Here is a 56,006-nt window from a genome sequence, read left to right on the forward strand (position 1 = left end):
CACCGACGTGTGGCGGCTGAGCGAGGAGGTCCGGGCCGGAACCCTGTCGGCCAAGGAGTTCCTGAGCTCCGAGTCGTCGATGATCCGCAGCCGCGGGCACTGCAACACCATGGGCACCGCGTCCACGATGGGCCTGGTCGCCGAGGCGCTCGGCACCACTTTGCCCGGCACCGCTGGCATCCCGGCCGCGGACAGCCGTTTGCTGGCTCGTGCGCACGAAACCGGACGGCTCGCGGTGGAGATGGTCACGTCGGACCGCCGGCCGAGTCAGGTGATGACCGAGGGCTCGTTCCGCAACGCGATCGTGGCGCTGGCCGCGATCGGCGGGTCCACCAACGCCGTCGTGCACCTGCTGGCGATCGCCGGCCGGTTGGGCGTTGCGTTGTCGCTGGAGGACTTCGACCGCATCGGCTCGGACGTGCCGCTGCTGGTCAACCTGCAACCGGCGGGCGAGTACCTGATGGAGGACCTGCACCGGGCCGGTGGCCTGGCCGCGGTGCTGCGGCAGGTCACCGACCTGCTCGACAAGGACGCGATCACCGTGACCGGTCGTCCGCTCGTGGAAACGTTGGGCGAGGCGGAGATCTGGGACGCCGATGTCATCCGCACCCGCGAGGCCCCGCTGCTCCCGCACGCCGGAATCGCCGTCCTGCGCGGAAACCTGGCTCCCAACGGCGCGATCATCAAACCTGCCGCGGCCTCCCAGCACCTGCTGACCCACCGCGGCCGCGCCCTGGTGTTCGACTCGGCCGAGGAAGTACACGCCCGGATCGACGACCCGGACCTCGACGTCGACGCCGACACCGTGCTCGTGCTCCGCGGCTGCGGGCCCCGCGGCTACCCGGGGATGCCCGAGGTCGCGAACCTCCCGCTGCCGTCGAAGCTGCTGCGTGCCGGTGTCCGCGACATGGTCCGGGTCTGCGACGGCCGGATGAGCGGCACCGCCTACGGGACCGTGGTCCTGCACGTCGCCCCCGAGGCGGCGACCGGCGGCCCGCTGGCGAAGGTCCGCACCGGCGACTGGATCACCCTGGATGTGCCCAACCGCCGTCTCACCGTCGACATCCCGGACTCAGAGCTGGCCGCACGTGAGCCGTCCGAGGGTCTGATGGCCGCGCTCGCGCAACCCCGCCGCGGCTGGGAGCAGCTCTACGTCAACACCGTCACGGGCGCGGACACCGGCGCCGACCTGGACTTCCTGACCGGCGCCAGCGGTCACGACGTCGCCCGGGAATCCCATTAGGACGCCGCGATGGCGTCGCAGATGAGCTCGTTGCGGGCGTCCTGGCCCTTCTCGGGGTAGGACGTGTGCACGCCGTCGCGCAGGTACATCGTCAGGCGGGACGGCTTCGCGGCGAGGAACTCGGCCCAGTGGATGATGCGCAGGTTCGCGTGCCGGGCCTGCGCGTCGGCCAGCTGAAGGTTGACCCAGGCACTGTTGCGCTGGTCGGCCAGCCGCACGGCGTCGGTCACGCTGGTCCGCGCGACCTGGACGTTCACCCAGTAGACCGTCCTGGTCGACCCGGCGATGCTCATCACCCGGTCGATCTGGGCGGCCATCACCGGGGGAGCGAAGATGTCGTTCGACCCGGTCGCCATCAGGATCCGCTTGGGCATGCCGTAGGTCGTCGCCCAGTCCTGCAGCGCGTCCACCGCGGGCGCGGTCGGGCGGCCGGACCAGTTGTGCACGGCGAGCAGGTCGCCCGTGCGGGCCTTGAGGCGCACAGCGAGGGCGTAGCCGTCCTGCACGGAGATGCTGTCGCCGAACATGTACAGCCCGTCGGTGTCCCGCACCTGCCTGATGGTGGACGGTTCGGAAATGCGCCGCTGCCCGGTGTCCCACGGCCCCAGCTCGCCGGAGCCGTAGTCGTCGGCGGCCAGCGCCTCCTCCGCGGCGACGAGGGTGGAGCCTAAGGCCAGCGCGCCCGCGGTGAGCAGGCGTCGGCGTGTCGTACCCATGCACGTTCCCCAGTCCTCGAGTGGTTGCCGCCGGTCATCGTAGGTGTTGACACCCATCGCGGTGGCCGAAATGATCCACTCCACAACCGAACAACCGAAATCGGCGCCGTGGTGGCAGGTGGGTGCGCTGGTGTGTTCGCGCTGGCCGCGAACATGACCAACCCACCCACGGAGGTTATGTGTCCCACCACATCGACGTTGTCGTCGTCGGCGCGGGAATGGCCGGTCTGGCCTGCGCGTACCGGTTGGCTCAACGCGGAATCAACGTTGTCGTCCTGGAAGCCTGTCCGCACATCGGCGGCCGCACCGCCGGTGTCTCGGTGGACGGTCTCACCATCGACCTCGGCGGCCAGTTCATCGGCCCCGGCCAGGACCGGGTGTACGCGCTGGCCGCGGAACTCGGCGTGTCGACGTTCCCGACCTACACGGCGGGCGCGAACCTGCTCGAGACGTCGGCCGGGCGGCTTCGGCGATTCCACGGTATGGTCCCGAAACTCGGCCCCTTGACGCTGCTGGACGTTGCACAGGCCCAGTCTCGCCTGTCCCGGCTCGCCCGCGGCGTCGACACCTCAGCGCCCTGGCGGAGTCCGTCCACCCTCGACAGTCAGACCCTGCAGTCGTGGATCGACCGCACGGCAAGGACTCGCGGCGGACGTCAGTTCCTCGCCCTGGCCTGCCAGGCCATCTGGGCCTGCTCGCCCAGTGAACTGTCCTTGCTGCATGCACTTTTCTATGTCGCGTCGGCGGGCAGCCTGCCCGCCTTGACCGACTTCGAAGGCGGCGCCCAGCAGGACCGGTTGACCGGCGGCGCATCAGGCCTCGCCGCCAAGCTCGCTTCACGCCTTGACATCCACCTCAACGCACCCGTCCGTCGGATCTCCCAAGACGCCAACGGTGTCACGGTGTCCACAGAGGATGGATCCATCTGGCGGGCCGGTCACGTGGTCGTCGCTCTGCCGCCACCCCAAGCAGCCCGGATCGCCTACCACCCACCACTTCCCGCCACCCGCGACAGCCTCACACAACGACTCCCCATGGGCAGTGTCATCAAGTGCGTCGCCATCTACCCGGAACCGTTCTGGCGCAAGGAGGGCCTCAGCGGCGCCGCCCTGAGCCTCCGCGGCCCCATCACCCTCACCGTCGACAGCAGCCCCCAGGACGACGACCGCGGCGTCCTGCTCGCCTTCGCCGCCGCTAGTACCACCGCTGCCACCACCGCGACCGCCACTGCCACGGGCGCCACCACCGCCGCCACAGCCACCCCCACGACCGCCACCGGCGCCCCCACGACCGGCGCCAGCACCGGCGCCGCGACTACCGCCCGAACACCCAACTCACCTCTCCTCACCTCCCTCATCCATCTCTTCGGCCCTCAAGCCGCCACCCCCACCCACTTCCTCGAACACAACTGGAACGACCAGCCCTTCGCCCGCGGGGCCTACGCCGCCCTCTTCCCACCCGGCGCCTGGACCCGCCTCGGCCCAGCCCTCCGCCCACCCATCGGCCGGATCCACTGGGCCGGCACCGAAACCTCACCACGCTGGTACGGCTACATCGAAGGCGCGATCCGCTCGGGCGAAGCCGCCGCCGACGCGGTCAGGCCGATCTCGTCGTCTCACATGTGACACTCAATTCAGGACTACGAACACGGTAAATACCTCAGTGACGAAAATGCGACCGAATGCACGGAGCGGCAACCGGCCCAAAGCGTGAAGGTGAGTGGGGGCTGGTGGGAATACTTACCAGGTGGTAGAAATCGTGGGAGCGCTTCCACACACTCGGGGAGTTGGGATGAGCAGGGTTTCGGTGCAGTTGTACTCGGTTCGGGACCTGTTCTCGGAGCAGCCGGGGAACACCTTGCGGCGGCTTGCGGAGATCGGGTTCACGCAGGTGGAGCCGTATGGCGTCGTGCAGAACGCGGAGGTCCTGAAGGGGCTGGGGCAGTACGGGCTGACCGCTCCGACGGCACACGCGCGGCTGATCGGCGAGGACCAGCACGAGGTGTTCGCCATCGCCAAGGAGTGCGGCATCGGGGTGGTGATCGACCCGTTCGTCGGCCCGGACCAGTGGCGCGACGAGAAGGACATCGCCGCGACGGCCGAGGCGATCAATGGCGCCGCGAAGGTTGCGGCGGAGTACGGCGTGACAGTGGGCTACCACAACCACTGGTGGGAGATGGAGAAGATCAACGGCCGCACGGCGTTCGAGGTCTTCGCGGACCAGCTCGACCCGGAGGTCGTGCTGGAGGTCGACACCTACTGGGCGACCGCGGGTGGCGAGGACGCGGCGGCGCTGCTCGGCCGGCTCGGCGACCGGGTCAGGGCGATCCACGTGAAGGACGGCGGCCTGGCCACCGACGCGACCGGGCAGGTCCCGGCGGGCCAGGGCAGCGTGCCCATCGAAAACGTCCTGAACGCGGCCGGAGACGCCCTTTGGGTGGTGGAGTTCGACCAGTTCGACGGGGACATCTTCGACGGCATCAAGCAGAGCTACGAGTTCCTCGGCGAGGTGCGGCGATGAGCCCGGTGGGGGTCGGCCTGATCGGCGCGGGCACGATCAGCGACACCTACCTGGAGAACCTGACCAGCTTCCCGGACGTCCAGGTCCGGTTCGTCGCCGACCTGGACACCGGCCGGGCCGCGGCCCAGGCGGCCAAGTTCAACGTGCCGAGGTCCGGCACCGGCGCGGAACTGCTGGCCGACGAGGACCTGGAGCTGGTGGTCAACCTGACCATCCCGGCCGCGCACGTCGAGGTCGGCCTGGCGGCCTTGGAGGCGGGCAAACACGTCTGGTCGGAGAAGCCGCTGGCCCTCGACCGGCAGAACGCGCGCAAGCTCCTCGACCAGGCCATGCAGAAGGGCCTGCGGGTGGCGTGCGCGCCGGACACGATCCTGGGCGCGGGCTTCCAGTCGGCCAGGCGGGCGTTGCCGCGGATCGGCCAACCGCAGAGTGGTCTCGCGCTGTTCCAGACGCCGGGCCCGGAGAGCTGGCATCCGTCGCCGGAGTTCCTGTTCCAGGCCGGCGGCGGGCCGCTGCTGGACATGGGCCCGTACTACCTGACCGCACTCGTGCAGCTGTTCGGGCCGATCCGCAAGGTGACCGGCGCGGGTGGCCAGTCCAGGAAGACCCGGGTGATCGGCAGCGGTCCCAGGGCGGGCACCGAGTTCGCGGTGACCGTCCCGACGACCGTCACGGCGCTGATCGAGTTCGAGAGCGGCGGGTCGGCGCAGCTCGTGCTGAGCTTCGACTCGGCGCTGCGGCGGGTCGGCGTTCTGGAAGTCACCGGCACAGCAGGCACACTGGTGGTGCCGGACCCGAACCGGTTCGACGGCGCCAGTGTCCTGCACGTCAGCGATGACCAGGAGGAACTGTCCCCGCAAGGGCACCAGGCCTCGCGTGGCACCGGGGCGCTGGAGCTGGCCAGGGCGATCAGGAACAACGAACCGGAGCGGGCGTCCGGTGAGCTGGCCTACCACGTGCTCGACGCGATGCTGGCGATCGACGAGTCGATCATCCGCGGCCGGTCGGTGGACGTGGAGAGCCGGGTCGAGGTCCCGCCGCCGCTGCCCGCCGACTGGGACCCGTACACCAGCACGTTATAGCTGAACAGTGAGCAGGTTCTGCAGGTAGAACCGGAGCGAACCGACGAGGTCGACGTCCGAGGGAGTGGTCAGCCATTGCACCTGAAGGCCGTCCATCAGGGCGATGAACGTCAGCGTCGCCAGCTCCGGGTCGACGCCCGGGCGCAGTGTGCCGTCGGCCGCGAGCATGCGGAACGACTCCAGCGCGCTGTCCCGGGCGATCTCGTAGTGGCGGACGAAGTAGTCGTGCGCGGGGTGGTCCTCGGCGACGGCTTCGGCGGCCAGCCGGGCGTAGAGGTCGACGATGCCCGGGTGGGCGACGTTGTGCTCGGCCAGGGCCAGGAAGTGGCGGAGCACCTCCAGCCCGGGCGGGACGTCGAACCGCTGCGAGTCCTCGGCGTCGCGCCGTTCGAGCACGGCCGCGAGCAGCGCCTCTTTGGTGGGGAAGTAGTAGATCAGCCCGGCGTGGGTGATTCCGGCGCGCTTGGCGATCTCCCGCAGCGAGGAACCGTGGTAGCCCACCTCGCCGTACACGGCGACCGCCGCGGTGATGATGTCCTCGCGGCGAAGCCGGCCCTTGAGATAGCCACCGGTCGTCACCAGACCATGATGCAGGAGACCAATGACTGTCGTATCCCCGGCCCGGCCGCGGGCCGCTCGCGTGGCGACCTGGGTGTACTTCACGATGAACGGGTTCGCCGTCGGCCTCTGGCTGGTCCACATCCCCGTTGTCGAGCGGACCACCGGTATCTCGCACAGTGTTCTCGGAGCGTTGCTTCTGTTGCTGGGTGGGTCGGCGTTCATTGGCATGCAGATCGGTGGCGCGCTCGCTGACAAGATCGGTCAGCGCAAGCTCGTGCCGACCGCGGGTGTGCTCACCGGCGTCGCGTTGATCGGGCCTGGTCTGGCGCATGAGTGGTGGGCGCTGGGGCTGGCATTGCTGCTGTTCGGGTTCGCCAACGGGACCTTGGATGTGGCGATGAACGCGCAGGCCGTGGTGGTGGAGCGGGCCTATCCGCGGCCGATCATGGCGGCGTTCCACGCGATGTGGTCGATCGGCGGTGCCGCGGCGTCCGTCGTCGGTGCGGCCGTGCTGGGCGCTGGCGTGCCGACTGCGGTGACGTTGGGCGTGTGTGGCGCGTTGGTTGTGGTCGTCTCGCTGGCCACGGCTCCGCTGCTGATCGAGGCCGACCGGCCGGAGGAGCACGAGAAGGCCGGGAAGGTGACGGTTCCCGCGCGGATCGTGTGGCTGCTCGGTGCGATCGCGTTCGCGATGATGCTGGCCGAGGGCGTGGCGAACGACTGGGCCGCGTTGGAGTTCAAGGACGTTTTGGGCACGTCGGCGAGCACGGCGGCGTTCGCGTACGGCTCGTTCGCGGTGGCGATGACTGTGGGCCGGTTCCTGACCGACCGTGTCACGGCACGGGTTGGCCCCGTCGCGGTAGTGCGTTACGGCGCTGCTATGGCTGCCGTCGGACTTGCGATCGCGTCGGCTTCACCGTGGGTGCCGTTGTGCTTGGTTGGGTGGGCGTTGTATGGGCTTGGCCTGGCCGGGGGAGTGCCGGTGTTGTTCACCGCCGCGGGCAACCTGGATCCGCGTTCGTCGGGTGCGTTGATGGCTAGGGTGGTGGGGCTGGGGTACGTCGGCATGCTGGCGGGGCCCGCGGTGATCGGTGGGTTGACGCACTGGATGCCGTTGAACGTGGCCTTCGTGGTGCCGTTGGTCCTCTGTGTGTTCGCGGCGGTGTTCGGCTCGGTGCTGAGGAGTCCACGATGAACGAACGTGAGGTGCGGCTGGCCGACGGCCGGAATCTGCAGGTCTACGACACTGGCGACGGCGAGTTGACGGTGTTGTGGCAGCACGGCACGCCGCAGACCGGAGCGCTGCTCGAACCGGTGGTGGCAGCGGCGAAGGCGCGGGATATCCGGGTCGTCTCGCCTGCGCGGCCGAGCTATGGAACGTCCAGCCCGAATCCAGGCCGGTCGGTCAGGTCGGTCGGCGAGGACCTGCGGCAGGTCGTCGATGCCTTGGGAATCGGGCGGTTCGCGGCGGTCGGCGCGTCCGGTGGCGGTCCGCACGCGCTGGCCTGTGCCGCGGTGATGCCGGACCGGGTGACCGCGGTGGCCGGGCTGGCCGGGTTGGCGCCGATGACCGGCGATTTCGACTGGTTCGCGGGGATGGCGTCGCCGGGGGCGCCGCGGGCGGCCGTCGAGGGCCGTGCGGCACGCGCGAAGTTCGCTGAGACGGCCGAGTTCGACCCGGACGACTTCACGGAGGCGGACTGGGCCGCGCTGGACGGCGCCTGGGCGGCACTGGGGCAGGACGCGCAGCGGGCGGGACGGGCGGGCCCGGACGGGCAGGTCGACGACGACGTCGCCTACGTGTCGCCGTGGGGGTTCGACGTGACCGAGCTCGAGGTGCCGGTCCTGGTCGTGCACGGCGGTGAGGATCGGGTGGTGCCCGTGTCGCACGGTCACTGGCTCGTCGAGCACCTGCGTGCCGGTGAGCTCTGGTTGCGGCCGCGCGACGGGCACATCTCCGTCCTGACCGCGCTCCCCGTCGCGCTGGACTGGGTGCGCGGCCAGGGCTGAGGTCAGAGGACGATGTCGGCCAGCCGGGCGACGTCGTCCAGCTCGTCGGTGACCGGGTGGATGATCAGCTCGTCGGCGCCGATCTCCTCGAAGCTCTTCACCAGTTCACGCAGCTGGGCGTCGGTGGTGGCGACGTTGCCCGCGACGCTCTTGGCGAAGTCCTCACCGGCGACGCTGTAGTAGTCGTACGCGTTGGCGCGGCCCTTGTCCGGGTCGGTGATCGAGTAGTAGGCGATGACGGCCAGGCGTGGCTGGCCCTCGCGGCCGGCTTGCTTCCAGGCGGCGCGGGCGTTGTCGAACAGCGGCGCGATCACCGGCGCGGGCACGGACCCGCCGATGTAGCCGATGCCCCACTTGGCCATCCGCTCCATGGCGGCCGGGGCGAACCCGCCGAACAGCATCGGCACGTCGATGGACCCGCCGGGCACGCCCGGGTTGTCGCCACCGCCGACCGGCTGGCCGCTCCACAGCGCCTTGTAGTCCTCCAGCGCGGCGTTCATCCGCTTGCCGAGTCCCTTGGGGCCGTGGCCTTCCACGACGAAGTCGTCCGAGCGGCCGCCGACGCCGATGCCCACGGTCAGCCGTCCGCCGGAGACCGCCTGCAGGCTCGCCAGCTCCTTGGCCAGCAGCGGCGCCGGCCACACCGGCGCCAGCATGACGGTGCTGACCAGGCCGATGGTGCTGGTCGCGCCGGCGGAGGCGGCGAGGGCGACGGTGTCGATGATGCCCGGGTAGGCGATCCGGCCGACGGTGCCCAGCGAGGAGAACCCGGCCTCTTCGGCCGTGCGGGCCCAGGCCGGGATGACCGTCGCACGGACATCGCGCACCTGGTTGGGCAGCCCGATGCCGATCTTCATGTTGCTCCTTGGTGTCGAGACGGTTGGTGAACGTGCACAAGCCGCGGACTGGTCCGTGGCCGCGAAGGGGTACCCACTGGGGGTCAGGAGATCAGCGAGTCCAGGAGTCTCAGGCGGTCGGCCGAGTCGGTGCCCGGCTCGGCGCCGACGAAGATGATCCGCTGGCTGGGGTCGTCCGGCAGGCGCAGGCTTTCCCGGTAGAGCTTCATGTGGCCGACCAGGGGATGGTTGTACTCGATCACGCCGTGGGTGCACTCGGCGACCGGGTGGGTGGCCCAGATCCGGGCGAAGTCCTCGCTCTTGATGCTCAGCTCGCCGACCAGCTCGGTCAGCAGCCGGTCGTCCGGCTGGTCGCTGGAGGCCATCCGCAGGTAGGAGGCGATCTCGCGGGCGTGGGCGGCCCAGTTGACGATCAGGTCGCGCATCGCCGGGTCGAGGAAGGTCAGCTTGGCCATGTTCGGCCGCTGGTCCGGGCGCAGGCCGGTGAGCGCGAAGCCGAGCCGGTTGCCGCCCAGCACGTCGGTGCGCCGGCCGACGATGATCACACCCTGTTCGGTGTTGGCGTCGGCCACCGCCTGGAGGGTGGGCCGGATCCGCTCGGGGCCGGTCTCCCGGCGGGTCACCTGCGCCGGCCAGGCCAGCCGGAACATGTGCAGGCGTTCGCTCTCGTCCAGCTGCAGCGCATGGGCGATGGCCTCCATCACCGAGTCGGACATCTGGTGGCTCTCGCCCTGCTCGATGCGCGTGTAGTACTTCACGCTCACCCCGGCCAGCTGCGCGACCTCCTCGCGCCGCAGTCCCGGAACGCGCCTCGGCGACCCATCCGTCCGCACCCCCGAGGCCTGCGGCGACAGGGCCGCGCGGCGGGAGCGCAGGAAGTCACCGAGTTCGCTGCTCATAGAACTAGTGTGCCCTAGTCGCTCGGGGTCCTGCCGTCCCCTGTGATGGGTACCCACCGCGACCTGCGGGAACAAGATCAGGGTGTGGCGCGATCCGTCATCGTCCACACAGGACGGTCAGATGCGCAGGATGCGCAGGCAGAGTTCGTTGAGGACGGTGTGCATCTGCCCGTCCGTCAGGTGGGTCGCGTCGAAGCCGTGCTCGATGAACAGGCGGCGGGCCGTCTCCAGGACCACTGCCCGCCGCCCGCCTCCCGTGCCTTGCGCATGTCTCCCGCACGTCCTCGCGGCCGTTGACCCGCCGCAGCCGCGACAGGGCGACCGGCGGCTCGTCGATGCTCTCGGTGCCGGTCAAGCGGTCGTCCTCGGCGTGGCCTCGGAGTACCGCCCGGTGACCCGCCACGGCAGCAGGTCCCGCCGTTTGACGTCCTCGAGGAACCAGACCGCGCCCTGCGTACCGGTGTACGGCTCCTCAACGGAACGGACAGGCGTTTCTGGGGTTCTCGGTCCGCGACCGTCACGGTCGTATAGCGCCGTCCGGCCAGCAGATCCGGACCGGCCGGCCGAGGCTGTGGGCGTAGTTCACCGCCGCGGCGGTCCCGCCCGGTCCGCGAGGCGCCGCGCCATCCCACACCGCGACGAGAAGGTCGCATTTCTCGACGATCAGCCGCCCCGCCGCCTCGTAGGCCTGCGGGCCGGGCTCATCGAACTCCAGGACGGTGACCTCGTCGGCCGCCTTCAGCAGCCGCTCGTACGTTTTGGCGTCCTGCACAGTGCTCTGGTAGCCGAGCGCGGGCAGCACCGCGTGCAAAGTCCCGCCCTGCCACAACACCGTCTCGGCGAAGACCAGGTCGGCACCGTCCGCGAGGCTGCTCATCCCGAGCACGGGTTGCGGCTGTTCACGGAGTATCGCGGCGATCTGCGCCCGCACATGCGCCTCGATGACCGCCGTCAGCTCCCGGTGCCCGGTCACCCCGATGATCGACATGGTCTCCCCGTCCGCCGAACCCGGAATCCCCGCATCCAGCCCGCTGCGCCACGCCCGCCAAACCGCCACCATTGCCGCCGACACACTGGACTGCAGCCTCTCGGAGCCGATCAGCGTGTTCGCCGAATGGCGAGCCCCTCCCTGCGTTACCGGCCTCGCCCCCAGCCAAGTACCCACCCGACTACATCACCTCGCACCCTGCTTGTCCAAGGCGATGTGCGCGAAACGCTCCCGCGCTACTTGGCGGACAATCCTCACACCGGGATCGCCCTGGCCTACTTCGACCGCGCCACCCCGGCCTGCCTGCGGTGGGGCACGCAGCCAGGATCAGGCGACGGTACCCGCCTCGACCAGCAGCGCTTCCCGGTTGGCCAGGATGAACTCTTTCAACGCGGTCGGCTTCAAGTCGACCGCAACCAGATCATCTCCGCGCAGGTCAACCCGGTCCAACTCGTAGCCGCCCCGCGACGGATCACTGAACTCCGGGCCGCTGCGGGCTGACTCGTCCAGGTTGGCGAGCCGCGCCACGAAGAAGTGCTGCACCGCGACCCCGGCATCTGACGGCGAGCTGAACAGGAACACCTGCGAAGCGTCCGTGGCCTCGGCGCCCAGTTCCTCGGCCAGCTCGCGGTAGAGCGCTGCCTCCAACGAGGCGTCACTGTCCTCGACGCCACCCCCAGGAGCGGTCCAGTAGGGCGCCTGCCCCGGCTTGGTCCCGCTTTGTCAACACAAGTCGACCACGATCGTCGATCAAGATCGCCCGTGCCGCACTGCGGGGCACATTCCGCAGCTCGTGAACTGCCCAAAGGACACGCCCCTGGTCATGAACGCGGGCCGGGCGCAGGGCCGGTTCGTGGTGTGGCGGCACGGATCCAAGAAGTCGCCCGGCAACCCCAGCGCGAGCATGCGGTCACGGTTCCTCGCGCTGCGGGTGCGCCCGGCCAACCACAACATTCCCGCGACACCGATGACAGCCTGCCCGAGTGCTGGCTGCTGGCCGACCGGCCGGCCCGAGCCCACCGACTACTGGCTGTCCACCCTGCCCGCTGCGGGATCTGGTGCGGCTGGCCTAAGCAGACCTACCAAAGCACTATTAGTGACCTGTCCATGAAGCTGGCTCAGGGCAGCGAAATGGGGTCGCTGACCACGCGAGTCTGGGTGTCCACGAAGCACAGGCCGCCGGCACCGTCCGAAATGGCCAGTCGCCGCGCCTGTTTGTCGAGGGCTGTGATCCCGCGTGGCGAGACCGGCAGCTTCAACGGCTCGCCCACAGTCGCACCGGTGGTGGTGTTGACGGCAACCAGGCTGGCCATGTCGAAACTGCCCACGTACACGAGGTCGTTGTCGCCGACGGCCAGAGCGAACGGACCAGGCGGAAGTGCGATGGTCTCGCCGATCACCTTGTTGGTGGCGGTGTCCACAGTGATCAGCGCGTTGGGGTTCACCATGGTGACATGGACCTTGACACCTTGTGGTCCGATGACGACGCCATAGGGGTAGCCGCCGATTCGGACCGCCTCGACCTTGTTCGTCGCGGTGTCGATCACCGACAGGGTTCCGGTGTCGTCGGCGACGTAGATCCGATGGCCATGCGGATGCAGCGCCACGCCGAGCGGATGACCGGCGAGCTTGACCGGGTCGCCCACGATCGTGCTGTTGGTCGCCTCGATCACCGACACGGTGGCCGCGTCGAAACTTGTCACGTAGACGTAAGGCCGGTCCAATGCGGTGGCCACACCGAAAGGCCCGCGGGGGACCTTGGTCGCGCTGGTCTCCCGGGCGGCGATGTTGATGGCCGTCACTGTGCTGTCGTCCGAGTCGGCCACGTAGACATGCTTGCCGTCCGGAGCGACCGCGAGGCCGGCCGGGCGCTCACCGACGCGGATCGGATTGTCCAGCACGACACCGCGGACCGGGTCGATGACCGAGACCGAGCGCGTGGCGAAGTTCGCGACGTACAAACGACTCCAGTCACGGCTCACCGCGATCCCGCCAGGCGGCAGCCGCTGATCGGTGGCCGTCGGCGTTCCCGGCGGCTCGGCGGGCCAGAGACGGGGAAGGAAGATCGCGGCGAGCGTGACCGCGATCGCGCCGACCGCGGCGCCCACAAGAAGCTTCCGCCGCTGCCGAACCCGGCTCCGTGGCGGCGGTTTCGGGGCAGCCGTGATGACTGGTTCCCGGCGCTCCTGAGGCTCCGATTTCAGGACGGTCAATCGCTCGGCCGCCGCGAGCGACACCGTCTTGCTGTCGTCCTGGCCCAGCAGCGTGATCTGGTTGAGGACTTCCGTCCGGACGTGGTCGTTGCCCGTCCGATAGAGCTGCGCCAGCTCGTCCAACGCGCTCACCCGGTCATTGGCGATCGGACTGTTGATCAGGCTGCGCAGCCGCGGCGGGAGTGACCAGTTCACGTTGCGCGCGATCAGCGTGCGACCTTCGCCGTTGTCCTGCCGTTTCGGTCGCTGCCGCGGCATTTCCGCGACAACCCGGTCGCGGGCGTAGAAGTACAGTTCGTCGAGGGTGATGTCGCCGTCGTGGTCCAGGTCGGCGCTGCCGTCCCGCAGCCCCTCGACCAGGAACCGCGTGAACAACGACTGCGCGCCCGAACCGCTGAGTTTGTTTCCCTCAAAGGAGTACTGGGTGGAGTCCGAGGCGGTCAGGACGGTACGGCCGCGCCCGCCGAACCTCTCCAGGGTCTGCACCGAGTCGTCGCCCTTGGCGATCTTCCCGGCCGGGAAAGCGCCGCTGTAGCAGCAGTCCAGGATGAGCACCTGCTGTCTGGACAGGCAGGACGACATCGCCTGATCGACCTGATCGGCCGGCAAGGAGGTGAACAACAGACTGTCGCGTTTGGTGTTGGTCATCGCGAGGTACAGCCGACCGTCGTCGTCTTTCAGGCCGTGGCCGGTGAAGTACAGCAGGGTGAGGTCATCGCGGCGGCTGTCCCGGTAGAACTCGCCGATCGCCTCGCCGACCTTGTGGTGCGGCTCGTTGATCAGCGTGGTCACCTCGAACCCGGCGATCCGCTTGTCCGCCAGCACTTCCGCGAGCGATTCGGCGTCGTGCGCCGGCGCGGCCAGCTTCCTGAGGCCGGCGTCCTGGTAGGCGAACGTCGCGATCAGCAACGCCAGTCGGCGGCCCATCGCCTACCTACCCCGCGCTGTGACGCTGGACCAACGCGTCGCGTGCCGTACGTCCATCTGGCCCACCCCTCATTGGGTCCATGCTCCGCAGCGAGCCGGCCGGACACAAGGTGCAAACCGGATTACTGCCCGTTAGGGCTAAGCCCGGTCGATACGGTGGAGATGTGTACAGGCGTATCTGTGCGGTGAGTGGAAATCTCGGCGCAACCTCCCCGCCGGCTGACGACCACCACACCGCCCCGGGTTTCCTGCGGGGGAGTAACGGGTATACGCGGTGGTTGATGACGCATGGAACCGTATGGGATGGACGTGTATGGGCGGCGAGGTCCGCGTGACGAACCGGGTGTGGGTACCGGAATCGGTGGTGGGGGATGGGCGTTTCCGGTTGCTGGAGCTCACCGGTGTGGACGAGCGGGACAACGCGCAGTTGTGGCGGGCGCGGGATGGCCGGTCTCGCCGCGACGTGGCGTTGACCATAGTTTCCGGTGAGGGCACTGAGGGTGGGCGGCGAGGGCTGCACGCGTTGAAGCGTTCGGTTCACCGGTCCGCGTTGCGGCATCCGGGCGTCGCGCCGGTGCTGGATGTGGTGGGCGGCGGAGCTGACGAGGGTATCGGCGGCATCGTCGTCGCCGAGTGGACTCGGGGAACCGCGATGTCGGACGTGGTGGCGCGGTACCCAGTCGACCCCGTGCACGCCTGCTGGTTGCTCGACCCGCTGACCGAAGCGGTGAGCAAGGCCCACCGCCATGGTGTGGTGCTCGGGGTGGGGCACCCGCTGCGCATCCGGGTCAGTCCCGCGGGCACGTTGCGGTTGGCGTTTCCTGGTCCACCGCGCGAGGCGGACCTCGCCGACGATGTGCGTGGCCTGGGCGCGATCCTGTACTTCCTGCTCACCGGCACGTGGCCGGCGGAGGACGGTCCGCTGCCCACGCCTCGGGAGCTGGAGCCGGCCGTGCCGGTCGAGCTGTCCGAGGTCGCGATGCGCAGCCTGGTGGACACCCGCGACGGCGGAGTCCGGACCAGCGACACCATTCTGCGGGTGCTGCGGGAGGTGAGGCAGAAACCCCTCGCTGTCAGCGAGACCCGCGAACCGGACAGCAACGGGGCGGTCTGGCTGACGAAACCGCCGGTCACCGACCCCGAACGCAGGAAGAAGCTGGCCATCGCCGTGGCCGTGCTGGTGCTGCTGGCGATCGGCGTGGTGCTGTGGATCGGCCTGACCGTGATCGGCGTGTTCCTCTGACACAACGTCATGGTGGCCGGTGCACGGCGATGCCAGCGATGACGAGACCGATGCCAGCGACCTCCTGACCGGCCGGAACCTGGCCGAGTACGAGCAGACCGATGACGGTCGCGGTGGCCGGCAGGAGACAGAGCATGAGGGCGAACGTGGCGCGCGGCAGGCGGGCCATGGCCAGCTGGTCGGCGACGTACGGGATCACCGACGAGCACACTCCAACGGCGACACCCCAGATCAGCCACGCCGGGTGGGTCAGGGCAGGGGCCGCGTCGGCCACGGTCAAGGGGGTCGCGGTGACGGCCGCGGTGAGCATGGCGGCCGCGAGCAGGTCGATACCGTTGTGACCAGGGGAGTTCGCCATCCGGTGGCCCAGCACGACGTACAGCACGAAGCCGACGCAGTTGGCGGCGGCGAACACGAACCCGAGCGGCGCTCCGACGAACCGGACGTCAGCGAGCGCGGCGACCCCACCGACGGCGAGCACCAGCGCGGCGACGTTGCGAGGGGTGCGCGCACCGGCCGCGGCCAGGCCAAGCACACCAAGGAACTCGATCGCGCCGACAGTCGCCAGCGGCAGCCGCTCCAAAGCGAGGTAGAACAGCGAGTTCATCGCGGCCAGGACGGCGCCCATCGCACCGAGCAGCCATCGTCGCGGCGGGTCCAGCCCGGCGATGAGCCGCCACGGCCGGCGCCACACCGCGAAGATCACCGCCGCGCTGGCGATCCGCAGCCACGCCGTACCCAGCGCGGACACGTGCGCGAACAGCAGCACCGCGAAGGACGGTCCGAGGTAGTGGAAGACCGCGCTGACGAGGAAGTACGAGGTGGCGGGCAGGCGTTCGAGACGGTGCACACGTTCATCCTCTTCACGCGCGTCCCCCTGCGGAATGGCAGAACGAAGGCAGACGGCACCATCTACCTTCAGAACAAAGGCGTAACGACAACATGACCTTCGTGTGGGACCAGGGCGCCGGAGTGTCCGAAGTGTCCACGAACCCCGCGAACGGGCAGGGCTTACGCTTCCGCACGTGACTGGGGATGGTGACGAGCTGACCGAGGTTCAGGTCGGCCCGCTGGAGTTGTTCTTCGACCTGGTGTTCGTGTTCACCCTGACCCAGCTGACCCCGGTGCTGCACCACGACTTCTCGTGGGTCGGGCTGGCCAAGGTCGGGCTGCTGGTGTCGGTGCTGTGGTACATGTACGGCGGGTTCGCCTACCTGACCAACGCGCTCACGCCACTGCAGCTGACGCACAAGTTCTTCATCCTGTTCGGGATGGCGGCGTTCCTGGTGGTAGCACTGTCCATTCCGGAGGCGTTCGGCGCGGGCGGGCTGGTGTTCGCTCTCGGCTACCTGCTCGTCGTGATCATCCACTTCGGCCTCTACCTGACCACACCGCACGCGGCGTCCCGGCGGGGCATCCTGAAGATCGCGCCGGTCAACCTCATCGGCACCGGCTGTCTGCTCGCCGCGGCGCTCATCGGCGGCCCGGTGCATTGGGTGCTCTGGGTGCTTGCGCCGCTTGTCATGTGGGGCAACGGATTGTGGAACCTGGCGAACATCTACGTGACCCGGCCGCGGCACTTCGTCGAGCGACACGGCCTCGTGCTGCTGATCGCGTTCGGCGAATCCGTGGTGGCCGTCGGGGTTTCCGCCAGCCACCACGTCACTTTCGACCTGGTGGCGCTCGCTGTGCTCACCCTCACTGTGGTGGCATCCCTGTGGTGGGCGCACTTCCTGAACGAACACGCGATGGCCGAGCGCCTCGCCGCCGCGGGCGATCGCCGCGGTCGCGTCGCCATCTTCGGCTATGGCCACATCTACGTGCCGTTGCTGGGTTCGGTGATCCTGTTCGCGGCCGGCGCGGCGGACGCCATCGCGCAGCCCATGGACCACCTGCACTGGGGGCCAGCGCTCGGGATCGCCGGTGGGGTGGCGCTGTACCTGGTGGCCAACGCCGTTCAGCGGGCCGTGGTCGGTGTCCCGTTCAGCCCAGCCAGGCTGGTCGGCGCCGTTCTGGCTCTGCCAACGGTGTTCCTCGGCGTCAACGGCACGGCCGTGGCGCAAATGGGTGCCCTGGCGGCCATCATGGTCCTGACAATGACCGTCGAGTACCGGTGGGCCAGACCAGGAAACGGCGTTTGACACAGAGGACCTTGCGCGGCCTGGCGATCACGGCAATCCTGGCTCGCACAGCCGTTCTCGCCGCGCAAGGCCCAGACGGTGCTGTACCTGGCCGGCGGCCTGGACAAGTACGAGGACCTGCTGGCCCAGCCGGACCCAACGGTGGGGGAGAGGGCGTGATTTGCTTACCGCGCACGGATGACGTCGTCCGCCGGATCGCGATGCCCGGCGACCTGGCCGAAATCTGCGGCACGGCCGAGTCGGCAGTAGCCCCAGCACGACACCCCGACGGGCGAGCCCACCGGACAGCAGCCACTTGCGTGGCGGGTTTGGCCGCGCTGGATCTTACGGCCGGACGATGATCGAGACCCGACTCGCCCGTCCCCCCGAATACGAGGCCGTCGCCGGATTGCGGTGGCGTTGGGTGGCCGAGAAAAGAGGCCTGCCCGACGACGGGCGCGACGAGTTCATCCGCGGCTTTGCCGTGTGGGCACGGCAGAACGCCGACACGCACCGGTGCATGGTGCTGGTGCGCGACGATCAGGTGATCGGGATGGGGTTTCTCGCGATCGTCCCGCGGGTGCCGACGCCGCACGCGTTCAAGCGGGCATCCGGTGACGTGCAGTGCGTGTACGTCGTGCCGGAGGCCCGTGACGCGGGGCTCGGCGGCCTGCTGATCGAGGCGATCCTGCGCCTGGCCGCGGAACTCGGGCTGGAGCGGGTCACCGTGCACTCGTCTACCCGTGCGGTGCCGGCGTACGAGCGGCACGGGTTCGCGGTGTCACCGAACTTGCTCCAAAGCACGGATCACACGGCGGTGCCGCCGGTGACGGGCAGCACGACGCCGGTCACATAGGAGGCACGGTCGCTGAGCAGCCACGCCGCCGACTCGGCGATCTCCTCCGGCCGGGCGGCCCGGCCCAGCGGGGTACCCGCGATGATCCGGTCGATCACGCCCGGGTCGTGCCGGTTCCAGTCCTCGACCATCTCGGTGATCGTCAGGCCCGGGGCGATCGCGTTGACCCGGATACCGTTCGCCGCGTAGGTCACCGCCGCCGACTCGGTGATGCTGTTGACGGCCCGCTTGGCGGCCCCGTACGCGGGCAGCGCCGGGTTCGCCCGCAGGCTGCCCACGCTGCTGGTGTTGACGATGGCCCCGCCGCCGCCCGCGATCATCGCCTTCACCTCGGCCGACACCGCGTAGAAGACGCCCTTGAGGTTCACCCGCATGATCAGGTCGAAGTCGTTCTCGGGGAAGTCCGCGACCGCGTGCGGCGGCACCCCGGCGGCGGCGTTGTTGAACGCGATGTCCAGGCGCCCGTGCCGTTCGACGACGGTGTCCACCGCCCGCGAGATGCTTCCCATGTCACCGAGGTCGCTCACCACATAGGACGCGCCGGGGATGTCCGAGGCGATGTCTTTCAACGCGCTCTCGGTGCGGGCGGCCAGCACCACGGTCGCCCCCTCCCGGGCGAACAGCCGCGCCGCCGCGGCCCCGATACCGCGGCTGGCCCCGGTGACGAGCGCGATCTTGTCAGTCAACAGTCCGGTCATGACTCCACCCTGCGGCGGCCGCATGACGCCGTGGCAGGCCCTGGCGGTACCTGGCTGATCCGCCGGACCGAGGCCATCCTGGAGACGTGGACAAGCACGAGCTCGGCCGGTTCCTACGGCTGCACCGCGAACGCCTGACCCCGGCGACCGTCGGCCTGCCGGCCCACGGACCGCGCCGCACGCCCGGCCTACGCAGGGAAGAAGTGGCGCAGCTGGCGCACATCTCCACGCAGTACTACACCCGGCTGGAACAGGCCCGCGGCCCGCACCCGTCGCGACATGTGCTCGCCGCGCTCGGCCGCGCCCTGCGGCTCAACGACGCCGAACGAGCCCACATGTACGTCCTCGGCGGCCAGCAGGCCGAGCCGCCAGGCCCGTCGCCGGACGTGCCCGACCGGATCATGGACCTGATCGAACGGATGCCCGACACCGCGGCGATCGTGCTCGACGCGAAGTACGACGTCCTGGCCTGGAACCCGCTCGCGGCGGCGCTGCTGGAGGACTTCTCGGCCCAGCCACGCCGGGACCGCAACATGATCCGCCGCTACTTCCTGCACCCCGACCCGAGCCGGCGCCACTACGGCATCACCGGCGGCGGCGACTTCGGCCAGTTCGCCGCCGGACACCTGCGCGCGGCCGCCGCCCGCTACCCCGACGACCCCGCCACACAGGAGCTCGTCCGCGATCTGCTCCGCCGCAGCCCCGAGTTCGCCGCGCTGTGGCCCAGCGCCGAGGTCTCCGGCCAACGCCACCTGACCAAGACCATCGACCACCCGCGGATCGGCCCCATCACGCTGATCTGCGACATCCTCGTCGTGCCGGAGCGCGACCAGCACGTCGTGCTGTTCACCGCCGAACCCGGCACACCCGCCCACGATGCCCTGCGGCTGCTGGCGGTCATCGGACTGCAGCAGCTGACCTAGCGTCGAACCCGAACCGTCGTCCCAGAGCGCCCTACACGTACTTGCCCATCCCACCGGCCACATCGATCACCGCGCCGGTGATGTAGCTGGCGCGTGCGCCGGCCAGGAACGCCACCAGCCCGGACACTTCGTCGTCCCGCCCGAACCGGCCCAGCGGGACCTCGGCGGTGGCCATGTCCCGCAGGAACTCGTCGCGGTCCCGGCCGGGGGCGCGCCGGGCGTGGATGTTGTTCCACTGTGGAGTGTCGACGAACCCGATGTTGACGCTGTTGACCAGGATCCCGTCGCCGCCGAACTCCTGGGCCAGGACCTTGTTCAGGTTCAGGCAGGCCGCGCGCACGACGGTGGTGGCGAAGAACGCGGGATCCGGGTTCTTGGCGTAGGTCGCGTTGATGTTGATCACCCGCGGCGAGTCGCTGGCCCGCAGGTGGGGCAGTGCGGCCCGGAAACACCGGATCTGCGAGAACAGCTTGACGTCGATGTCGGCCCGCCAGTCCTCATCGGACAGTGCCTCGAAGTTGCCCGGATGCGCGCGCCCGGCGTTGTTGACCAGGATGTCGACGCCACCCAACGCGGCCGCCGCCGCGTCCACGAATCCCCGCACCGCAACCGGATCCGTGACGTCGGCGACCTGGGGGAACGCACCGATCGGCTCGGCCGCGGCGGCCAGTTCGGCGGCGTCCCGCGAGCAGATCGCGACCGACGCGCCCTCGATGACCAGTTCACGGGCGATCGCCAGGCCGATGCCCTTGGAACCGCCGGTGACGATCGCCTTGCGGCCCTTGAGTCCCAGATCCACGCTCAGTCCACCTTGGACTGCTCGACCTGGCCGGCCGCGTAGTCGATCAGGGTCGCGCGCGGCGGGGTGAACACGTCGATCTCCGTGCAGGTGTTGTCCAGCGTGCGGGCGCCGTGCGGCACCCACGAGGGGATCACCGCGACGTCCCCGGCCTTCATGGTCCGGGTGACGCCGTCGAGGGTGAACTCGAACTCGCCCTCGGTCACGATGACGATCTGCTCCTCGGCGTGACTGTGCATCGGCGCCACCGAGTTCGGCTCGTAGCTGACCACGTTGATGATCAGGCCGTCGCCGAGCACCGGCCGGAAGTGCAGCCCTGGCACCATTTCCAGGGCCTTGATGGCCTGCACGTCGACGAACCGCCCGGTCTTGGCGGGCGTGCCCGCGCCCTCGGTGCTGAAGTGCTGCTGACTGCTGTCCATGACCACTCCTCAATGCGCGCGGATAGCGGCTGCGAGCCGCGCGATGCCGGTGTCGATGTCGTCCTCGCTGATCCTGCTGTAGGACAAGCGAAGGTGCTCGGTGTCCTGGCGTTCGGCGAAGAACCCGGCGCCGGGCACGAACGCCACGTCAGTCTCGCGGGCCAGCGCGACCGTGTCGACGCCGGGAACGCGCAGCCAGGTGAAGAAACCGCCGCCCGGAACGGTCCACGTGGCCAGCCCGTTCGCGTGTTCCTCCAGGGCTTTGGTGATCCGCGCGGCGCGTGAGCGGTACAGCTCGCGGGCGTGCGGGAGGTCGCGCTCGAGCAGGCCCGCCCGCAGGTACTCCTCGAGCATGCGCTGACCGAGCGCGCCCGCGCACTGGTCGGAGTTCTGCTTGGCCACGCCCATCGGGGCGATGACCTCGGCCGGCCCGGCCGCCCAGCCGAGCCGCACACCCGGGAAGAAGATCTTGGAGAAGGTGCCGATCTGCACGACCACATCCGGGCCGAGCGACCACAGCGACGGACGGGCGATGTCGTCGAAGCCGAGCTGGCTGTAGGCGACGTCCTCGACGATCAGGATGCCGTGCTCGCGGCAGAGGTCCACCAGCGCCTGGCGGCGGTCGTTCGCCATCGACAGGCCGCTCGGGTTCTGGAAGTCGGGGATCGTGTACAGCAGCTTCGGGGTCTTGTGCTGGGCGATCACGCGCTTGAGGGCGTCGATGTCGAGGCCCTCGTCGTCGATCGGGACGCCTTTGAGGACCGGGTCGAACGCGGTGAACCCGGAGACCGCGCCGAGGTAGCTGGGTTCCTCGACAAGGACGAGGTCGCCCGCGTCGAGCATGCTCTTGGCGATCAGCGTGACCGCGTCGATGCCGCCGCTGGTGACCAGGAGTTCCCTGTCATGCGGGCGATGGCCGTCGGTGGCCTCGATGCGGCCGGCGATCGCCTCGCGGGTGCTCGCGATCCCTTCGCTGGGCGCGTACTGCAGCGCGACCTGCGGGTCTTCGTCGATGAGCCGGCGGGCGATGTCGCCGAGCACGTCGGTGGGGAAGAGGCTGGGCTCCGGGAAGCCGCCGGAGAAGTTGATCACGCCGTGCGCGTTGGCCAGCGCCAGGATGCCGCCGAGCAGGTCGGGCCCGGTGCGGGTGCGGCGGGCCAGCCGCTCGGTGAAGGTGCCCATGATCCACCCCTTTGCTACCGTGTCTTACATATGTAAGGATGGCCAGGCTTACCGCCTTACGTTCGTATACCGAGCATGCCTAACGAACTGGCATCTGACAAGAGGGGTGTGGGGTGACGGACTGGATCCGCCCGCTCGGCGACATCGGCGCACACGCGGCCCAGCCCACCTCACCGGCCGCGCTGGACACCACCGACATGCAACTGTTGCTGCTGCTCAGCCGCGACGCGCGCATCTCCCAGCGCAGCCTCGCGCGGTCCCTCGGCATGTCCGCCCCCGCCATCGCCGACCGCATCGCACGCCTGCACCGCCAGGGCGTCATCCAGGGCTACGGCGTCCGCCTCGACTGGAGCGCCCTGGGCTACCCCACCATCGCCTACCTCACGGTCACCGCCGGTCAGGGCTTCGAACAGGGCCCGATCATGACCGCCCTCGCCGTCCTCCCGGAGGTCGAGGAGGTCATGCTCGTCACCGGCAGCGTCGACATGCTCGTCCGCATCCGCGTCCGCGACCACACCCACCTCCGCGACCTGCTGATCACCAAGATCTGGCAGATCCCCGGCATCCAACGCACCGAGACCTCCCTGTCCATCGCGGAAATGAAACCCAAGAACACCCCCGCCGACCTCCTGGCCGACATGATCCACCGCGCCGGCGCGGACGTCCCCGCTGAAGAGCCCGACGGAACTCCGCCGTGAGTGGTTTTGCCGGTTCACACCGGCAAAACCACTCACGACGGGACAATGTGGCGTCTCACCCAGGCGGGGACTTCCAGATGTCGTACTTGCTGGTTCCATTGCACGGATTGTGGACGTACACGCCTCGTGGCCCGGTGACACTCAGACACCTGTTAGTCACGCCCCACCAAATTGGCGTACCTCCCGCCAATGGGCCGAGATGCCAATACTGATTCCCGTCAAGACCATCGCATGCAGCGCTCACCAGCGAGCTGCCGTTGTACGACAGGCAGGAGCCATTGCGGGCGTTCTGGATCAGGTAAGTGCTGGTCTGGTTGGTGCTGATCAGATTCCAGTACCGGTACGCGTCGTCCTGGCAGTTGCCCACATACAGGGGCCCTCCCCGCGCGTAGTTCACGAGGCAGTGGCTGTTGTACTGGTTCTGGATCCTGAACGAAGCCGCCGGGGCGGCGGACGCTCCGGCCGAACTGGCCGCGACCAAAGCCACAACGGCCAGTCCAATCGCGGCCAGGCGACCGGCCAGTCTCCTCCAATGGACGTGCATCAATGTCCCCCCTTGATGACAGCAGGCCCGCTGATGGGCCTTTCCTCGTCAACGTAGGGCGGCGACCTTGACTGAACCTTGCGCCGGACCGCGACCATTCATGACGAATTCCGGGCGAGGAACTCCTCCAGCAGGGCGGTGATCCTCGCGGGTTGTTCCAGCGGGCTGGTGTGGCCGCTGTCGGGAATGATCTCGAGGCGGGCGCCGGGGATGAGCTCGGCGATGCGCTTTGCCTTGTCCGGCGGGGTGGACACGTCCTCGGCGCCGACGGCGATGAGAGTGGGGGCGGTGATGGCGGGGATCTCGTCCTCGATGGGGAGGCGGTCGGTGACGCCGCGCAGAGCTTTGCGGATGCCGGTGCGGCTCTGCGCGCGGATCTGGGTGACCCAGGTGTCGATCAGGGGTTTGCTGGCCGGGTCGCGCAGGAAGGCAGGGCCGAACATCGCCTTCTTGACCTGGCCCATCACCGGACCCGGGCCGGTCAGTTGCTGAACCAGGCCCAGCAGCTTGTACTGGCCCACCTTGCCCGGCTCCTCCGGTCCCGCGCTGGTGTCCAGCAGGATCAGCGACCTGATCAGCGCCGGCTGCCGGGCGGCGATCCGCATCCCGACGAACCCGCCCATCGACAGCCCGACCCAGTGCACCGGTGCGAGGTCGAGGTTCTCGATCAGGCCGATCGCGTCCGCGGTCAACGTGTCCATGTCGTACCCGGTGGCCGTGGCCGGCGTGCCGCCCTGGCCGCGCCAGTCGATGGCGACACACCGGTAGCGGTCCCGCAACGCGGCGATCTGCGGGTGGAACACCCAGCCGCTGAACAGGAACCCGTGGCCGAACAGGACGACCGGCGCGTCCCGCGGTCCCGTGTCGGAGTACGAGATCGGCACGCCGTTGACGGTGAGGGTCGGCATGACCGGTAATCCTGGCCGTCCCGGCGCGGTCTCGCCACCACGCCGGGACCGAAACACCGAGAATCAGGCAGGCAGCTGCCAGACCTGGTTGGTGCCACCCGAGCAGTCCCAGATCTGCAGCCGCGTGCCGTCGGCCGAACTACGGCCGGTCGCGTCCAGGCACCGCCCGGACCCGGTGTTGCGCACGGTGCCGTTGGACTGCGCCTGCCAGCCCTGAGCGCCGGTGCCGTTGCAGTCCCACAACTGGATCACGGTGCCGTTGGCCGTGCCCGCGCCGGACACGTCCATGCACTTGCCCAGAGCGCGGATCGTGCCGTCGGTGCCGACCGTCCACGTCTGCGCGCCCGTGCCGTTGCACGTATAGATCTGCACAGCACTGCCATTGGCGGAGTTGGCCCCAGCGACGTCGACGCACTTACCGCCGATGCCGGTGATCGGGCCGGTCTTCCCGGTCGGCGGGTTCGGGCCCCCGCCGCCGTTCGCCGTCTCGTAGATCGCGCTCACCAACGACGTGCTTCCGGAGGTGTCCTGCGACAGCTCCCAGTTCATGATCCCGCCCGCGTTGGCCATCGCCCACTGCGTCTTGCGGCGGATCGTCGGCAGGCCGTTGTAGCACTGCTGAGCGCCGTTCGCGTTGACACAGTCGACGTTGGCGTTGTTCGGGTTCATCGCGACCAGCTGCGCGTAGGTCAGGTAACCGGGCCGGCTGTAGAACGGCACACCCAGCACCGTCTTGTTGGCCGGCAGGCCGCGGCCCTTCCAGAAGTTGGCCGCGTTGATCGACCAGTCGTAGTTGGCGTGCGGGCTGCCGCCGTCGTAGGCCATGATGTTGAGCCAGTCCACGGCCGCGAACACCGCGGGCTGAACACCATTGGCCGTACCGCCCTCGGACACCACAGCCGCAGTGAGCAGCTTGCCCCGGCTGTGCATCACCGTGGACAGCTGCTGCATCAGCGCCGTGTAGTTGTTGCCGGACTGACCGGGATCCGGGTACTCCCAGTCGATGTCGACACCGTCCAAGTTGTACTGGTTGACATAGTTGACAACACCGTTGACAAAGTTGGTGCGGCCACCAGCGTTGCCGGCCAGGGCTTCGAACGCCGAGTCATTGCCGTCGTTCCAGCCGCCGATCGACAGCGACACCTTGACGCCGTTGTTGTGCGCCAGGGACACCAGCTGCGAGAGCTTGTTGCCGTCCGGCACGCCCTGCAGGGTGCCGTTGGAGTTCGGCAGCACGAAGGCGTAGTTGATGTGGGTCAGTTTGGTGTACTGGACGGCGTTGACGCTGCCGGACCAGGACGGCATGTAACCGATGCTGCGGAACCCGTTGGGCAGCACCGTGGCAGCGGCGGGGGCCGTGCTGGTCAGCGCGACTGTCACCCCGGTCGCGACGGTGGCCAGGGCGGCAGCGCCGGCACCCCATCTTGTCCGGAGCTTCCCCCAGGACGATAGTGAACGCATGAACGGTCCCTTTCGAGATCGGGCCCGTCACCGCGGTTCCTGTTGCATGACAATAAAAGCGCGCGCGAGAGCGAGTCGCGTTGCTGATGCGGCAGGGATCGCGGCAGCGGACGCGGAGTGACCCCCGGTCTCACGCAGGCAGGGCGCGACCGGAGTGCAGGGGTTGTCCGCCCGGGGAACGGCCTAGCCGGACAGGCCGGACCCGGACGTCGAAGAGGGCGGCAAGGCGCACGCCTTCAGGAAGTCGGACATAGGCATTCCTTTCCGTCATTGGCGGCGCGCCCACGCCAGACGGTACTGCATGCCTTTAATCAAGTCACGACGAAAGCGACATTTTGTGAGAGCGCTCTTCCAGCGTCTCGCCGCCGGAGCTCCACAGCGCGGGGGAGATCTCGGTCAGCAGCACCCGCACGCTCGCATCCGGCACGCCGAGGCTGTCGCGCACCGCCTCGTGCACCGCCTGCAGGCAGGCGCGCAACGTCTCCGGGTCCCGCCCCCGCGCGACCTGGATGGACACGATCGGCATGTCAGCCTCCCACCACAACCCGGCCGAGGGACGTGAAGTTCGCCGTGACGGTGGTGCCCGGCCGGATCGCCACCGCGTCGGTCATGCCGCCAGTCAGCACGATCCAGCCCGCCCGCAACGCGTGTCCCCGGCGGCCCAGGTCGTTCGCGGCCAGCGCCAAGGCTTCCGCCGGGTGCCCCTGCACGGCCGCGCCGGTCGCGGTGTCCACCACGACACCGTCCACTTCGAGCGCACACGCCTCCAGCGAGAGGTCCAGACCAGCGACCGGACGGGTCACCGGGCCGGTGATGAACGTGCCCGAGGAGGCGTTGTCGGCGACCACATCGGGCAGCGTGAACCGGAAATCGGTGTACCGGCTGTCGATGATCTCCACCCCGCCCAGCACCTGGTCCACCGCGGCCAGCGCGGTCGCCGCGCTCACCCCGGGGCCCTGCAGGTCGCGGCCGAGCACGAAGACGATCTCCGGCTCGGCCCGCGGGTGGATCAACCGGTCCATCGGCACCGGCGTGCCCGCGGGCTGGACCATCGCGTCGGTCAGCCACGCGGTGAGCGGGCTGGACACGTTCATCCGCTGCTGCTTGGCCCGCGAGGTCAGCCCGAGCTTGACGCCGATCAGCCGCTCGCCACGCGCCAGCCGAAGCCGCAGCGTCTCGTCCTGGATCCGGTAGGCGGTCTCCAGGTCGAGATCCGGCCACAAATCGGTGACCGGCCCGCCGTCGGTACGGCTGTCCTCGCGGTTCAGCAACGCCACCGCGGCGCGCTCGACCGTCCACCTGCCGGGGCATTCGGTCACACCCTCGCTCCTTCGATCGGGATTCACCGGTCGCCCAGCCGCGCGAGCTGGGGCTGGGTACCGGGGCGGCTGGTCGGCCCGCGCCACAGGTCGATGCTGTCCGGCTCGGCCGGGTCGAAGTAGCGCGGCCGCCAGGCCTGCTCGTCGGTGATCTCCCTGACCCCGAACGAATACTCGTACGTCAGGCCCTCCGGACCCTTGAAGTACAGGAAGATCGCGGTCGACTGCGGGTGGCGCCCCGGGCCCATCTCGATCTCCACGTCGTGCTCCCGCAGGAAGTGCCAGCTGCGCATGACGTCGTCGATCGACCCGACCTGGAAGTTCAGGTGGCACAGGCCAGGGCCGTCACCCCTGAACACGGCGAGCTTGTGGTGCATGGGATCGATGCGCATCAGGCAGGCCAGGTCGCCGATCCAGTCGGAGACCCGCGCGTCGAACACCGTGGACCAGAACTTGTACGCCGTCCGCACGTCGGGTGCGTCCACGCATAGATGGCCGAACTCGGTGATCCCGGCCTCGCGGCCGAACCGCACCGGGCTGGGGACCTGGACCTGGTCGGTCACCAGCTCGACGATGTTGCCGAACGGATCCTCGAAGGCCAGGTAATCGCGGACGTGCCGGGCGGCCGCGCCGGCCTTGTCCCCGCGCACGACTTTGACACCGAGCATTTCCAGCTCCCGCTCGGCGTCTTGCAGGGCCCCTTCGTCCGTGACGGTGAAGGCGGTGGCCAGGACACCCTCCTGACCGTCCACAAAGGCCAGACAGTGGTGACGACTGTCCGCTCGCAGACAGGATTGGCCGTCGGTCTGTTCGATCAGCTCGAGCCCGACGATGTCCACGGCGAAGCTCACGGCGCCGGCCATGTCCGTGGTGCCGGACCGGACGTATGCGATGTCCTGAAGATGGATAACCATCGCCTTCCCCTTTGTGTGATCAATTCTCCGTTGAGTGGCCGCCGCCAGGTAACTTACAACAGGTATACGTATACACGTCAAGTAACTATTGACAGGTATGTAGATACAGGTAAATATATCCTGCATGTCTCAGGAGCGACTCTCGGAGCAGTTGGCCACCGCCGGGCGGGTGCTGGCCCAGACCGGCCTGGTCACCGCGTTCGGGCACGTCAGCGCCCGGCTGGACGCCGGCACCCTGGTGATCACGCCGCCGCGGCCACCCGGCCGGCTCGGCCCCGGCCCCTATCCGCTGCTGCCGGTGCGGGCGGGCGAGCTGCCCCCGGACGTTCCTCGTGAGGCATGGATCCACACCGCGATCGCGGCCGCCCGGCCCGATGTCGGTGCGGTCTGCCGGGCCCAGCCGCCCTCGGTGGCGGCCGCGTCGGCAGCGGGGTTCTCCCTTGTCCCGCTGCACGGTCAGGGCGCACTCCTGGGCGGGTGCGTGCCGGTGCACAAAGACGCCCGGCTGGTCCGCCAGCCCGCCATGGGGCGTGCCCTGGCCGACGCGCTCGGCGACGGATTCGCCTGTGTGCTCAAGGGAAACGGCGCGGTGACGGTCGGTGCGACCGTCGGCGAGGCCGTCGCCCGGATGTGGATCCTGGCGGAGACCAGCCGCATCACCCTGCTCGCCGCCTGCTGCGGCGGCATCCCGCTCCCGCTGTCGCCCGACGAGCAGAAGGCCTGGGCGGCAACGGGACCGGAACTCCTCGAACGCATCTGGCAGTACCTCAGCACGTCGTGAAAGGACCCCGGTCATGGCCCAGCGTCGCGTCACCGGAAGTACAGTGTGGATGGTCGTGGTCTTGTGCGGCTTATCGGTCGCCTTCGACGGCTACGACCTGGTGGTGTACGGCACCACCGTGCCCTCGCTGCTGGCGGAGTGGAAGATCGGCCCGGCCGAGGCGGGCAGGCTGGGCAGCTACGCCCTGATCGGCATGCTGATCGGCGCCCTGCTGGTGGGCACCATCACCGACCTGATCGGCAGGCGCCGCACGATGATCGCCTGCGTCAGCTGGTTCTCCGTGCTCACCGCGTTGTGCGCGGTGGCCGGGTCGCCGGAGATGTTCGGGGTGCTGCGGTTCCTCGCCGGGATCGGTCTCGGCGGCCTGATGCCCACCGCGGCGGCGCTCGTCGTCGAGTACGCCCCGCAGGGCAAGCAGAACATCACCTACGCGGTCATGCAGTCCGGCTACGCGGTCGGCGGCATCCTGGCCGCTTCCCTTGCCATCCCGGTGATCCCGGCCGCCGGCTGGCAGACCATGTACCTGATCGGCGCCGCGCCCGTGCTCATCGTCGTGCCGGTCGCGCTGAAGTGGCTGCCGGAGTCGTTGGAGTACCTGGTGTTGCGCGGGGAGACCGAGAAGGCCGAGGCGCTCGCCGAACGACTCGGCGTGCCGGTGCCCGAGGTTGCCCGCCCGGCTAAGCGCTCGCTGCTGACCGGCCTGCGCGAACTGGCCCGCCCCGGTTTCCGCACCGGCACGATCCTGTTGTGGATCAGCAGCTTCTGCGCGCTGCTGATGGTCTACGGCATGAACACCTGGCTGCCGCAGATCATGCGCCAGGCCCAGTTCCCGCTCGGCTCCGCGCTGAGCTTCCTGCTGGTGTTCAACCTTGGCTCGATCGTCGGGTCCGTGCTCGGCGGCCGCGCGGCCGACCTGTTCGGTTCCCGGCCCGTGCTCGTCGTGTCCTTCCTGCTGGCCGCCGCGAGCATCGCGTTCCTGGCCGTGAAGCCGTCCGTCGCGATCATCTACGTGCTTGTCGCGATCGCGGGCTACGGCACCATCGGCACCCAGAACCTGATCAACGTCTATGTGACCCGCTACTACCCGGCCACCGCTCGGTCCACCGGCATCGGCTGGTCGCTCGGCGTTGGCCGGCTCGGAGCGATCCTGGGTCCCGCAGCCGGCGGCCTGGTGCTCGCGTCCGGGGCCGGATATGCCTGGAACTTCTACCTTTTCGCCGCCGTCGCGGTGCTCGGCCTGGTGGCCGCGGCCCTGGTGCCCGCCTCGCCGGTGCTGGGCCGGCAGTTCCCAGTGCGCGCCCAAGTCCAGTTGAAAGAGAGCACCGCATGAAGATCCAGCACGTGATCGGCGGCGAGGAGACCGACTCCGTCGACGGCGCGACCTACGACGACATCGACCCGTTCACCATGCAGAGCTACGCCACCGTGGCGCGCGGGGGAGAGGCGGACACCTCCGCCGCCGTCTTCGCCGCCCGGGAGGCGTTCGACACCGGCGCCTGGCCCCGGATGGGGTTCGCGGAACGCGGGAAACTGTTGCACCGCTTCGCCGATCTGGTCGAGCAGAACGCGGCCGTGCTGGCCGAGGCGGAAAGCCGGGACATGGGCAAGCCGATCTCCGCGGCCACCTCGCACGATGTGCCCCGCGCGGCGCAGAACATCCGGTTCTTCGCCGACCACGCCCGGCTCAGCGCCGCCGAGGCATTCCCGTCCGACGCCGGGTTCCACACCTACACGCGCTACGAGTCGGCGGGTGTGGTCGCCGCCGTCTCACCGTGGAACTACCCGCTGATGCTCGCGACCTGGAAAGTGGCGCCCGCATTGGCTTGGGGCAACACGGTCGTGCTCAAACCCGCGGAGGACACCCCGCGTTCGGCGGCACTTCTGGGCAAGCTCGCGCTGGAAGCCGGGTTGCCCGCCGGCGTGCTCAACGTCGTGCTCGGTTACGGCGACGCGGGCGCGGCCCTGGTGCGCGACCCGCGGGTGGACCGCGTGACGTTCACCGGGTCCTCGCTCACCGGCAAGTCGATCGGCGCCGCCGCGGCCGCGAACCTCACGCCGGTCAGCTTCGAGCTGGGTGGCAAGGGCGCCAACGTCATCTTCGACGATGCCGATGTGGACGGTGCGGTCGAGTGGTCCATCAAGGCCGCTTTCGGCAACACCGGGCAGGTGTGCCTCGCCGGTTCGCGGCTGTTCGTCCAACGCGGGGTGTACGACACCTTCCTGTCGCGGTTCGTGGCCGCCGCCGAGGCGATGGTCATGGGCGACCCAGCGCAGGAACAGACCACGTTGGGCCCGTTGGCCAGCAAGAAGCACTTCGACAAGGTCAGCCGGTACCTCGAGCCGGCCGCGCTCGGCGGGGCGTCGATCGTGACCGGTGGCCTCGACCACGACTGGTTCGTCCGGCCCACGATCCTGACGGACGTGCCCGCGGCGGCGCCGGTCCAGTGCGACGAGGTGTTCGGACCGGTTGTGACGGTGACCCCGTTCAACACCGAGGAAGACGGCGTCGCGCTGGCAAACTCCACGCCGTACGGGCTTTCCGCCATGGTGTTCACGTCCAATGTGCACCGAGCCCACCGCGTCGCGGCGTCCCTGCGCAGCGGCAACGTCTGGGTCAACTGCTTCTTCGTGCGCGACCTGCGGGCACCCTTCGGCGGCGCCGGGCACTCGGGCGTCGGCCGCGAGGGCGGCTCGTTCAGCAGAGAGTTCTTCACTGAGCCGAAAACCGTGTGCCTGCGCATAGACGGTTAGGATCCCTTCATGTCGCTTCAGCACGCGTTGCTGGGGGTGCTCGAAGCACGCCCCATGAGTGGGTACGACCTGGTCCGGTTCTTCGACAGCTCGGCGGGCTGGATCTGGGCCGCCCCCCAGAGCCAGATCTACCCCACACTGCGGCGGATGGAACGTGCCGGGCTGATCGGCGGGGACGACGAACCACGCGGCCCCCGCCTGACCCGGACGGTGTACACCGTCACCGAGAAGGGCCTCGAGGAACTCGACCGCTGGCTGGCCACGCCGCACGACCCCGGCCCGCCGCGGGATCCGTTCCTGGTGCAGGCGCTGAACTTCGACATGATCAGCGCCGAGCAGGCACAGCACGTGCTGGCCCAGTTCATCAGCGAGCAGGAGAAGGCGGCCGCGGATGCCGAGGCGCATCGTGACCGGCTGCTGGCCAAGGACACGTCGCTGCTGCGGGAGCGGTTGACCCGGCGGGACCCCGCCGATCATGACCGGATCGCGCGGTTGAAGGCGCATGTCTTTGAGGGGATCGCTCGGGTTGCTCGTACTCGCGCTGAGTGGGCTCGGGAGGGGCAGCGGTTGCTCGGCGAGGACTGACACTGCGGGGTCGAGGCTGTGTGAGAACTGGCGCTGTGTGAGGCCAGCCGCCAACCCGGCTCTCACCAGGTGTCCCTGGCAACTCAGCTCGGCTTTGCCTCTATGTCAACCCGGCTCACATGACCGCGCCCCGGCGAACTCGGCCTCGCCTCGCGGTGCGAGTCCGTGCCAACTCAGCCCACATGACCCCGGCCTGACCTCGCAGGTCGAGTCCACGCGCCAGACCAGGTGTCTCCGACACTCACCCAGCCGATGGCCTCGCAGCGAAGCCAGGCACCCATCTGCTTGCCGCGATGGCGGTGTCGTTGCCCCCGCATCGTGGTCGAGCGGGCGGGTGTGTCCGATGTGGACGGTCAGGTGAGGGCTTCGTCGAGGTCGCGGTAGACCGACAGGACCTGGTTGAGGCCGGAGATCTCGATGGGGCGCCGGGTGGCGCCGTCGCCGACCACGAGTCGCACCGCGCGGTCGGCGGCCGCGGCCTTCAGGTGGATGTCCACCAGGGCGCGCAGGCCGATCGAGTCGATGAAGCCGACGTCGGTGAGGTCGAGGACCAGCATATCCGTCTCCGGAAGGCTGTCGGTCAGCACGTCGGTGAGGTCGGGGGTGGTGTCGATGTCGATCTCGCCGCTCACCGACACCACGGTCGCTCGTTGCTCCTGCCGGATGTCGAATCGCAGCGGGGCGGACTCGCCGATTGCGTCCGGCATTCCTGCGCCTCCTGGAAAGCTGGTGGGAGGCGTGAGTCTATCGCCTGGCCGCCGGCGGGGCGCGGCTAGCGGGTACTCATCGTGCGCACGAACTCGGCGGCCACTTCGCGCAGCTTGATGTTCACCCGCTGGGACCGCGCGATGAGGTGGTCCATGGCCTGCTCGTCGCTGATCTTGTGCACCGCCATCAGGATGCCCTTGGCCTGTTCGATGACCGCACGGCTGCGCATCGCGGTCTCCAGGTGGTCGGCCAGCGCCCGGGTCTCGTGATAGCGGCGGCTGGTGCGCAGGCCGAAGGTCACCACGGTGGTGTACAGCTCCAGCAGCTTGGAGTCGATCTCCTGGAACCCGTGGTCGCCGAACCCGAACAGGTTGATCGCACCTGTGAGGTGTTCGTCCACGCGCAGCGGTGCGGCCAGATAGCTGCGGACCTTGAACCGTTTGGCGGAGGCCGCGAACTCCGGCCACAGCTCGCTCGCCGTCTCGGTCGACGCCCGGACGGTCTCACCGGTCGCCGCGGCCTGCAGGCACGGGCCGATGCCCGCCTGGTACTGCGCAAGGTCGACCTGCCGCGCCGACTCGTCGGTGAAGGCCGCCGTCCGCGCGCCATCGTCCCGGATCGCCGTGATACTCGCCATGTCCGCGCCCGGCACCACTCTTACCGCCTCCGCGCACACCGCGTCGAGGATCTCGACACTGCCCGGGTCGGCGGTCAGAGCCTCGGTCAGATCGGCCAACGCGGCCGTGACCTCATCCAGCAGCTCGACCACACGGTCACTCGCCAATTCGCCCCGTCCTCCACGCCAGCGGCGAGCACGTGGACACGGCTCACCAGCAGCAAAATTTGAAAATCCGCTGCTGGTTCAACGGAGCCTTCGGATCTTACCCAACCCCCGGACCCGCGCAGGCCGGGACCCGGTGAGACAAGGTTCACGACTACGCCACTCGTAAATTCCAGAGTGACGAAATCGACACAAGCTCCGGATCAGGAGGATTGGCCGCGGTGGGAGTGGGTACTCCGTGCTCGCAAAGAAGGCGACCGAAGGGGAGTGCCGTGGGGCGTCACCACCCGAACGAGCACGACGACAGGCAGTGGGACGCGGCGGACCTGGTGTCGGCCCTCGACGAGAGCGGCCGTCACGAGCGCCAGGAAGAGTCGGTGGCCGCCGACGATTAGCTACCCGCCGACCTACTACGTCAGGGGGTAGTGCATCTCCACGCCCTCGAGGAAGACCCCGTCCGGCAACGGAACCATGGTCTTCCTGCTCTCCTGGAAGCCGTACGCCTGATACAGCGGCACTCCAGGCAACGTCGCCATGAGCGTCAGCGAAGTGAAGCCGCACTCCGTGGCGGCCTTGACGCAGGCGTCCAGGATCGCCCGGCCGAGCCCACGCCGGGTCCAGTCGCCGCGCACGAACATCGCCCGCACGCGCGCCGGCTCGGTGGCGGGGTCGAGCATGCGCGCATCTCCGGGCTGTGCACCGGAACCCGTGTAGAGCTTGTCGCGTTTGCTCCACCCGCCGCACGCCACGATCTCGCCCGCTTCGGTGTGCTGCACGAAGTAGGTGCCGTCATCGAGCAGCACGGTGTCCGGTTCGGTGAGGTAGACGGCGGCGCTGGCGGACTGCGGGCCGGTGTAGAAGGCGGGGAAGAGGTCGTCCACGGACGACTTCATCAGCGCGGCGATCTCAGGGAGATCCGCTGTGGTGGCGAGGCGGAGGGTCGGCACGCCTTGAGGTTGTCACATGGGGTCAACCGATTACCGTGTTGTGGTAGGTACTGGTGAACGTGCCGATCGCCTTCTGAGCGTTCCATTGGGACACACTGTGATGAACCCGGCCTCCCGGCCGGACTGGGCTTCCAGCTGTCAGTGTGGCCGCTGGAAGCCCAGTCCGGCGCGGGAAGGCGGCGGCGGGTGTTCGCCTGGGTCAGTGCCGCATCTCTGGAATACCGGCCTTCTCGTCGAGGAAGCCACCGGACTGGTGGCACCACAGCCGGGCGTAGGTGCCTTGCCGTGCCAGCAGTTCGGTGTGCGTACCCTGCTCGATGATCTCGCCGTGGTCGAGCACGACGAGCTGGTCCATCCGCGCCACGGTGCTCAGCCGGTGCGCGACGACCAGGGCGGTGCGGCCCTCCATCAGCTGCCACAACGCCTGCTGTACCAGCATTTCGCTCTCCGAGTCCAGTGCGCTGGTGGCCTCGTCGAGCAACAGGATCGGCGCGTCCCGCAGGATCGCCCGGGCCAGCGCGACCCGTTGGCGCTGACCGCCGGACAGCTTCACGCCGCGTTCGCCGACCATGGTGTCGAACCTGTCGGGCAGTGCCGAGGCGAACTCGGTGACGTGCGCCGCGGTGGCCGCCTGCATGATCTCCTTCTCGGTCGCGTCCGGCCGGGCGAACGCGATGTTGTCCCGCAGGGTCCGGTGGAACATCGCCGGATCCTGCGGCACGTAGGCGATCAGGCTGCGCAGGTCGGCCTGGCGCAGCTTGGCGATGTCCTGGCCGCCGATCAGGATCTCGCCGTCGCGGATGTCCATGAACCGCAGCAGCAACCGGGCCAGCGTGCTCTTGCCGCCGCCAGAGCGGCCGACCAGGCCGAGCTTCGATCCACTGGGGACGGTCAGGTTCATCTCCCGGAACAACGCCGGCCCGGTGCCGTAGCCGAACGTCACGTTCCGGAACACCACGTCGGCCGGGGCGGGCCGCAGCGGTTCGGGAGCGGGCGGGTCGACCACCTTGGGCGGGTCCAGCAGGAGCTCGGTGAACTGGGCCGCCTCGGTCATCGAGCTCTCCAGCCGGCGGTAGATCTGGTTGAACTCGAACATGATCCGGGTGGCGTTGGAGTAGTAGGTGAACGCGACCACGATGGCCTCGATGCCCAGCCCGCCGCCGAGGGTGACCGCGAGCAGCAGGCCGAGCGAGTTGGCCAGCACCGACAGCGGCGCGACCAGGGTGTCGATCCGCAGGTTGGCGAAGTCCCATGACCGCAGGGCGAGCGTGCGGCTCTCGGCCACGCGGCTCTTGTGCTCGGCGGCCTCGTGCTCCTCCGCGGCGAAGGCGCGCACGGTCTCCATGTTCATGATGCTGTCGGCCACGTGCCCGGACACCCGGGCGTAGGCGGCCTCGCGTTGGTCGACGAGCTTCTGGCGGCGCCGGATCAACGGCGCGATGACCAGGGCGGTGACCAGCAGCAGCCCGACCAGGACCGCGACCAGGACGGGGTTGTAGAGCCAGAGCACGACCGAGGCGAACGCGAGCGGGATCAGGTTGGCCACCACCGAGAACGCCAGGGTGTCGATGAACTCCTCGTAGCGGGAGGCGAAGCTGAGCACCCGCTTGGTCAGTGAACCGGCGAAGTTGTTGTGGAAGAACGCGGCGTCCTTGGCCAGCAGTTCGTTCATGCCGATGACGTACAGGTTCTCGATGCCCTGGCCGTCGGTGCGGTTGAGGCAGTGGATGCCGATCCGCCAGAGGACCTCGGCCGCGAGGGCCACTCCGGCGAACGCCAGCAGGTAGCCGATGACCGGGATCTGGCCGCCGTCGGCGAGGTCACCGACGAGGGTGGCCACGATCAACGGCAACACGTACTGCAGGCAGACGTTTCCCAAGGCGGGCAAGGAAAGCGCGGGTATCGCGTAGCGCTTGCCGCGCCGGACCTCACGTCCGTAGTAGCGCAGTGCCAGGAGCACCGCTGATTTGCGCTGTGACGAACCTGGGCTGTCCCCTGATTCGGGCGCAGACATGCATCCCCCTCACTGGGTGGGTTGGCGGGGGAACCATGGTGCCTGAACAACCGGCGAACGGCGACAGAATAAAACCGCTGGACCGGTCGGAGCCGGTCCAGCGGGGGTGCGGTCGGATACGTCGAGCCGGCCCAAGCGCTCAGGCTCAGGCTCAGGCGAAGGGCCAGCGCTGCGCGGAGGCTTGCAGGCCGAGCATGCCGGACACCAGGCGCATTTGCTCGACGTCCCGGATGTCGGCCTGGACGAGGCGGGGGGAGCAGATCAGCACGGCCAGTGCCTGCGCGCGGGACAGGGCGACGTTGAGCCGGTTGCGGGACAACAGGAAGTCCAGTCCCCGCGGCAGGTCGACGGCCGCGGACGAGGTCATGGTGACCAGGACGACCGGGGCCTCCTGGCCCTGGAACTTGTCCACCGTGCCGACCCTGGTCTCGGTGAACCCGGCTTCGTCGAGGGCCCGGCGGACGATCCGGACCTGGAGGTTGTACGGGGCGACGACGAGGATGTCCGCGTCGCTCAGGGCTGCTGAGTGGTTGCCGTCCGTCCACATGCGACCGACCAGCTCGCGGACCGCGCGCACGACCGCGTCGGCCTCCTCGGGGGAGCTGGTGATGTTGTGGCTGTGGTCGACTTTGTGGAGGTACAGCCCGGGTTCGATGCCTTCGACCGAGCGGCCCGCGGCGGTGGGGTGGGCGTGCAGGAGTCCCGCGTAGGACAGGCGGGACACCGGGTCGCACACGTTGGGGTGCATGCGGCGGGTCTGGTCCATGAAGTAGCCGAGGTGCGGCGGGATGACGTCGGCGTCGCCGAGCAGGTGGCCCAGCGCGGAGGCGTCCGCGCCCGCCGGGTGCGTGCCCTGGACGACCTGGGGAAGTTGCTGCGGATCGCCCAGCAGGACCAGGTTTCTGGCGCAGGTGGACACCGCGAGCGCGTCGGCGAGGGCGAACTGGCCGGCCTCGTCGATGATCAGGACGTCGAACGGCTGGTCGCGCATGGCGGCGTTGGCGAACGTCCACGCGGTGCCGCCGACGAGGTGCCCGCTGCCCTGATCGGCGCGCCAGCGCACGAGGGAGTTGTTGTCCTTGGGCTGGTCCCACTCGCAGTCCTTGGCGGGCATGCCTTTCGGGCGTTTCGCGGTGGGGATGGGCACGTCGGCCGCGCGGCCCGCGGCCAGGGCGGAGCTGAGCACGTTCTCGACGGCCTTGTGGCTGTTGGACGTGACCGCGACGGACTTGCCCTTCTCGATCAGGTGCGCGATCAACCGGCCCGCGAGGTAGGTTTTGCCCGCCCCGGGCGGTCCCTGCACGGCGAGCGTCGACCCGTCGAGCGCGTCGACGGCCGAGATCACCGTCTCCACAAGGTCTTCGCCCGTGGGCAGTCCACCGTGGACGGTCTGCGGCGGGAGCCTGCGCAGCAGGTCGATCCCGGCCTGGGAGGGCAGCCAGGGCAGCAGCGGCACCGCGCTCTCGGCGAGCGCGTACACGGCTTCGTCCTTCGGCTGCGGTTTGACCGGGTCGCCGGGCAGGATCGCCAGCGGCCGGTCGGTCGTGGTCTCGTCGGGTTTCGCGCTCTCCTCGACGATGATCTCGTCGGCGCTGTCCCCGACGATCTTCGCGCTGCGCGTCCAGTTCACGGGTGTGCCCGGGTACAGGACCCGGACCTGCTCGCCCATGGCGAAGGGGTGCGGCCGGTCGGGGTCGCATTTGGCGTGCAGGCGGCGTTTCGCGTTGCGCACCCGGCCGCTCGGCGAGACCCAGTCCTCGGGAGTGACCGACACCGGGACCGCGCAGGTGGTGTCCGACTCCAAATCGGACAGTGGCGCGCCGACCTGGCGGAAGAAGTCCCACCACGCCGGGTTGGTCTCCCGGCGGTGATAGCCGACGCTCGCGGCGAGCAGCGCGCGGGCCTGTTCGTCCTCTGTGGCCTGTGCCGGGTCCTCGGGGAGCCCGTCCAGCAACGGATCCACGACCGCGGCGATCCGCGCCGCGCGTTCCGCCCGCCGCTCGGCCGCCTCGGCTTCGGCGGTCTGGTCGATCAGAACGTCCAGTTCGGACTCGTCCGGGAGGTACGGTTCGATCCCGGCCTCCGCGCGGACCTGCAGCAGGAACTTGTAGAGCCGGTGGGTGGAGACGCAGTCGTACTCGTTGTAGTCGCGGATGCCGTCCAGGACCGCTTCGGCCTCGGTGATGTCGTCCGCGGCCAGCAGGGTGAGGTACTCCTCGTAGGCCTCGATGCTGGACACCGCGTTGACCACGTCGCCGGCGCGTTTGTCCGGCATGTACAACGGTTCGAGGTACTTGATGGAGTAGGACCGCTGGGATACGCGGAGTCCTTTTCGGACAACCGCGTACAGGTCGATCAGCGCGCCGGTGCGCAGCAGGGTGTCGACGGCCTCTTCGCGGGTGCCGTGCAGGGCCGCGAGTTTCTTGAGCGCGTTCACCTCGTAGGGCGCGTAGTGGTAGATGTGCGCGCCCGGGTGGGCGGTGGTGCGCTCAAGGGCGAAGTCGACGAACTCCTCGAACGCCTTCTTCTCCTGGACCCGGCTGTGCGCCCAGAACGGCCGGAACTCCTCGGTGGTCCCGGTGACCGTCACCGCGCCGAACAGGTACTCCAGCCCGCTGCCCGCCAAGGCGAACGGGTCGCCCTCCATGTCGAAGAAGACGTCACCCGGGCTCGGTTCCGGCAGGCCGGCGAGGACTTCGGGGGAGAGGATCTCGTAGGCGACCTTGCCGACCGGGTCGTCGGCGGTTCGCGACTCGTCCTGGATGACCTGGATGTTGGCCTGCGCGCGCAGCCCGTTGAACGTGGCCACGGACATGGTCGGCGGGCGGTCGGTGGTGGTCGCGTTGGCCAGGTCGTCGATCGTGGCCATGCCCGCGGCGGCGAGCTTGCGGCGCTGGTCGGTGCGGATGTTGGCGACCAGGGACAGGTCTCGCGCGTTTTCCCGGCCGTCCGCGCAGTGTTTGGCGAACTTGCAGTTCACGCAGGCCGGACGTTCGTCGGCCCACAGTTGCGCGGGCAGTATGGCGGGCTGCTTGAGCTGTTGCCGGAGCCGGTCGCGGAGATGCACGACCAGCGGAAGGAAGTCGTGCACGCGGTAACTGTGCGTGCTGCCGTCTCCCAGGATCAGGTGCATCTCCGGCCCGGCCGGGTACCCCGCGTCTCGCAAGGCGGCCGCGTAGGTCGTCAGCTGCAGCACCGCGGACGGCTTGGGGTGGCGGGTGAGTTTGGTGTCGTGCGGTTCGTACCGGCCGTCCTTGGTGCGGATCAGGAAGTCCGCGCGGCCGTAGAACTCGCCGTCGTAGAACACCGCCTGGTAGATCACCGGCGCCTGCGACTCGATCGCGACCCGGGTCTGCTCGGCCGCCTTGACCAGCGCGTCCGGCTGCGGCGCGGGCTGGTCGATCCGGATCACCCCGGCGCCGTGCTGCTGCTCCAGCTTGGCCAGGACCGCCTGTTCGTGTGCCAGGCCGTGCTTGGCGACCAGCAGGTTCTGCGATTCCTCGGGTTTGGGCGCGCCCTCGAGACGAGCCGCCAGCGCCAGGTCCAGCACGCTGCGGTGATCGCACTCCAGCAGGTCGACCAGGTCTCCAGGGGAGAACACGGGTCCGTCCGGGGTGACGAGCACGCAGGGGAGTATTCCGGCAGAGCCCGCCAGATCCGGGGATCATCGCCCCGGCGAGTCGCCGAATCCCGGTTGTGTGCCCCATTACGGTGAGTGAGATGCCTGACGAAGAGTTCACCCATCCCCGGCTGGCCGCGATCTACGATGCCCTGGACCCCGATCGGTCCGATCTGGACCCGTACGTGGCCATTGTGGAGTCGTTGGGTGCGCGCAGTGTGCTGGATGTCGGCTGTGGCACCGGCACTTTCGCGGTCATGCTCGCCGAACGCGGCTTGTCCGTGGCCGGTGTAGACCCGGCCGCGGCCTCTGTGGACATCGCCCGCGCGAAGTCCCCGGCCGTGCGGTGGATCGTCGGGGACGCCACCACCTTGCCGCCGCTGCAGGTCGACGTGGCCACGATGACCGCGAACGTCGCCCAGGCGATTCCGGATCTCGGTGCCACGCTCCGGGGCATCTGTGCCGCGCTGCGCCCCGGCGGGCACGTGGTGTTCGAGACCCGCGATCCCGCGTTGCGCGGCTGGGAGGAGTGGACATTCCTGGGCACCCGGAAGGTGACGAAGATTCCCGGGGTCGGGCCGGTCGAGTCGTGGGCCGATCTGGTCGACGTGTCGCTGCCGCGGGTGACGTTCCGCTGGAACTTCGTGTTCCTGCCGAAGGGGGAGGTGCTGCGGTCGGAGTCGACGCTGTGGTTCCGTTCGCGCGAGGAGGTCACGGATCTGCTTGCCGCCAACGGGTTCACGGACATCGAGGTGCGTGACGCGCCGGACCGGCCGGGGCGGGAGTTCGTGTTCCTGGCTACTGCGGCAACGGACGGTCGTCCACCACGTGCTTCATGACGACCGTTGAGTTCAGGCGCCGGACGCCCGGCAGGGTGACCAGGGTGTCGTCGTAGAGGCGTTGGTAGGCCTCAAGGTCGGTGGTGGCGATGCGCAACAGGTAGTCCGGTTCGCCGAACAACCGCTGCGCCTGCAGCACCTGGGGGATGGCGGTGATCGCGTCCTCGAAGTCGGCGACGGTGTCGCGGCCCTCCCAGTGCAGCGTGGCGAACACCAGCGCCTGGAAGTGCAGGCCGGTCGCGGCGGGGTCCACCACGGCGCGGTAGCCGCGGATGGCGCCGCTGCGTTCCAGATCGCGCAGCCTGCGGTGGCAGGGCGAGACGCTCAGCTGCACGCGGGCGGCCAGCTCGGTGATGGTCAGCCGGCCATCCTGTTGTAGCTCGGCAAGAATCTTCCGGTCAACGGCGTCCACGAGCAAGATTCTCCCTCAAATGAGGCTCCAGTGGGGGAAAGTTGGGAACACTTTCGCGCTGATCCTGCCTAGCCTTTGCTCATGTCGCTCACCACGATCGTCGCGTTCCTGCTGGTAGACCTGCTGCTGGTGATCACACCGGGCGCGGACTGGGCCTACGCCATCGCGGCGGGCCTGCGCGGCCGGTCGGTCCTGCCCGCGGTGATCGGCCTGGTCGCCGGGTACGCGGGGTACACCGTGCTGGCGGTCGCCGGGCTGGTGGTGATCGTGGCGAGTTCCGCGGGCCTGCTCACCGGCCTGACCATCACCGGAGCGGCCTACCTGTTGTGGCTGGGCTTCGGGGTGCTCACCCGCCCGGCGACCGTCGGCGCCGCTGAGGACCTGGCGGATTCACCGGGCCGGGTGATTCTCCGCGGCGCGGGAACCAGCGGCCTGAACCCCAAGGGTCTCTTGCTGTACGTGTCGCTGTTCCCGCAGTTCATCGACGCCTCGGCAGGCTGGCCGGTCGCCGCGCAGACCGCTCTGTTCGGGGTGCTGCACATGGCGTTGTGCGGCGTGGTCTACCTCGTCGTGGGCGTGCTGGCGCGGATCGTGCTGGCCGCCAAGCCCCAGGCCGCGCGCGTGGTCAGCCGCGTCAGCGGTGCGATGATGATCGCCATCGGCGGATTCCTGCTGGTGGAACGGCTCGCCGGATGATGGAGGACCCACAGGTGGACGACGAGGTACGGCAGCGCATCCAGGCCAGCTTCGACCGCCAGGGCCTGATGACCCACCTCGGCGCGCGCCTGAGCCACGTCGCCGAAGGAAGCGTCCACATCGAGCTGCCCTACCGGCCCGAGCTCACCCAGCAGAACGGCTACTTCCACGCGGGCGCCACCAGCGCGATCGCCGACAGCGCGGGCGGCTACGCGGCCTTCACCCTGTTCCCCGAGGACACGTCGGTGCTCACCGTCGAGTACAAGATCAACCTCCTGGCCCCGGCCCTCGGTACCCACCTGGAGGCGGTCGGCACCGTCCTCAAGCCCGGCCGCACTCTGACGGTGTGCCGCCTGGATGTCTACGCCTACCAGGACGACCAGCGGAAACTCGTCGCCGCCGGCCAGCAGACCCTCATCCGGGTGGACGCCCGCCCCGAACAGTGACCACTCGGAGGCTACAAGCGATCTTGTTGGGGTCCGTGGACACAGTTGGCTAGTTCTTCGTCGCTGTCACCATCGCGAAGCCCAGGAGGCTGCCCCGGTCGGCGTTGAGCAGGTCGATGATCTCCTGGCGATCGCGGCGTGGCCCGGACTTGTCACCGCCGTGCTCGGCCACCGCTTGTGTCCACAGCAGCCAGTCCTGCCAGCCGTCCTGCTGGAGTCGTGCGCTGGTGACGGTCACCAACTCGGTGATCTGCCAGTGAAAGCGCCACCACTCGGGGGTGTGCCAGGCGATGGGCTCCCAGCCGAACAGCTTCTTGATCGGCTCCGGGATCGCGCCGAGGTCACGGATCTCCCGGGTCATTGCCGGCGTCGACATGCCGATCTGCCCGCCCGGCCGCGCGAAGCCCGCGAGATAGGGCAGATAGCTGTCGGCCGTGCCGAAATACTCGAACGCGTCGATGCTCACGATCGCGTCGAAGCTGTTCTGGGCGAACGGCAGTGCATGCGCCTCGGCCCGCACGGCGGTCACCCGATCGGCCACACCGGCTTCGGCGAACACGGCCGCCGCTTCGTCCGGCCCGATCCACAGGTCGGCCGCCACCACGTGAACGCCGTACTCGCGGGCCAGGAAGACCGATGTCGCCCCTCGGCCGGAGCCCAGGTCAAGGACCTTCATGCCCGGCTGCAGGTCGAGGTCCTGGGCCAGGTCTTCCAGCAGCCACAGCGGATTGGGCCCCATGTCCAGGCCGAGCAGCCAGACCGGGTCGTACTGCGACGAGCGCGGATAGCGGTCCGGGCGGGCAAGCGCATCGATGGCTGTCATGGCTGCCGATCAAAGCCAAGCGCACACGGCCCCACAACCGAATTGAGCGACCGGCGCGAGCCGGGCGTGCAGATGGCGGGAGGTTCACGTGGCATAGCCCAGCTGTCCGCGTTTCCGACAGGTCGCCTTCCCTTCTCGGGTACCAGCCCCCTGGCGGGTCATCTCAGGGCAGGGTGCGGCGGACGTGGTCGAGCAGGTCAAGGGACGACGCCTCGGCAGGGGTGAGCCAGGCGAAGTCCGAGTGCTCGCCCGGGTTGAGCGTGACCGGGGCAGGGGAGTCCTCGGTGACGTTGTAGATCCGGGCATGGATCCGCAGCGGGCGGCCGGTGACGTCCGGCCAGCTCAGCGCGTCGCGTTCGCTCAGGATCCGCACCCGCAGGCCGGTCTCCTCGGCGATCTCCCGCACCGCGGTGTCGGCCGGGGGTTCGCCGGGCTCGACCGTTCCGCCCGGCAGCTCCCAGCGGCCGCCGAGGAAGTTGCCCGGCGCACGGCGGATGAACAGCACCTTGTCCTCGCGGGTGAGCCAGCCGTACGCCAGGTGTTTGTCCATGGCACCGGATCCTGCCGCACCCGGCCGGACGAGTGGGCTGTTTCCGAAATGTCCGGGTCTGAGGGGGTGATTTCGGCGAATTCACCGCGACAACATCCTTTCGACCCTAGGCGTGCACAGGGAGTAAGCGTGAGGCTGCGAAACATGGGAGTCCCTGCTCTCCTGGAGGATTGATGTTCCGCACACGCATGACGGTCGCACTGGCGGCCGCGATGCTGGCGACGGCCGGGGCGGTCGCGGCGGCGAGCCCGAACGACGACGTCCAGACGGTCGCCGCGTCCGTGCCGCAGTTCGACCACATCGTGCTCGTGATGTTCGAGAACAAGAAGTACTCATCCATCAACGGCAGCTCCAGCGCGCCGTACTTCAACTCGCTGGCCTCGCAGGGCGCGAAGTTCACCCAGTCCTTCGCGATCACCCACCCGAGCCAGCCCAACTATGTGGCCCTGTTCTCCGGGTCCCCGCAGGGCATCACCGACGATGCCTGCAAGGACCTGGGCAACAAGGCCAACCTGGCCAGCCAGCTGGCCGGGGCGGGCAAGACGTTCAAGGGGTACTCCGAGGCGATGCCGTCGGACGGCTACACCGGCTGCTCCAGCGGCACCTACCGGCGCAAGCACAACAGCTGGGTCGACTTCAGCAACGTGCCGGCCTCGAACAACCTGCGCTACTCGGTCTTCCCGGCCGACTTCACCCAGCTGCCGACCGTCGCGTTCGTGACGCCGGACATGTGCAACGACATGCACGACTGCTCGGTGGGCACGGGTGACAAGTGGCTCAAGGCGCATCTGGACTCGTACGCGCAGTGGGCCAAGACGCACAACAGCCTGCTGATCGTGACGTTCGACGAGGACAGCGGCACGTCGGTGAACCAGATCTTCACCGCGTTCGTGGGCGCCAACGTGAAGGTCGGCAGCTACAGCGAATCGATCAACCACTACACGGTGCTGCGCACGATCGAGGCGGCGTACGGGCTTCCGGGCCTGAACAACGCCGCGAGCAAGTCGCCCATCCTCGACGTCTGGCAGTAGGCGTGTACCTGTCCACTGTGGACCGGAAGGCCGAGTGGAAGCTCAGGGCGATCGGCGGCAACGTCGTCGCCCTGGGCGCGGTCAGCATGGTCACCGACATCTCCGCGGAGATGGTCACCGCCGTGCTGCCCGTGTACCTCGTACTCGGCCTGCACCTCACGCCGGTCGCCTACGGCCTGGTCGACGGCCTCTACACCGGCGCGACCGCGCTGCTGCGGCTCGTCGGCGGTTACATCGCCGACCGGGTCCGCACCCGGAAAGCCGTTGCGGGCGTGGGATATGGGCTCTCCGCGGTGACCAAACTCGGGCTGCTGCTGGTCGGCGGTTCGGTCACGGCGATCGGCGCGATGATCACCCTGGACCGGGCCGGCAAGGGCCTGCGGACCGCACCGCGCGACGCGTTGATCACGTTGTCGGCGCCGCAGGACATGCTGGGCCGGGCGTTCGGCGTGCACCGGGCCATGGACAGCCTCGGCGCGTTCGCCGGTCCACTGGTCGCGTTGGCCGTGCTGGCCGCCGTGGGCTCAGGCGTCACGACCGAGGGCTTCGACGCGGTGTTCGTGACGAGCTTCTGCTTCGCCCTGCTCGGCGTGGCGTTGCTCGTGCTGTTCGTCAAGGACCGGCGCGGCGAACGGCCCGCGAGCAACACGGTGTCCCCGAAAGTGGCGCTGGCGCTGCTCGTGGACCGCCGGGTCCGCAAGATCATGATCATCGCCGCGATCATCGGCCTGTCCACTATCGGCGACGGGTTCGTGTACCTGTTGCTGCAACGCCGGGAGGACATCGCGATCGGCTGGTTCCCGCTGCTCGCGGTCGGCACCAACCTCGCCTACCTGGCTCTGGCGGCGCCGTTCGGCGCCCTGGCCGACCGGTTCGGGCGGCTTCCCGTTGTGGTGGGCGGATATGTGGCCCTGCTCGCGGTGTACGTGCTGGTGTTCGGGCCGTTCGGCGGGGTCCCGGTCATCGTGCTCACTTTGGCTCTGTATGGTACTTTCTACGCCGCGACCGACGGGGTGCTGATCGCCCTGGCCGGACCGGTCCTGCCGGAAGCGTTGCGCACGACCGGGATCGCGTTGATCCAGACAACTCAGGCGGTGGCGTACTTCGTGTCGTCCGTCGCGTTCGGACTGGTGTGGGCGTCATGGGGATGAAAACGCGGGTCCTGATCGGGATCGCGGTGACCGTCGTGCTGGCCGCCGCGGCGGTGATCTACGTCGTCAGCGTGCGGACCGGGGGAGCGCAGGCCTCCGGCCAGGTCACCCTGACCGGCACCAGGATCATCGCCAAGGCCGGCGACGGTCACCTGATCGCCATGTCGGGAGGCACCCGCGAGGTGTCCCCGATGACCTGCGCCCGCGTGTACGCGGCCGGCGGCACCGGGGTCTGCCTGCGCCAGGACGGCGACCTCACCACCTACCAGATCGCCATCCTGGACAAAAACCTCAGCGTCACCAAGGAAATCCCACTCGTGGGCGTGCCGAACCGGGCCCGGGTCTCGGCCAGCGGCCGGATGGTCGCCTGGACCGTGTTCGTCACCGGCGACTCCTACAACGGCGGCCAGTTCTCCACCCGCGCGGGCATCCTGGACACGAAGACCGACCAACTCGTTGGCACGCTGGAGGACTTCGACGTCACCCTGGACGGCGAGCCCTACAAGGCGGTCGACGAGAACTTCTGGGGCGTCACGTTTGCCGGCGACGACAACCGCTTCTACGCCACGATGTCCACCGCGGGCAAGCGGTACCTCATCGAAGGCGATCTTGCCCGGAACAGCGTCCGCACCCTGCGCGAGAACGTCGAGTGCCCGTCGCTGTCCCCGGACGGCACCCGGATCGCCTTCAAACAAGCGATCGACGCCGACCCCACCAAAGGCTGGCGGCTCAGCGTGCTGAACCTCCAGACCAACCAGGTCACCGAACTCGCCGAACCCCACAGCGTCGACGACCAGGCCGCCTGGCTCGACGATCACACCATCGGCTACGCCCTGCCGCGCGACCGTGGCCGCGCCGACGTCTGGTCGGTGCCCGCGGACGGTTCCGGCGTGCCCGCCGTGCTCATCCCGGACGCGGACTCGCCCGCGGCCCTGGGCTGAATCAACGCTGTCAGCATGGTCGCCACCCCCGCTAGCGCAATCGTCATCCCCGGCGACACCACCTCCGCCAGGGCACCGAAGCACGCCGGGCCAACACCTTGCAGCGTCTGCATTCCAGTGCCCAGCAGCCCGAACGCCTGGCCACGGGTCTCCGGCTGCGTCGCGTCGAGAAAAGCCCGCTGCAGACACAACGCGTACGCGAACCCGGTAGCGCTCACCACCAGCAACGCGCCCGCCGCGAACGGGTTGAGATCCAACGCGAACAACGTCAGCGGCAGTCCAACAAGGACGATCAACATCGGCGCCAGCCGCAGCCGTGCTGTGAACACCCGGCCCACCAAGAAGTTCCCGACCAGCATCCCGACCGGCAGGCATGCCAGCAACACCCCGCCGGTGCCCGCAGGCATCCCGCGAGTCGATGCGTACACCACCAGCAGACTTTCCGCTCCCACCGCGAACGCGGGCGGCAACCAGTGCGCCAGCAGCAACCGACGCACCTGACGGTCCCCCAACAGCACCCAATTCACCCGCATGGTCTGGCGCACCACGGACGTGGCCTGCCGGACCGGGGGATCCAAGTCCGGCAACCGAAGCCGGGTGGCCACACACGCGATCAAGTGCAGCGCGGCGCTGACCGCCAACGCCCGTTGCGGTCCCAACGCGGCCGCCGCGGCGCCCCCCAATGCCAGCCCGAGAAGTTGTGCGGCCGACGAGGCCATCGTCCACAGTGAACGCCCGAGCACATACCGGTCCCCGTCAAGCACTTCCGCCACCAACCGGCTCGACGCCCCGGTGAACAACGGGGTCATGCTGGCCACGACCCCGATCAGCAGCAGCATCACCCACACCGGCGGCCGCAGGAACGCCAGCACCGACGCCGACACGAACTCGAAGAAATACCCCGCGCAGATCAGCAACCGCGGCCGGATCCGGTCGGCCAGCGCCCCGAACACCAGCCCGCCCACCGCCTGCGGCGCGAACCCGATACCGAACGTCAACGCGGTCAGCAGCGGCGACCCAGTGGTGTCGAAGATCAGCACCGACAGCGCCACGATCCGCAGCGTGTCGGCCACAATGGTCAGGCTCCGGCAGCCGAACAACACCCGGAACCGGGGCTCGGCCAACACGCTCGAGAACGTCGCCATACCCCAACCGTGCACCCACCCGGCCGCGGCCCGACAATGTTACGTCCATGGACGTAAGGTCCGGGCTCGGCCATGCGCGCTGGATCACCGGGCACTGGGTCCGGCGCCGCGGCAATGATTACGTCCATGGACGTAAGGTCTGGGCTTCGCGGTGCCCCCGGAATCGCCGAACAGAGGGCCCGCCGCCGCGAAAACGGTTATGTCCGGGGACGTAAGTGCACACGCTCCGTCGTAGCGGCGGAACGCCGGACACTGGTCCGGCGCCGCGAAATGGTTACGTCCCGGGACGTAAGGCCGGGGGTCTGTCATGCCCGCGAAATGGCCGGTCAGGGGTCCGGCGCCGCGGCCATGGTTACGTCCGGGAATGTAAGGTCTGGGCTCGGTCATGACCGCGGAATCGCCGGGCGCGGGGCCTCCGCGCCGCGAAAATAGTTACGTCCCGGGACGTAAGCTCCGGGCATCGCCGTAGCCGTGGAATCGCCGGACAGGCACCCGCTGCCGCGAATGGTTGCGTCCCGGGACGTGAGATCTGGGCTCCGCCGTGCGCGCGAAATCGCCCGACAGGGGTCCGGTGCCGTGGCGATGGTTACGTCCGGGGACGTAACGTCAGGAGTGGTCCGGGCGTAGGGTTGGGGGATGTTCAGGTTCGTGGCGGGCACCGAAGACGTGTTGCGGAGCAGGTTCGCGCTCTCGCCGGTGTTCGAGCTGATCCTGCTGCTGCAGGCGATGTCCGGCCGGTCCAAGCGGCGCCTGCCGGAGAGCTGGGCGGCCCGCCTGGCGCCGTCGTTGCACCGGCTGCGGGAGACGACCGCGCTGGACGCCTTGCTGGCGCTGCACTTGCCCCACCACGGCGCCAACTTCGTCGCGCCCCCACCGCAAAGCCTCGCGCAGACCATTGAGGACGATCTCGCCCTCGTCGCCGCCACCAGCTACGACCAGGCCGAACCGGAGATCGCCTACTGCGTGAACCGTCAGCGGCTGCCCAAACGCGTCCTGGAGATGTTGCACGGCAAGGACATCGTCGGCCGCATCGTCGACACACTGGGTCTCGCCTGGCGAGACCTGCTGGCCGCGGACTGGCCGCAGCTGCGCGCGATCTGCGAACGGGACGTCATCTACCGCGCCGGGCAACTGGGCCAAGGTGGCTGGCAGCAGGCCCTGACCGGCCTGCACGCCAACGTCCGCTGGCGCAACGGGGCCATCGAGATCATCAAGATCGGCGACGGCCGGTCGGTCGACCTCGGAGGCGACGGCCTGCTGTTCGTGCCGTCGGTGTTCATCTGGCCGGGGCTCGCCTGCCAGTTCGACGACCCCTGGCCCAAATCACTCATCTACCCGGCCAGAGGCACCGCCGCCCTGTGGGAGACCCCCGGGCACACCGACCCGGGCGCTCTTGGTAGGCTCCTCGGTGTCTCCAGAGCCCGCATTCTGCAGGCGCTCGACAATCCCACCAGCACCAGCCAGTTGGCGCGCAGCCTTGGCATGGCCACCGGTGCCGTTGGTGACCATCTCGCTGTGCTGCGCGGCAGTGGCCTGGTGACCTCAGCCCGCTCGGGCCGTTCGGTCCTCTACTTCCGCACCCCGCTGGGGCATGCGCTCGCCGCCGGTTAGGGGTTGTTGGTGGCGCTGACGGTGATCGTCTTGGAGATGGTCTTGATCCCCGCGGGCCACACCGTGTAGGTGTGCGAGGTCTTGCCCGGCTTGCTGTCGCAGCCGAACGCGAACTCCATCTGACCGGTCGCGCCGTACATGCCGTACGCGCCATAGAGGTTCGGGTTGTCCACGGCCAGCGCGGCACCGTTGGCGCCGGTCACCTTCCACGAGATCGTCACCGGGTTGCCGGGGGAGGAGAACGGGGCCTCCGGGGTGCCGTGTACGGGGCAGGTCGGCTGCTTGACCACCGACAGGGTTACGGTCGCGGCCGGGGGCGGCGGGGCCGACGTCGTCGTGTTGCTCGAGCGGCTGCTGCTGGTGGAGGTCTGCTTGGTGGACTTCCCACTGGCGGCCTGCACACTCGGGTCGTCATTGGCGGTCGCCGAGGTCTCCGTCGTGCTGGTGACGGTCACGCCGGCGCTCGTCGTGGGCAGCGACTCCGGGGGCGTGGTCTTCGAGCACGCCGTGAGGCCCAGCACGGCCAACGGCACGGCCACCGCGCATAAGAGTCCGATCCGCATCCTGATCACCTGTTTCCTTCGCCTCTTCAAGTACATGAACAGACGCGGACACAGTCAACGCGTTGCGCCCTTTGGGGCAGACATTTCGGTCACGGTCCTGCTACGGGCCGGTGCTCGCCGGCGGTGGGTCTGGAGTGGACTCCTGAGGTGGTGGGGGAGCCTCGGTCGAACTCGGCGGCGGGGGAGGCGGCGGCTCGCTGGACGGCGGGTGGGTCGACGGCGGCTGACTGACCGGGGGAGGAGTGGCGCCAGCCGAGGCGGAACTGGGCGAGCCTGGGCCAGGAGAGCCAGACCCGGGAGACGCGGAGCCAGGGGACGTTGAGCCAGGGGAGCCAGACCCGGAGGACGCGGAGCCAGAGTTCGAGCCGGGGGAGTTCGAGCCCGCAGCGGGGGATCCCGCGCCACCAGCCCGGTCCGCGGGGGCTTGTCCGGCCGGACCGGCCTCCGGGCCTCGCGCGTCCGGGTCGTCACGGTCGTCGGCGGAGTCCTGCGCCGGTGTGGTCTTCTTCTTGGTGACACCCGCCTGCGTGGTCCCAGGTGCGCCGCCGCCCGTCACCGGCGGCGATCCCGCCGGGACGTCGACGCCCGCGGTGGCGGGAGCCGGGTTGCCGCTGTCCGCGGAGAAGGGGGAGGGGATCACCGCCAGCGCGGCCACCAGCATCACCAGTGAACCAATCACGATCTTGGCCCGGCGCAGCCGCACCTTGGGCCGGTCGATCTCCGGTGGGGTGTCGTCGTAGTCCGGCCGCCGCGGCGCCGGGACGAACCCGTCGGGCGCGATGACCGACCGGTGCGCGGCCAGCGCGGCGCCCAGGGCGACCACGCCCTTGGGATCCGCGTCCACCGCCACCGGACGCCCGAACGCCGCCTCGATCATTGTGGTGACCAGCGGAATCCGCGAGGAGCCGCCGACCAGGAGCACCGCGGTCAGCTCGTCCGGCGAGAGCCCCGCCGCCCGCACCGTTCGCGCGACGCAGTCGACCGTCTCGGCCAGGACCGGCCGGATCGTGCTCTCGAACCGGGCCCGCGTGACCTCGGTGTATCCGTTGCCCAGCAACGGAACCGTGACCTCCTCATCCTCCGACAGGGCCTCCTTGGCCGCCGTGCACTCGCGGCGCAGCCGGGCCATCGCGACCGGGTCGGCGTCCGCCGGGATCTCCGGCTGGACCAGGCCGAGCAGGGCGTCGTCGAAGTCGACGCCGCCCAGGCGGTCGAGGCCCGCGGGCGGGCCCAGCAGCTCGAAGCCCCCGGCCTTGCGGACGACCGCGGCGTCGAACGTGCCGCCGCCGAGGTCGTACACCGCGATCGTGCTGCCGTCCGGTATCCGCTCGGCCGAGGCGTACTGCATGGCTGCGGCCTGCGGCTCGGTCAGCAGCACGACATCGCCGAGATCGACCTCGCTCAACGCGTTGCGCAACAACGACTGCCGGTGTTCGCCCCAACACGCCGGATGGGTCACCGCGATGGCGTCCGGAGCCTCGCCCTCGCGTTCCACGACCCGGTCGACCACCCAGCGCACCAGCGTGGCGGCCAGGTCATGCGCCTGGTGCGGGACGCCGCCGGCCATGATCGGGATGGCGTCGCCGATCCGCCGCTTGAAGTCCCGCACCACCCGCGCCGGGTCGCTCAGCGCCCGTCGTTCGGCGGCCGCGCCGACCACAGTGGACTCCCCGGCGAGGAACAGCACCGACGGCACACTGCTCGCACGGCCATGTAAGGGAACCAGCTCGCTGACAACGGTGTCATCGGCGGCCGGGCGGCACAGCGCCGCGGCGGTGAACGTGGTGCCGAGGTCGATCCCGAGTCGATACGGCATGCGAATCAGTCCTCCAGTCGAAGGGGCTTCGATGCCATCGCCGCTCACCCGGCCGTGTTATCCGGTCCGTCCGAACTGGACCAATTTCCGGGGGCTTTTCCCCTATGCCCCCATCGCGGCATAGGGGATACGCGCAGGGCGCGAAGGGGTGATCCTCCCCGATTCGCCCAACCCCCTGCGGTACCTACGTTTGTGGCTCTCCGGTCCCCGCCGAAAGGACAAGCCATGATCGCGCAGAGCCTGCTGGACTTCATCCTCGAGCTGTTGCGGGACCCCTCGGCCCAGCAGGAGTTCCGTGACGACCCGGGTGGCACCCTGGACAAACACGGCTTCCACGGGCTGTGCGGCCAGGACGTGGCCGACGTGCTGCCGCTGGTGGCCGACAACAGCCGCGTCTCCCTCGACCGGTCCTACGACGTCGGCAACAACAACGTGCACCCCGTCGTGCCGCCGCCCCCGCACCCGATGCCCGGCGACCACAGCATGCACGGCGTGGTCCGCCAGTTCGAGTACATCACCAACACCTACACCTGGAACGACAGCCACAACACCGTGGTCGACAACTCGGTGAACCAGAACATCTGGGCGAAAGGCGACGTGTTCCAGCTGTTCGACAACGACCCGGTGGTGGCCTCCGGCGACGGCGCCGTGGCGGCCGGCGACGACGTGCACAACGCGAGCACCGGCGGCGGCGTGCAGAGCTTCGGCAACGGCGACGCCTACAACCTCGGCGACATCACCGCGTCCGGCGCAGGCAGCGCGGTCGCCGTGGGCGACGGCAGCGCCACCGGCTCGGCCGACGACAACTCCACCGACGCCGACATCCACAACTTCGGCGCGGGCGAGGTCGCGGTCGCCGGCACCGGCGCGTCGGTCAACCAGTCGCAGGACTCGCACAACGTCAGCGACTCCTTCAACCACACCGACTCGCACGACGACACCAACTCGCACAACATCAGCGACTCGCTCAACCACACCGACTCCCACGACGACGTCAACTCGCACAACCACGTCGACTCCCACGACGACCTGAACTCCAACAACCACATCGACTCGCACGACGATGTCAACTCCCACAACGACACGGACATCGCGTCGCACAACCACGACTCGCACGACGACATCGCGTCCAACAACCACCTCGATGTCAACTCGCACAACCACAACGATCTGCTGTCGCACAACGACGTGCTGATCCTGCCGTAGCCACCATCCGGGAGGTGCCCCCCTTGTCGTCGGGGGCACCTCCCCGCGCGCCCCGGGGAGGGTTCAGTCATGCCGACCGCGACCGAGGTCCTCGACGTCGCCATCAAGGCCGCCTCCGCCTACCACCGCACCGACCTGGCCTCGCGGTTACGTCAGAGCCGCGACCGCACGCTCACCCAGGAGGTGCGGGTAATCGTCGCCGGGGATGTCAAGCAGGGCAAGAGCCAGCTGGTGAACGCCCTGGTGATGGCCCCGGTGTGCCCGGTTGGCGACGACGTCACCACCACGGTTCCCACGGTGGTGCGGTATTCGGGCTCTCCCAACGCTTTTCTCGTGCATGACGACTGCCGGGAGCCGGTGGTCCTCGGTTCCCAGGTCGTCTCGGGCGGGTGTGTGGAGGCGGGTCTGCCTCGGGAGGTTCTCGCCGACGGTCTGACCATTGTGGACACACCTGGGTTCGGTGGTCTGGCCGCGCTGGCGCTGGCGGACGCGGTGCTGTTCGTGTCGGACGCGAGCGAGCGGTACACCCCGTCGGAGCTGGAGTTCCTGGCTCAGGCGCGGGAGTTGTGCCCGAACGTGATCGGCGTGCTGACCAAGATCGACCTCTATCCGGACTGGCGGCTGGTGTTCGAGGCCGACAGCGAGCACATCCACACGCTCATCGCGGTGTCCTCCGAACTGCGCCTGCACGCCGCCGCGACCGGGGACGCGTCGGTGCACCGCGAGTCCGGGTTTCCCTGGCTGGTGCGGTTTCTGCGTCAGGGTCTGGTCGCACGCGCCGGGGATCTGGCGTTGCGGTCGGCGGCTCACGACGTGCTCGCCGTGACCGCGCAGCTGACCTCGACGATGCTCGCCGAGGTGACCGCTCAGCGCGACGCCTCGCATGCCAGGTTCGCGCTGGACGAGATCGCCCGGCGCGCCGACGAGGTCCGGCAGCGAAGTGCCCGCTGGCACCAGACGTTGAACGACGGCATCACCGACCTGATCGCCGACATCGAGCACGACCTGCGGCACCGGCTTCGTGAGGTGCTGCGGCTCGCCGAGTCCTCATTGGACACCATCGATCCCGCGAGGAACGGCGACTCGCTGGCTTCCTGGTTACGGGACAGGGAGACCGCGTGTGTCGCGGCGACGTTCGCGTGGATGATGGAGCGGGCCGAGTGGCTCGCCGAACAGGTCGCCGCCCAGTTCGAGGGAACCCGGCCGTCCTTGCACACCACCGACTCGCTGGCGGCCGGCATGCCCACCTTCGCGCTGGCCCCGGCCGAGCGGTTCGGGTTCGGCCAGAAGGTCATCGTCGGTATGCGCGGCGGCTACGGCGGAACGCTGATGATCGGCATGCTCAGCACCATCATGGGCGTCGCCATGATCAACCCCGTGTCGGTCGGCGCGGGCCTGCTGCTGGGCGGCAAAACCGTCCGCGAGGAACGCGAACGGATGCTGCAGCGCCGTCAAGCCGAAGCCAGGACCGCCATCCGCAAACACATCGACGACGTCATCTTCCACACCGGAAAGCAGTGCCGTGACCTCCTGCGCGAAATCCAACGCACCCTGCGCGACCACTTCACCACCCAGACAGAGACCCTCCAGCACACCCTCGCCGACGAACTCGCCGCCGCTCGCCGTGCCCTCACCACCGGCCAAGCCGACCGCGACGCCCGCATCCGCGACCTCAACGCCGAACTGCGCCGAGTCCACAACCTCGAACGCATGGCCCGGGAGCTCCTCCCATGACCCCACCCGCACGACTCACGCGAGGCGCGCCTGCTACGCCGCCGAAGCCCCCATCTCGCGACACCCCACACTCACGCGGCCAGCCGAGACGTCGGCGATCCCACTGGCCTTCTCAGCCGCCACGCACGGCTCGGGAGTTGCTGCCATGGCCTGGGCGACTGCACCTCGCCGCACCTTCGCTCTTCCGCGCCACTCAGCCGCCATATGGCCTTGGGAGGACCTGCCGTGGCCTGGGCGACTGCACCTCGCTACACCTTCGCTCTTCCGCGCCACTCAGCCACCACATGGCCTTGGGGAGGACCTGCCGTGACCTCGGTGACCCCGCCCCACGACACCTTCGCTCATCGACTTCACCCAGCCGCTACGCATGGCATTGGAGGACCTGAAGTGACCTCGGCGATCTCATCCCGCGACACCTTGACTCATCCGCGCCACGCAACCGCGGTACGCGGCCCGGGCGCTGCTGCCGTGACCTCGGCGGCCGCCCTTCGCGGCGCTGTGCTTCAGCCGCGCCACGAGGTCGCGACACGCACTCGGCGAGTAGCTGCCGTGACCTGGCCGACCTCATTTCGCAGCATCCTGGTTCAGCCGTGCCGCTTAGCTGCACCGGACGGATCGAGAGGTCCTGCGGTCACCTCGCCGACCTCATTTCCCAGCACCCTGGTTCAGCCGCGCCGCTTAGCCGTCACGCCAGGCCCCACGCCTGGCGCGACCTCGGCCAGCGGCGCAGTCGTCCACCGGTGCCGCTCAGTC

At 69.1% G+C, this 56,006-nt stretch carries 54 protein-coding genes (1 of these 54 cut by a window edge); 25 read left to right on the forward strand and 29 right to left on the reverse strand.

Annotated elements, in window-relative coordinates:
- On the forward strand, positions 1-1,243 hold the 3' portion of the coding sequence (locus AB0J95_RS12990; protein WP_364756544.1) for an IlvD/Edd family dehydratase. It extends 470 nt beyond the left edge of the window; the window shows 1,243 of its 1,713 coding nt (coding positions 471-1,713); its start codon lies beyond the left edge, outside the window; it ends in the stop codon at positions 1,241-1,243.
- Here the strand turns inward: AB0J95_RS12990 and AB0J95_RS12995 are convergent.
- The gene (locus AB0J95_RS12995) at positions 1,240-1,959 is read right to left on the reverse strand and encodes a hypothetical protein (RefSeq protein WP_364756546.1); all 720 of its coding nucleotides are present in this window, start codon (positions 1,957-1,959) and stop codon (positions 1,240-1,242) included. The genes AB0J95_RS12990 and AB0J95_RS12995 overlap by 4 nt on opposite strands.
- Positions 1,960-2,138: 179 nt before the next feature.
- Here AB0J95_RS12995 and AB0J95_RS13000 point away from each other — a divergent pair, with 179 nt between their 5' ends.
- From AB0J95_RS13000 to AB0J95_RS13010, 3 genes are all read left to right on the forward strand, one after another.
- Complete coding sequence (locus tag AB0J95_RS13000; protein ID WP_364756549.1) at positions 2,139-3,584, forward strand: FAD-dependent oxidoreductase; 1,446 nt, start codon at positions 2,139-2,141, stop codon at positions 3,582-3,584.
- Between the two features lie 166 nt (positions 3,585-3,750).
- Positions 3,751-4,479 (forward strand): sugar phosphate isomerase/epimerase, encoded by a 729-nt coding sequence (locus AB0J95_RS13005; RefSeq protein WP_364756551.1) that lies wholly within the window; start codon positions 3,751-3,753, stop codon positions 4,477-4,479.
- A complete protein-coding gene (locus AB0J95_RS13010; RefSeq protein WP_364756554.1) occupies positions 4,476-5,561 on the forward strand; it encodes a Gfo/Idh/MocA family oxidoreductase in 1,086 nt (361 codons plus the stop codon). The genes AB0J95_RS13005 and AB0J95_RS13010 overlap by 4 nt, the downstream gene beginning before the upstream one ends.
- Here the strand turns inward: AB0J95_RS13010 and AB0J95_RS13015 are convergent.
- Entirely contained in the window at positions 5,556-6,140 is a 585-nt protein-coding gene (locus AB0J95_RS13015; protein WP_364756556.1) for a TetR/AcrR family transcriptional regulator, read from the reverse strand. The two genes, AB0J95_RS13010 and AB0J95_RS13015, sit on opposite strands and share 6 nt — an antisense overlap.
- A 22-nt stretch (positions 6,141-6,162) precedes the next feature.
- Between AB0J95_RS13015 and AB0J95_RS13020 the strand changes: the two genes are divergently transcribed.
- Positions 6,163-7,317 (forward strand): MFS transporter, encoded by a 1,155-nt coding sequence (locus AB0J95_RS13020; RefSeq protein WP_364756559.1) that lies wholly within the window; start codon positions 6,163-6,165, stop codon positions 7,315-7,317.
- The gene (locus tag AB0J95_RS13025; RefSeq protein WP_364756561.1) at positions 7,314-8,132 is read left to right on the forward strand and encodes an alpha/beta hydrolase; all 819 of its coding nucleotides are present in this window, start codon (positions 7,314-7,316) and stop codon (positions 8,130-8,132) included. Before AB0J95_RS13020 ends, AB0J95_RS13025 begins: the two co-directional genes overlap by 4 nt.
- 2 nt (positions 8,133-8,134) lie before the next feature.
- Here AB0J95_RS13025 and AB0J95_RS13030 read toward each other — a convergent pair whose 3' ends face one another.
- From AB0J95_RS13030 to AB0J95_RS13050, 5 genes are all read right to left on the reverse strand, one after another.
- The gene (locus AB0J95_RS13030) at positions 8,135-8,989 is read right to left on the reverse strand and encodes an LLM class flavin-dependent oxidoreductase (RefSeq protein ID WP_364756564.1); all 855 of its coding nucleotides are present in this window, start codon (positions 8,987-8,989) and stop codon (positions 8,135-8,137) included.
- Positions 8,990-9,072: 83 nt separating this feature from the next.
- Positions 9,073-9,888: a helix-turn-helix transcriptional regulator gene (locus AB0J95_RS13035; protein ID WP_364756566.1), complete on the reverse strand. Its 816-nt coding sequence runs from the start codon at positions 9,886-9,888 to the stop codon at positions 9,073-9,075.
- A 517-nt stretch (positions 9,889-10,405) separates the two neighbouring features.
- Positions 10,406-10,876, reverse strand: coding sequence for a hypothetical protein (locus AB0J95_RS13040; RefSeq protein ID WP_364756569.1), 471 nt, complete (start codon positions 10,874-10,876; stop codon positions 10,406-10,408).
- Between the two features lie 327 nt (positions 10,877-11,203).
- On the reverse strand, positions 11,204-11,524 hold the full coding sequence (locus AB0J95_RS13045) for an NUDIX hydrolase (RefSeq protein WP_364756572.1): 321 nt from the start codon (positions 11,522-11,524) through the stop codon (positions 11,204-11,206).
- Between the two features lie 470 nt (positions 11,525-11,994).
- Complete coding sequence (locus AB0J95_RS13050; protein ID WP_364756574.1) at positions 11,995-14,016, reverse strand: caspase family protein; 2,022 nt, start codon at positions 14,014-14,016, stop codon at positions 11,995-11,997.
- A gap of 331 nt (positions 14,017-14,347) precedes the next feature.
- Between AB0J95_RS13050 and AB0J95_RS13055 the strand changes: the two genes are divergently transcribed.
- A complete protein-coding gene (locus AB0J95_RS13055; protein WP_364756576.1) occupies positions 14,348-15,259 on the forward strand; it encodes a hypothetical protein in 912 nt (303 codons plus the stop codon).
- 7 nt (positions 15,260-15,266) lie between these two features.
- Here AB0J95_RS13055 and AB0J95_RS13060 read toward each other — a convergent pair whose 3' ends face one another.
- The gene (locus AB0J95_RS13060; RefSeq protein WP_364756579.1) at positions 15,267-16,109 is read right to left on the reverse strand and encodes an EamA family transporter; all 843 of its coding nucleotides are present in this window, start codon (positions 16,107-16,109) and stop codon (positions 15,267-15,269) included.
- A gap of 175 nt (positions 16,110-16,284) precedes the next feature.
- Here AB0J95_RS13060 and AB0J95_RS13065 point away from each other — a divergent pair, with 175 nt between their 5' ends.
- Positions 16,285-17,400, forward strand: a complete 1,116-nt coding sequence (locus tag AB0J95_RS13065; protein WP_364756582.1) for a low temperature requirement protein A — start codon at positions 16,285-16,287, stop codon at positions 17,398-17,400.
- 337 nt (positions 17,401-17,737) lie between these two features.
- Entirely contained in the window at positions 17,738-18,235 is a 498-nt protein-coding gene (locus AB0J95_RS13070) for a GNAT family N-acetyltransferase (RefSeq protein ID WP_364756584.1), read from the forward strand.
- On the opposite strand, the gene AB0J95_RS13075 is transcribed toward AB0J95_RS13070, so the two are convergent.
- Positions 18,187-18,933 (reverse strand): glucose 1-dehydrogenase, encoded by a 747-nt coding sequence (locus tag AB0J95_RS13075; RefSeq protein WP_364756587.1) that lies wholly within the window; start codon positions 18,931-18,933, stop codon positions 18,187-18,189. The genes AB0J95_RS13070 and AB0J95_RS13075 overlap by 49 nt on opposite strands.
- Positions 18,934-19,019: 86 nt before the next feature.
- Between AB0J95_RS13075 and AB0J95_RS13080 the strand changes: the two genes are divergently transcribed.
- Positions 19,020-19,856, forward strand: coding sequence for a helix-turn-helix transcriptional regulator (locus AB0J95_RS13080; RefSeq protein ID WP_364756588.1), 837 nt, complete (start codon positions 19,020-19,022; stop codon positions 19,854-19,856).
- A gap of 31 nt (positions 19,857-19,887) precedes the next feature.
- Here AB0J95_RS13080 and AB0J95_RS13085 read toward each other — a convergent pair whose 3' ends face one another.
- The 3 genes from AB0J95_RS13085 to AB0J95_RS13095 are packed head-to-tail and all read right to left on the reverse strand — an operon-like array spanning position 19,888 to position 22,259.
- Positions 19,888-20,655, reverse strand: coding sequence for an SDR family oxidoreductase (locus tag AB0J95_RS13085; RefSeq protein ID WP_364756591.1), 768 nt, complete (start codon positions 20,653-20,655; stop codon positions 19,888-19,890).
- Between the two features lie 2 nt (positions 20,656-20,657).
- Entirely contained in the window at positions 20,658-21,077 is a 420-nt protein-coding gene (locus tag AB0J95_RS13090) for a cupin domain-containing protein (protein WP_364756592.1), read from the reverse strand.
- A 9-nt stretch (positions 21,078-21,086) separates the two neighbouring features.
- Positions 21,087-22,259, reverse strand: a complete 1,173-nt coding sequence (locus AB0J95_RS13095; protein WP_364756595.1) for a PLP-dependent aminotransferase family protein — start codon at positions 22,257-22,259, stop codon at positions 21,087-21,089.
- A 113-nt stretch (positions 22,260-22,372) separates the two neighbouring features.
- Between AB0J95_RS13095 and AB0J95_RS13100 the strand changes: the two genes are divergently transcribed.
- Positions 22,373-22,957, forward strand: a complete 585-nt coding sequence (locus tag AB0J95_RS13100; protein ID WP_364756598.1) for an Lrp/AsnC family transcriptional regulator — start codon at positions 22,373-22,375, stop codon at positions 22,955-22,957.
- 55 nt (positions 22,958-23,012) lie between these two features.
- Here AB0J95_RS13100 and AB0J95_RS13105 read toward each other — a convergent pair whose 3' ends face one another.
- The 6 genes from AB0J95_RS13105 to AB0J95_RS13130 form a co-directional block, all read right to left on the reverse strand.
- Positions 23,013-23,501 carry a ricin-type beta-trefoil lectin domain protein gene (locus AB0J95_RS13105; RefSeq protein ID WP_364756600.1) on the reverse strand — a complete coding sequence of 163 codons (489 nt, stop codon included), beginning with the start codon at positions 23,499-23,501 and terminating at the stop codon, positions 23,013-23,015.
- A 98-nt stretch (positions 23,502-23,599) separates the two neighbouring features.
- On the reverse strand, positions 23,600-24,409 hold the full coding sequence (locus AB0J95_RS13110; RefSeq protein WP_364756602.1) for an alpha/beta fold hydrolase: 810 nt from the start codon (positions 24,407-24,409) through the stop codon (positions 23,600-23,602).
- 63 nt (positions 24,410-24,472) lie between these two features.
- Complete coding sequence (locus tag AB0J95_RS13115) at positions 24,473-25,870, reverse strand: glycosyl hydrolase family 18 protein (protein ID WP_364756603.1); 1,398 nt, start codon at positions 25,868-25,870, stop codon at positions 24,473-24,475.
- Positions 25,871-26,186: 316 nt separating this feature from the next.
- Positions 26,187-26,396 carry a tautomerase family protein gene (locus AB0J95_RS13120; protein ID WP_364756605.1) on the reverse strand — a complete coding sequence of 70 codons (210 nt, stop codon included), beginning with the start codon at positions 26,394-26,396 and terminating at the stop codon, positions 26,187-26,189.
- Between the two features lies 1 nt (position 26,397).
- Positions 26,398-27,147: a fumarylacetoacetate hydrolase family protein gene (locus AB0J95_RS13125; RefSeq protein WP_364757193.1), complete on the reverse strand. Its 750-nt coding sequence runs from the start codon at positions 27,145-27,147 to the stop codon at positions 26,398-26,400.
- Between the two features lie 65 nt (positions 27,148-27,212).
- Positions 27,213-28,103 (reverse strand): VOC family protein, encoded by an 891-nt coding sequence (locus AB0J95_RS13130; RefSeq protein ID WP_364756606.1) that lies wholly within the window; start codon positions 28,101-28,103, stop codon positions 27,213-27,215.
- A 124-nt stretch (positions 28,104-28,227) separates the two neighbouring features.
- Here AB0J95_RS13130 and AB0J95_RS13135 point away from each other — a divergent pair, with 124 nt between their 5' ends.
- Genes AB0J95_RS13135 through AB0J95_RS13150 form a run of 4 tightly spaced genes read left to right on the forward strand, consistent with a single transcriptional unit; the run spans position 28,228 to position 32,220 of the window.
- Positions 28,228-28,884 (forward strand): class II aldolase/adducin family protein, encoded by a 657-nt coding sequence (locus AB0J95_RS13135; RefSeq protein WP_364756607.1) that lies wholly within the window; start codon positions 28,228-28,230, stop codon positions 28,882-28,884.
- A gap of 13 nt (positions 28,885-28,897) precedes the next feature.
- Positions 28,898-30,214 carry an aromatic acid/H+ symport family MFS transporter gene (locus tag AB0J95_RS13140; RefSeq protein ID WP_364756608.1) on the forward strand — a complete coding sequence of 439 codons (1,317 nt, stop codon included), beginning with the start codon at positions 28,898-28,900 and terminating at the stop codon, positions 30,212-30,214.
- Positions 30,211-31,635 carry an aldehyde dehydrogenase gene (locus AB0J95_RS13145; protein WP_364756609.1) on the forward strand — a complete coding sequence of 475 codons (1,425 nt, stop codon included), beginning with the start codon at positions 30,211-30,213 and terminating at the stop codon, positions 31,633-31,635. Before AB0J95_RS13140 ends, AB0J95_RS13145 begins: the two co-directional genes overlap by 4 nt.
- A gap of 9 nt (positions 31,636-31,644) precedes the next feature.
- Positions 31,645-32,220 (forward strand): PadR family transcriptional regulator, encoded by a 576-nt coding sequence (locus AB0J95_RS13150; protein ID WP_364756611.1) that lies wholly within the window; start codon positions 31,645-31,647, stop codon positions 32,218-32,220.
- Between the two features lie 353 nt (positions 32,221-32,573).
- Here AB0J95_RS13150 and AB0J95_RS13155 read toward each other — a convergent pair whose 3' ends face one another.
- Together AB0J95_RS13155 and AB0J95_RS13160 are read right to left on the reverse strand one after the other, a co-directional pair.
- Entirely contained in the window at positions 32,574-32,927 is a 354-nt protein-coding gene (locus tag AB0J95_RS13155) for an STAS domain-containing protein (RefSeq protein ID WP_364756614.1), read from the reverse strand.
- Between the two features lie 65 nt (positions 32,928-32,992).
- A complete protein-coding gene (locus tag AB0J95_RS13160) occupies positions 32,993-33,712 on the reverse strand; it encodes a GAF and ANTAR domain-containing protein (protein WP_364756615.1) in 720 nt (239 codons plus the stop codon).
- 269 nt (positions 33,713-33,981) lie between these two features.
- Here AB0J95_RS13160 and AB0J95_RS13165 point away from each other — a divergent pair, with 269 nt between their 5' ends.
- Positions 33,982-34,104 carry a hypothetical protein gene (locus tag AB0J95_RS13165; protein WP_364756618.1) on the forward strand — a complete coding sequence of 41 codons (123 nt, stop codon included), beginning with the start codon at positions 33,982-33,984 and terminating at the stop codon, positions 34,102-34,104.
- A gap of 15 nt (positions 34,105-34,119) precedes the next feature.
- Here the strand turns inward: AB0J95_RS13165 and AB0J95_RS13170 are convergent, their stop codons facing one another.
- From AB0J95_RS13170 to AB0J95_RS13180, 3 genes are all read right to left on the reverse strand, one after another.
- Positions 34,120-34,656: a GNAT family N-acetyltransferase gene (locus AB0J95_RS13170; RefSeq protein WP_364756621.1), complete on the reverse strand. Its 537-nt coding sequence runs from the start codon at positions 34,654-34,656 to the stop codon at positions 34,120-34,122.
- A 199-nt stretch (positions 34,657-34,855) separates the two neighbouring features.
- A complete protein-coding gene (locus AB0J95_RS13175) occupies positions 34,856-36,616 on the reverse strand; it encodes an ABC transporter ATP-binding protein (protein WP_364756622.1) in 1,761 nt (586 codons plus the stop codon).
- 205 nt (positions 36,617-36,821) lie between these two features.
- The gene (locus AB0J95_RS13180; RefSeq protein WP_364757194.1) at positions 36,822-40,271 is read right to left on the reverse strand and encodes a TM0106 family RecB-like putative nuclease; all 3,450 of its coding nucleotides are present in this window, start codon (positions 40,269-40,271) and stop codon (positions 36,822-36,824) included.
- 119 nt (positions 40,272-40,390) lie between these two features.
- Here AB0J95_RS13180 and AB0J95_RS13185 point away from each other — a divergent pair, with 119 nt between their 5' ends.
- The gene (locus AB0J95_RS13185) at positions 40,391-41,128 is read left to right on the forward strand and encodes a class I SAM-dependent methyltransferase (protein ID WP_364756624.1); all 738 of its coding nucleotides are present in this window, start codon (positions 40,391-40,393) and stop codon (positions 41,126-41,128) included.
- On the opposite strand, the gene AB0J95_RS13190 is transcribed toward AB0J95_RS13185, so the two are convergent.
- Positions 41,088-41,540, reverse strand: a complete 453-nt coding sequence (locus AB0J95_RS13190; protein WP_364756627.1) for an Lrp/AsnC family transcriptional regulator — start codon at positions 41,538-41,540, stop codon at positions 41,088-41,090. The two genes, AB0J95_RS13185 and AB0J95_RS13190, sit on opposite strands and share 41 nt — an antisense overlap.
- An 81-nt stretch (positions 41,541-41,621) precedes the next feature.
- Between AB0J95_RS13190 and AB0J95_RS13195 the strand changes: the two genes are divergently transcribed.
- A complete protein-coding gene (locus AB0J95_RS13195) occupies positions 41,622-42,236 on the forward strand; it encodes a LysE family translocator (RefSeq protein ID WP_364756629.1) in 615 nt (204 codons plus the stop codon).
- A gap of 14 nt (positions 42,237-42,250) precedes the next feature.
- Complete coding sequence (locus tag AB0J95_RS13200) at positions 42,251-42,682, forward strand: PaaI family thioesterase (RefSeq protein ID WP_364756631.1); 432 nt, start codon at positions 42,251-42,253, stop codon at positions 42,680-42,682.
- 49 nt (positions 42,683-42,731) lie between these two features.
- Here AB0J95_RS13200 and AB0J95_RS13205 read toward each other — a convergent pair whose 3' ends face one another.
- Together AB0J95_RS13205 and AB0J95_RS13210 are read right to left on the reverse strand one after the other, a co-directional pair.
- Complete coding sequence (locus AB0J95_RS13205; RefSeq protein ID WP_364756634.1) at positions 42,732-43,505, reverse strand: methyltransferase domain-containing protein; 774 nt, start codon at positions 43,503-43,505, stop codon at positions 42,732-42,734.
- A gap of 163 nt (positions 43,506-43,668) precedes the next feature.
- A complete protein-coding gene (locus AB0J95_RS13210; RefSeq protein WP_364756637.1) occupies positions 43,669-44,055 on the reverse strand; it encodes an NUDIX hydrolase in 387 nt (128 codons plus the stop codon).
- 173 nt (positions 44,056-44,228) lie between these two features.
- Between AB0J95_RS13210 and AB0J95_RS13215 the strand changes: the two genes are divergently transcribed.
- The 3 genes from AB0J95_RS13215 (at position 44,229) to AB0J95_RS13225 (ending at position 47,178) form a co-directional block, all read left to right on the forward strand.
- Positions 44,229-45,086, forward strand: a complete 858-nt coding sequence (locus tag AB0J95_RS13215) for an alkaline phosphatase family protein (protein WP_364756639.1) — start codon at positions 44,229-44,231, stop codon at positions 45,084-45,086.
- Positions 45,087-45,172: 86 nt separating this feature from the next.
- Complete coding sequence (locus AB0J95_RS13220) at positions 45,173-46,237, forward strand: MFS transporter (protein ID WP_364757195.1); 1,065 nt, start codon at positions 45,173-45,175, stop codon at positions 46,235-46,237.
- Positions 46,234-47,178 carry a hypothetical protein gene (locus AB0J95_RS13225; RefSeq protein ID WP_364757196.1) on the forward strand — a complete coding sequence of 315 codons (945 nt, stop codon included), beginning with the start codon at positions 46,234-46,236 and terminating at the stop codon, positions 47,176-47,178. Before AB0J95_RS13220 ends, AB0J95_RS13225 begins: the two co-directional genes overlap by 4 nt.
- On the opposite strand, the gene AB0J95_RS13230 is transcribed toward AB0J95_RS13225, so the two are convergent.
- On the reverse strand, positions 47,064-48,323 hold the full coding sequence (locus tag AB0J95_RS13230) for an MFS transporter (protein WP_364756642.1): 1,260 nt from the start codon (positions 48,321-48,323) through the stop codon (positions 47,064-47,066). The genes AB0J95_RS13225 and AB0J95_RS13230 overlap by 115 nt on opposite strands.
- Positions 48,324-48,959: 636 nt before the next feature.
- Here AB0J95_RS13230 and AB0J95_RS13235 point away from each other — a divergent pair.
- On the forward strand, positions 48,960-49,934 hold the full coding sequence (locus tag AB0J95_RS13235) for a DUF5937 family protein (RefSeq protein WP_364756644.1): 975 nt from the start codon (positions 48,960-48,962) through the stop codon (positions 49,932-49,934).
- Here the strand turns inward: AB0J95_RS13235 and AB0J95_RS13240 are convergent.
- Together AB0J95_RS13240 and AB0J95_RS13245 are read right to left on the reverse strand one after the other, a co-directional pair.
- Positions 49,931-50,497 carry a hypothetical protein gene (locus AB0J95_RS13240; RefSeq protein ID WP_364756645.1) on the reverse strand — a complete coding sequence of 189 codons (567 nt, stop codon included), beginning with the start codon at positions 50,495-50,497 and terminating at the stop codon, positions 49,931-49,933. The two genes, AB0J95_RS13235 and AB0J95_RS13240, sit on opposite strands and share 4 nt — an antisense overlap.
- Before the next feature lie 100 nt (positions 50,498-50,597).
- Positions 50,598-52,313 (reverse strand): Hsp70 family protein, encoded by a 1,716-nt coding sequence (locus AB0J95_RS13245; RefSeq protein WP_364756647.1) that lies wholly within the window; start codon positions 52,311-52,313, stop codon positions 50,598-50,600.
- A gap of 225 nt (positions 52,314-52,538) precedes the next feature.
- Between AB0J95_RS13245 and AB0J95_RS13250 the strand changes: the two genes are divergently transcribed.
- On the forward strand, positions 52,539-53,519 hold the full coding sequence (locus tag AB0J95_RS13250) for an IniB N-terminal domain-containing protein (protein WP_364756649.1): 981 nt from the start codon (positions 52,539-52,541) through the stop codon (positions 53,517-53,519).
- A gap of 69 nt (positions 53,520-53,588) precedes the next feature.
- Positions 53,589-55,253, forward strand: coding sequence for a dynamin family protein (locus AB0J95_RS13255; protein WP_364756652.1), 1,665 nt, complete (start codon positions 53,589-53,591; stop codon positions 55,251-55,253).
- The last annotated feature ends 753 nt before the right edge of the window (positions 55,254-56,006 follow it).

Origin of the sequence: Actinocrispum sp. NPDC049592, from assembly GCF_040675465.1 — a bacterium.
Lineage (GTDB): Bacteria > Actinomycetota > Actinomycetes > Mycobacteriales > Pseudonocardiaceae > Kibdelosporangium.

Bases quoted from the DNA above. Each gene is read 5' to 3' on its own strand.
- AB0J95_RS12995 (WP_364756546.1), bottom strand. From the start codon at position 1,959: ATGGGTACGACACGCCGACGCCTGCTCACCGCGGGCGCGCTGGCCTTA.
- AB0J95_RS13005 (WP_364756551.1), top strand. From the start codon at position 3,751: ATGAGCAGGGTTTCGGTGCAGTTGTACTCGGTTCGGGACCTGTTCTCG.
- AB0J95_RS13010 (WP_364756554.1), top strand. From the start codon at position 4,476: ATGAGCCCGGTGGGGGTCGGCCTGATCGGCGCGGGCACGATCAGCGAC.
- AB0J95_RS13020 (WP_364756559.1), top strand. From the start codon at position 6,163: ATGACTGTCGTATCCCCGGCCCGGCCGCGGGCCGCTCGCGTGGCGACC.
- AB0J95_RS13025 (WP_364756561.1), top strand. From the start codon at position 7,314: ATGAACGAACGTGAGGTGCGGCTGGCCGACGGCCGGAATCTGCAGGTC.
- AB0J95_RS13030 (WP_364756564.1), bottom strand. From the start codon at position 8,989: ATGAAGATCGGCATCGGGCTGCCCAACCAGGTGCGCGATGTCCGTGCG.
- AB0J95_RS13035 (WP_364756566.1), bottom strand. From the start codon at position 9,888: ATGAGCAGCGAACTCGGTGACTTCCTGCGCTCCCGCCGCGCGGCCCTG.
- AB0J95_RS13040 (WP_364756569.1), bottom strand. From the start codon at position 10,876: ATGTCGATCATCGGGGTGACCGGGCACCGGGAGCTGACGGCGGTCATC.
- AB0J95_RS13050 (WP_364756574.1), bottom strand. From the start codon at position 14,016: ATGGGCCGCCGACTGGCGTTGCTGATCGCGACGTTCGCCTACCAGGAC.
- AB0J95_RS13070 (WP_364756584.1), top strand. From the start codon at position 17,738: ATGATCGAGACCCGACTCGCCCGTCCCCCCGAATACGAGGCCGTCGCC.
- AB0J95_RS13075 (WP_364756587.1), bottom strand. From the start codon at position 18,933: ATGACCGGACTGTTGACTGACAAGATCGCGCTCGTCACCGGGGCCAGC.
- AB0J95_RS13090 (WP_364756592.1), bottom strand. From the start codon at position 21,077: ATGGACAGCAGTCAGCAGCACTTCAGCACCGAGGGCGCGGGCACGCCC.
- AB0J95_RS13095 (WP_364756595.1), bottom strand. From the start codon at position 22,259: ATGGGCACCTTCACCGAGCGGCTGGCCCGCCGCACCCGCACCGGGCCC.
- AB0J95_RS13105 (WP_364756600.1), bottom strand. From the start codon at position 23,501: ATGCACGTCCATTGGAGGAGACTGGCCGGTCGCCTGGCCGCGATTGGA.
- AB0J95_RS13110 (WP_364756602.1), bottom strand. From the start codon at position 24,409: ATGCCGACCCTCACCGTCAACGGCGTGCCGATCTCGTACTCCGACACG.
- AB0J95_RS13115 (WP_364756603.1), bottom strand. From the start codon at position 25,870: ATGCGTTCACTATCGTCCTGGGGGAAGCTCCGGACAAGATGGGGTGCC.
- AB0J95_RS13120 (WP_364756605.1), bottom strand. From the start codon at position 26,396: ATGCCGATCGTGTCCATCCAGGTCGCGCGGGGGCGGGACCCGGAGACG.
- AB0J95_RS13130 (WP_364756606.1), bottom strand. From the start codon at position 28,103: ATGGTTATCCATCTTCAGGACATCGCATACGTCCGGTCCGGCACCACG.
- AB0J95_RS13135 (WP_364756607.1), top strand. From the start codon at position 28,228: ATGTCTCAGGAGCGACTCTCGGAGCAGTTGGCCACCGCCGGGCGGGTG.
- AB0J95_RS13140 (WP_364756608.1), top strand. From the start codon at position 28,898: ATGGCCCAGCGTCGCGTCACCGGAAGTACAGTGTGGATGGTCGTGGTC.
- AB0J95_RS13145 (WP_364756609.1), top strand. From the start codon at position 30,211: ATGAAGATCCAGCACGTGATCGGCGGCGAGGAGACCGACTCCGTCGAC.
- AB0J95_RS13150 (WP_364756611.1), top strand. From the start codon at position 31,645: ATGTCGCTTCAGCACGCGTTGCTGGGGGTGCTCGAAGCACGCCCCATG.
- AB0J95_RS13155 (WP_364756614.1), bottom strand. From the start codon at position 32,927: ATGCCGGACGCAATCGGCGAGTCCGCCCCGCTGCGATTCGACATCCGG.
- AB0J95_RS13185 (WP_364756624.1), top strand. From the start codon at position 40,391: ATGCCTGACGAAGAGTTCACCCATCCCCGGCTGGCCGCGATCTACGAT.
- AB0J95_RS13195 (WP_364756629.1), top strand. From the start codon at position 41,622: ATGTCGCTCACCACGATCGTCGCGTTCCTGCTGGTAGACCTGCTGCTG.
- AB0J95_RS13205 (WP_364756634.1), bottom strand. From the start codon at position 43,505: ATGACAGCCATCGATGCGCTTGCCCGCCCGGACCGCTATCCGCGCTCG.
- AB0J95_RS13210 (WP_364756637.1), bottom strand. From the start codon at position 44,055: ATGGACAAACACCTGGCGTACGGCTGGCTCACCCGCGAGGACAAGGTG.
- AB0J95_RS13215 (WP_364756639.1), top strand. From the start codon at position 44,229: ATGTTCCGCACACGCATGACGGTCGCACTGGCGGCCGCGATGCTGGCG.
- AB0J95_RS13220 (WP_364757195.1), top strand. From the start codon at position 45,173: ATGGTCACCGACATCTCCGCGGAGATGGTCACCGCCGTGCTGCCCGTG.
- AB0J95_RS13225 (WP_364757196.1), top strand. From the start codon at position 46,234: ATGAAAACGCGGGTCCTGATCGGGATCGCGGTGACCGTCGTGCTGGCC.
- AB0J95_RS13230 (WP_364756642.1), bottom strand. From the start codon at position 48,323: ATGGCGACGTTCTCGAGCGTGTTGGCCGAGCCCCGGTTCCGGGTGTTG.
- AB0J95_RS13235 (WP_364756644.1), top strand. From the start codon at position 48,960: ATGTTCAGGTTCGTGGCGGGCACCGAAGACGTGTTGCGGAGCAGGTTC.
- AB0J95_RS13240 (WP_364756645.1), bottom strand. From the start codon at position 50,497: ATGCGGATCGGACTCTTATGCGCGGTGGCCGTGCCGTTGGCCGTGCTG.
- AB0J95_RS13245 (WP_364756647.1), bottom strand. From the start codon at position 52,313: ATGCCGTATCGACTCGGGATCGACCTCGGCACCACGTTCACCGCCGCG.
- AB0J95_RS13250 (WP_364756649.1), top strand. From the start codon at position 52,539: ATGATCGCGCAGAGCCTGCTGGACTTCATCCTCGAGCTGTTGCGGGAC.
- AB0J95_RS13255 (WP_364756652.1), top strand. From the start codon at position 53,589: ATGCCGACCGCGACCGAGGTCCTCGACGTCGCCATCAAGGCCGCCTCC.